Raw genomic sequence first — 53,769 nt, forward strand, 5'->3', positions numbered from 1 at the left:
TTGGGAATCGACATTTCTGGTCAATTGGATATTATGTGAGTACAGTTGGCCTTAATGAAGCTACAATAAAAAAGTATATAAGAGAACAAGAGAAAGCAGATCAAATGATGGATAAAATTAGTGTAAAAGAGTTAGAAGACCCCTTCAGGGGTAGCTAGTACCAAGTGCAAAGATGGCTTGAACGAAGTGAAAAGCAGCACTTTTAGGTGCCGCTAGTAATCAGCCCTTATAGGGCTGGTGCATGCCGCCCGTTTAACGGGCGGTCATGACTCTGTGTTACATCCTCTATATCTTTGCACTTCTGTGTAAACGGTTCTTTCATTTTTACTTCTACAACAGGAATTGGTAATCCAGGCGGTAGAGATGGGAATTGTAGTCGCCGTCATGCAGATATTCCACGCCGGCGTTGAAGCGGCCTTGGCGGTAGGAAATAGTGCCTTTGTAGCTTTTGATGCTGCCGTCTTTATTGCGGGCCCAGAGGCCTTGCTCCCAAGCAAGCGCCAATGTACCGCCTCCGATAGGAATATCGTATTTTGGCGTAATGCTGAGGCGGTGTTCTTGCTGAGGCACCCAGTAAATGCCGGGCTGGGTAAACTTGGCATCGTGATAGGCGTAAGAAGCGACGGTCTCAAAACGGGCGGAATGCTTTTGCGTATACGAAAGAACGTACTTTTGTTCGCGATTTTGGTCGCTATAGAACCATTGATTGGTCTCTAATCCCAGCGAAGCGCCGGGACTGGTGCGCCACATGTGGCTGGCGGAGACGCTGCTGCGAAAGAGGTTGCGCTCGTTGGCCGGGATTGTGCCGATGCTTTCGCGGCCAACGCTGTACCAGGCGTGATGGGTGTCGCTGATACTTTGATCATACATAAGCGCGGCAGGAACAAAGCTACGCAAATCGTTTTTCGTGTAGCCGCCCCAAATAGTGAGATTGGCTTCATTTTTCAAAGGGCGCACCCATTTGAAGACCAATGTCTTTTCATCAATAGACGGACGATATTTTTGCCCCAAGCGCGTGAGATACAGCGTGTAGCTCAGCGGATTCTCCGCTTTTTCATCGGTAATCTTCATGCTGCGGGATGTTACGCCGTCGCTGTCGGTGCTGTAAGTAAAACTAGTATCAACGATTGTTTTTTTTGTATCTGTCGCTGCTTCCGCCGTTCCGTAGAAAACTAAACTGGCGGCGCAGCACAGGAAAAAAAACGCTTTTTTCATACTCTCCTCCTCTTTTTGCAGGGCCCTGCTAATGTATTCGTATCACGCGCCAGGGGCAATTCTTTTTCCGCCTGGCTGCGTCAGAAAACCTTGAAAGAGCGCCGCTATTCCTGCGGCCTTCTTCCTTGCCAGGCGAAAAAATCTCTTGCCCTGGCGGTGCACTCATGAAATCAGCAGGACCCTTGGGTCTTGGAAAAATATATTGATTAAATATCAGCCCCTATAGAATTTTAAAACAAAATATCCGCGTGCCCTCCCTCTACTCACTCTACTCCTGTTAAAATACGTGCCCTGTAATCCTCGATCGGGCCCTCTGGTCCTCCGATTCTCTTGTTCAATCCATTATTTCTCTGGCTTTTCCTCTGTTACTCTGCTTACTCTGCGTTCCGTGTCTTCTGTGTTACTTTTTCCCCGCGCCCTCCTGCTCCGCAGGCTTTTCGCTTTGCTGAAAGCCTTGGCGCTTCATGTTGCCCCAGCCTGTTTGCTGGCGCAGGGTATTCAAGTAGCCTGTGACGCGCCAAAAATTGGCCAATTGCCGGAACCAGAAGTTTTCCAAAATGGCGTAGCCCAGCAAGGTAGCCATGTAGGGGCCGGGGAAATAATCATTTTCCCGGGAGACAATGACAAGAGAGAACACCGACACAAGTACTCCTAAAAGGACGCTGCTTAGCAGCAGCAGCAAAGCAAGCGGCAGGTTGAGCAAACCAAGGCAAGCGGCAGCGACAACCATGACGTAGCCTTGCACTTCTAAAAATGGACCGAACATTTCGAAAAGGAAGAAATACGGTAAGGCCACCATCCCCAAAAGGCCATAACGGGGGTTGAGCAGCAACTGGCGGTGGAAGAAAAGAATGTCAATGAGGCCGCGCTGCCAGCGATCTCGCTGGCGGTGCAGGACAGACAGTGTAGAGGGGACTTCAGTCCAGCAGTTGGCGTTGAAGGCGTAGAGAATGCTGTGTGGCAAGTTTTGTTCGCACATGTAACGCCGCAGGCGCACGACTAGTTCCATGTCTTCGCCGACGGTGTCTTTTTTGTGGCGCTCGCTGCTGGTAAGGTAGCCGCCGATTTCGACCACGCGGTCTTTGTTGAAAAGGCCGAAAGCGCCGGAAATAATCAACAAGGAGTTGATATGCGCCCAACCGAGACGGCCGGCCATAAAGGCCCGCAAGTATTCGATGGTTTGGAAGCGCGCCAGGTGGCTGGCAGGAAGTCCGATATGAGTCAGCTCGCCGCGATCAACCTTGCAGCCATTAACCGGAAAGATATTGCCGCCCACGGCGATCGGTTCCGCCGGTGCGTCCAAGATAGTGGAAGCCAGCTTGAGAAGAGAGTCTTTTTCCAGCAGGCAGTCGGCGTCAATGCCGCAGAAAAACTCCTTCCCCGAGACGTTGATGCCCACGTTGAGGGCATCGGCCTTGCCGCCGTTGGCCTTGTCCACAACCAGCAGCTTGGGGATGGCCTTCGAGGCGTAGAGCCCTCGGATAGGCTGAGTTTTGAGACGCTGCGGCACAAAACGGTCGATTTTTTCCAGCTGAAAGTGTTCAATCAGCTGATTAAGGGTGTTGTCGTTGGAGCCGTCATTGACTACGAGCAGTTCGTAGTTGGGATAATGCAGGTTCAAAAGAGATCGGGTGCTTTCAATGATGGTGCTCTCTTCCAGGTAGGCCGGGGCGATGATGGTAATGCCAGGCAGCATACGGGGGCGGAAGAGGAAGCTACGTTTCTTTGTCTTCCATGCGTCAGCTTGTTTGCGGATGGCTAAAAGAGAAAAAAACAGAAGCGCCAAAGAAATTCCGTTGACCGCAAGGGAATAAAAAGCAATATAGTAGTTGAAGTCCAGGACAAATTGGGTCAGATGCATGTAGGGCGTCCAGGCGTAAAACTGCTCCCAATAACGTGCTGCATACAGCAGAGGCACTGACAAAAAGGCAAAGGGCAGAAGCAACTGCAGGTGAAAAACTTTTTCGTAATCGACCACATGCTCGCGGCGTTTTGCTTCTTGCGGCAGAGGCGTCTCGCCGAGCTTCTCCAAAATGCCTGCCGGTAGGTACAGACGGAGCTCTTGGCGCACCTCAGGCGCCTCCGGCAGGAGACGGCGCAACTGGTCTAGCAGAATAACCTCAATTTCCTGGGAATGGTTGCGCCGCAAAAGGCCGATGATGGCATTGGTTTTCTTGGCCTGAATAAGACGTTTCAAGGTGCGCTCCAGCATTGGATCCGGTCCGGCGGTCAAGCGCATCAGCAGATATTCGAGGCGGTTCGCCAAGACGGTTGCCAAGGCGCTTTGCGTAGTTTCCTCATGGTCTTTTTGGAATTCTGCAAGAATAAAATTCAATAAAGCCGGCTTTTTTTGGACAATCGAAGACATGGTTACCGCGGCCTGGTCGCTGTGCCGCGGTTGCCCAGAAAGAGGCAGCAACAGCTCTAAAGTACGCCGTGTAGGAATGGCGCTCAAGGCCTGAATGGTGATGTTGCGTATGACTGGATCTGGATTTTCCAGAAATAGCGGGGTTTTCAGCTCGTGGCAGTAAAAAATCCCCAAATTGCGCGTAGCGCGGTAAGCAATGTCTTTGACAGGAGAAGAAATGCACTGAAGCAGATATTTCTTCAAGGCAGCCGAAGGATAGATGGCGGCAAAATCCACTAGCAGGCTCTGAATTTCCATTTCCGTCCGCTGTGTTAGCTGCGGTACGTAATCGTGAAAGGCCTTGCCGAACGAAGCTAGACGCATGTTGACGCGAGTTCGGTACCATTGCGGCGCTCCGGGCAGTGTTTCTACCATAAGCGGGATGGCCTTGACGTCTTCAAGGCGGGCTAAAGCCGCGCATAGGTATAGTTTGGTTTGTAGGTCCTTCTCTTTTGGTAAGGCTTCTTCTAAGGCGTGGTTGGTATTGGAACAGGGCAGCGCGGCTAAGAGGAGGGCGGCTTTGCGGCGGCGTGCCGCGAAGGAGGACCGTAATTGTTGGTGATAGCGGCGTTCAACATTTGTTTCCCGCAGGGCTTTGATGAATCGATTGCGAGGATCTTTGTGCAGCTGGTGCAGCTGGGTTAGATCCTGCAGCAAATCAAAGGCTCTGCGTTTGGCTTTGCGAATCCAAGGCCGCAGTGCTTCTTCGTCGTAGTAGGCAAAGTCCTGCAGCAGGTTGCGGGTTAAGGTCAACTGCTGCCGCTTGCGTCGGTGCAGGCGGTACTTTTGGTAGGCGATAAGCGCCAAACCATAGCCGATGAATAAGAGCAAACCGGCGCAAAGCCAATATAATTCTTCTAGAGTGACCAGCATCGTGTCACCTCCTTTTTGGGCAGGGGCTGCCTAGCTATGAACCTCTCGCACCAAAGCGGATCTTTTTCGTCAGGCGTTGTCAGAAAGTCTAGGCATAGCTCCACTATGCCTGCATTTTCTTTCGCGCTTGGCGAAAAAATCTTTCTCTTTGGTGGAGCGTTCACTAACTGTCAGCCCCTGTGGAAATTTGAAATATATCGAACCCCGCAACTCTCGTTCGAACCCTCTGGTTCTCCGATTCTCGTGTTCAATCTTTTTTTCTGTTACCTCTGGCTTTTCTCTGTTCCTCTGCGTTTCGTTCTCTTCTTTTAGAACTGTAAGGCTCTTTTTTGCCGGAACTTCAGCAGCACCAGACCGATAAGCTCTGGCAGAATATACGGTTTTTGCAGGTAATGCTCTACTTCCAAGGCCAAGGCGCGCTGAATGCCTTCGTGGTCTTTAAGGTGGGACAGGAAGAAAAATGGGATGGCTTGAGAAGACGAATTTTGCCGCAGCCGTTCTCGCAGGGCGAAGCCGTCGACTTTGGGCAGCAGCACCTCGGAGATAATCAGCTCCGGTTGGTGTTTTTCCACTGCGGCGAGGGCTTCTTCGCCATTAGCCGCAGTGAGAATGCTGAAGCCTTCCGCCTGCAGCAGGCTGCACAGTACTTCTAGGTGCAATTCGTCGGTGTCAACCAACAAGATTTGTCCCAAAGAAACGGAAACAGGAATGCCGGTATCCGTAAAGACGCGGTTTCTGCCCTGTTGCCGGGCGTTAGCGAGATATCCCTTGGCTGTTTGATAGAAAGCTTGCATGCAAAGTTCGGTTTCCTCGCACTGACGCTCGGTCAGATCAGACGAAGCAATGACGCCGATGGAAACAGTGGTGGCTTCGATGAAATGTGTAGACTGTTCGACCAGATAGCGCAGTTCTTCGGCGTAGGCCAGGGCGTTTTCTTTGGCGGCGCCTTCCAGATAGCAGGCAAAAACCGGTCCATCAACTTTGAATAAATGGCTGCCTGCTTGCAAGTGTTCTTTGAGAAACAGCGCCAGGCCGCGCAGCAGCTCGTCGCCAGCTCGGCTGCCGTGCCGGAGATTGACTTGCGCCAGATTGTCTGCGCCGATGAGCAGCAGCGCTCCTGAAGGCGCTTGATACCGCGCCTGTTTGCATTGCTCTTCTAGGTATTCTAAAAACACCTTTTCATTGTTGAGTTTGGTGAGGGGACACTGGAGCAGGTGGCTGGCCGCATGCTGGACATGTTCTTGAATGCGCAGATTTTTTTCCAGCAGCGCCAGATTTTCCTGATGCAGACGTTGAGTTTCTTTTTCCAGAGAAAATAATACGGTGTCATAGATTTGCGGCGTGGCGGCGGTATAGGTATTGGTGAGCTGACGCACTAGGGGTTCTAATTGCAGCAGTAAATCCAGGCCGCGGCGTTGATACAGCGTAGCAAAGAAGGCATGCCAATTTTCTTCGGTGCCGGGAAAATCATCTGGAAGCTGCAGGCAGTCGGTCAGCAGCGGGAAGGAAGTGCCAGCAAAGAGGACATGGATTTTCCGGCGCGAAAGCAGGCCCGTAAGACGCTGCAGTACTTGATTGAGCAAGGGGGTGTAGCTGTCCTGGGGGCGCAGTTTTTTGGCCTGCGGCGTCAACAGAGAACCGCAGGCCAAGTGGCGCAGTGTCTCTATATATACCGGTAAATCCCGGCGGATGACAGAACCGTGCTGCGGAGCGATTCGCTCTAAATCCAGCTGGGAAAATACTTCCATTGCAGAGCCCAGGATGTCGGAGGAAGGCATATAATGCTCATGAAAGGCTTTCATGGCTTCCAGGTAATTGAGACCGTCCCATTCGTCTGCGAATAAAGGAGCTTCTTCTGTCAGGACACCAAAGAGATCGCTGGAAAACAAGGTGCGGCTTTGCGGATCATAAGTGGCAAAGGCGCAAGGCGAATGCAAATAGGGCGTGGGATAAAACTGTAGCAAATGATCCTGCCCAAAAACGAGGCGGTGCTCCTGCTGGCTGATATTATAAAACTCAGAACGGACGCCATAGCACTTGATAATGGGAATGGCGCGCCAGTGCGCTACAAGCTGGCCTTGAAAGCAATACTGCTCCCAAAGAGGGACGCTGGCGCAAAAATCGGGATCCTGATGCTGCAGCACAATATAGCGCAACTTCTCGATGGGAATGAGCTGTGTTACCTTGTTCCAGACCTGCGGAAAGTCGAGGGGAGATCCAGGATCGATGAGTACGGCTTCTTCTTGAGCAACGATTAAATAAGGGTTGCAGTTCAGTGGCATCTGGTTGGCGGCAGCGCCCACCCAGTAAACGCCGTTATCAAGAGAGATTGGCTTTTGGCTGTCCTTAGACATAAGAAGTCTCCTTTCCGCGGCGCGGCAGCTATATCTTTACTTTATTCTGGGCGCTGGAAGCTCTTCCTGCCTGTTTTGGGAGGAAAAGGAAAAGAAAGCAAAATCAAAGTAAAGTCGTGCTGAATGACTAAAGAAGAAGCGCAGGAAATTTGTAAAATTTGTGGAAATACTTTGATTAATATTGGTTGTTGCGGTGAAGGTGGCTTTGTAGGCTCGTAAAAGCCAAGGGGCTTTGTAAATAAGGGAGGGCGTTCGTATGTCGAAGCAAGAAAAGCTGAAAGTGCTGTTTGTGGATGATGAAGCAAATGTACTTAGCGCGATTCGCCGGGCGGTGCAGGACGAGGAATATGAGGCGCTTTTTGCTAAAAGCGGCAAAGAAGCCTTGGCGTTGTTGGAAACTGAGAACATTGCCGTTCTGGTTACCGATATGCGCATGCCGGAAATGGACGGATTACAGCTTTTAAAGCTGGCGAAAGAGCAGTTTCCCGCTACGGTGCGCATGGTTTTATCGGGGTATACCCAATTAAGCCAGGTTTTAGCGACGGTGAATCATGCCGATGTGTTTAGCTTTATTACCAAACCATGGGATGATGATTTTTCGCGCTTTATTTACCGGGCCTTGGAATATTATCAACTGAAAAAAATGGAAGCAAACATGAAAGAGACCTTGGAGTCTCGTAATAACGCCTATAAAAAAGTGTTAGACCGTATGGAAGGCAAGATGAAAGAGCAGGAGCTTCGCTTAGGGCGTATTTTGGCGTTAAGCGTGCAAACGGAAAAAGCCCGCCAGGCTGGCGCGGAGGAAGCAATGCTGCAGGCGGCGGTCCGTTGGATTCATGGGTATGCTTCTGGACTCACGCCGGAAGGATTTTCTTTGCACGAAGAAGCCGAACACCTCAAAGAGTGGTTAGTGGAGTATGCAGGCTCGGAAGAGAGAGTTCTGGAAAACTACGAAGCCCTGGGAAACGTACGAGGCTTACGTTTTTTGCCTGGATTACTGTTAAAAACGTTCCTTAATGGGGAGCAGACGCTCTTGCAGGGGCAAGTATCGCTGCGCTGGGAAGGCGAGAAAAAAATTATTCTTGAATTGCTGTTGATTACCCCCTTGGCGAGCGAAAGCCAACGGCAACTGGAAAGGTTTTTTAAAGAGCATCTGCGTGATAGCGAGATTTGGTTTGAAGAAGCGGAACTGGCGGACCGACGAGTGCTGAAGATAGGGCAGCCATTTTCGTTGCTTTAAGGCGCAGCCGCCACGGCGGCGAAGGGAGGCGGACCGGTTGAAAGCATCCATTCTCTTTGTTGATGATGAGAAACCGATTTTGCGTTCATTACGGAGAGTTTTTCAAGATACGGAGTACGAATTATTCTTTGTGGAAAGCGGCGATGCCGCCTTGCGCTTTTTGCAGTTGCAGCGAGTGGATCTGGTAATCAGCGATATGCGCATGCCGGGAATGGACGGGCATCAACTATTGCGGCGCATAAAAGAACTGTATCCGCAAACCATGCGCCTCATTCTTAGCGGCTTTGCGGAGAAAAACAGGGTGTTTACTTCGCTCCTGGATGGGTCGGCACAGATGTATTTGCTTAAGCCTTGGGACAATGAAGCTTTGTTGAGTTTGGTCGATAAAGTGCTGCTCCTGCAGAACACCTTGCGGGATAAAAAGCTGTTGACGCAAATTGAGTTTTTGGGGCAATTGCCTACGTTGCCGGAAACCTATGAAAAGCTATGCCGTTTTATCGAGGAAGAAGCGGACGTAAAAGAGATGGCGGTGCTGGTCGAGTCGGACCCGGTGATTGCCGGCAAACTACTGCAAGTAGCGAACGCCGCTTTTTATGGGGCTAAAATTGGTTCGGTACAGCAGGCTATTTCCTACTTGGGCCTAAATGTTTTGCGGGATTTGGTCTTGGCGAGCGGGCTTTTTGCCGCGCCTTCCGTGGGGCTGGCGGAGCGGAAGGTGCTGGACTTATTTTGGAGTCATTCCGTACAGGTGAACCGCTTTGTGCATCGCTTATACCAAGCCGTCTATAAAAAAAATATTTTGGAAGAATTTGCTTCCGTAGGACTGCTCCATGACTTAGGGGTCGTCGCCTTGCTAAAAGGATTTGGCGAAACCTTTTTGCCGTGGCCTTGGTATAAAGAGCAGCTTTTAGCTGGCGGGCTAAGCGCCTTGATGACGGCAGAACGAGAAAAATTCGGCGTTGCTCACAACGAGCTGGGCGGGTATTTGCTGCATTGGTGGCAGCTTCCTTATGCGTTGGTAGAAGCGGCGCTTTATCACCATGAGCCGTTAGCCGGGCATGTGGTGCATAAGGAACTGTTGTGCCTGGTTCATATTGCCAACAGCTTTTCCTGGGGGCAACTGCTGAAAAAAGAACTTTATTGCGTAGACGAATCGATTTGGCGTTTTGTCGGTCTCCAGCCGGGAACGGTGACGAAACTGCTGGCGGAACCGGAAACGAAATGAGGAGGTGAAGGCCATGGACGATAAAAATCAACCATGGAATATTTTAGTGGTTGACGATGATCGTTTTTCCCGGGCCATCTTGATAAATGCCTTAGAAAAAGACGGCTATGTCTGTCGGGAAGCAAAAGACGGCGTAGAAGCGCTGGAGATGTATCAAGCGCAAACGCCGGACCTGATTCTGATGGATGTAGAGATGCCTCGCATGGGCGGCGTGGAAGCCTGCAGGCGTATCCGGGAGCTGGAAGACTCCTCTCATGTGATGATCTTATTTATTACGGGCCATGATGAATCCAGCGATACCATCGAGCAGGCTTTTGCCGCCGGCGGTGACGATTATCTCCTTAAACCGGTCAATTTAGTCGTAATGCGCCAGCGCTTGGGACGCATGCTGGAGCATTCCGCCTTGATGCGGCGCATTCTTTTCCAAAATGACATGTTGCTGCAAATGCGCCAGATTAGCTTCGATTTTCTGCAGGAACGCGATGTCCAGGCAACTTTGGGGCGCGTGCTGCAGCAATCGTTGCGGCTGACGTCGTCGGCGCTAGGCGCGGTGTACTTGTTGAATGAAAAAGAAAACTGCATGCACTTGGCGGTGCAGGAAGGGATTTCCTTGGAGCCGATTGCTGTCTGTATTGCCAAAGGGCGGCATATGGTGGGACGCGCATGGGAAAAGGCGGAACCTTTTTTTGTTAATGAATATTCGACCTGGGAAGATCGCTTGCAGGGATCTGCTTGGAGTGATTTATGCCACATGGCGGCGCTGCCGCTGACGAGGGGCGGCATTGTTTTTGGCGTGATGGTGCTGGGTCGGCGGCGCGAACAAGGGGAGTTTACGGAGGCGCGCAAAAATGTGCTAATCCAATTGGCCGATTTATTGGCGCTAGTGGTAGATAACGCCCGCATCATGGAAGCCTTAGAAGAAGAAGTAAAACGAAGAGAATGCGCCCAACGGGAAGTGGAGGAAACTAATGGGGAGCTTTCGCTGGCGCTGACCACGCTGCAACAGGCGCAGAGTAAAATGGTGCAGCAGGAGAAATTGGCTGGCGTAGGCCAACTGGCAGCCGGCGTGGCCCACGAGATAAACAACCCCCTAGGTTTTGTAAGCAGTAATTTTTCGATGCTGCAACGCTATGTGGAACGCTTGTGCGAGCTGATCGAGGCGTACAAAAACGCGCTGGAGCAGGCGGAAGTCGAAGAAGCAGCCCAAGCGGTTGTGGCAGGCATGCGGGAAAAGGAAAAAAGCGCCAAATTGGAGCTGATGTTGGAAGATTTACCGGAACTTTTTGAGGAGACGAAGGACGGTATTGAACGTATCGGCAAAATTGTCAAGGCGTTGCGCGCTTTTTCGCGCGTGGATTCTTTAGATCAGTTCGGGGAATATGACTTGAACAGCGGCCTGGATACCACGTTGATTGTGGCGCGTAACGAGATAAAATATGTTGCTAAGATTGAGAAAAAGCTGGCGTCCTTGCCGATGATTCAAGCGATAGGCAGTCAAATTAACCAAGTACTGCTAAATCTCTTGGTGAATGCCGCACAGGCGATACAAGCGGAAGGAAGGGAGGGGCAAGGAACCATCCGCATTCAGACGTCTCAAGAAGAGGACTGGGTGCGCTGCTCCATCTACAATGACGGACCGCCTATTCCGGAAGACATTCGAGATCGTTTGTTTGAGCCTTTCTTTACGACGAAGCCGGTTGGGAAGGGTACCGGGCTGGGCTTAAGCATTTCTTATGAAATTGTCGTACAAAAGCATCATGGAGAAATCTTTTTTACCAGTGATGAAAGCGGTACGGAATTTGTGCTGCGCTTGCCGGTTATGCAGCCTGATGTTACTATCGCGGCGATTCTCTAGCGCTATACTGTAAATACAACGCGGGCAGTTAAGAAGCAACGTCTTCTTGGCTGCTCCTTTTGTTTTGGCGTTGCCACAGTAAATGACGCCCTGGGGATATATAGAAGGTAGCGCTAGTATAGGAAGACCGGTCTTCCGCCATGAGGTGGAAGAAAATGAAAAACATAGAAGAACTAGTAAGGGAGGCTCAAGAAGGCAAGAAAGCCGCGTTCGAGGAATTGTGCCGCCGTTTTACGGGGCTGGTTCGTTCGCGGGCAAGACAAAGCTTTGCCCGCAGCGTCCGCGAAGATATGGAAGGTGCGGCCTGGCTGGCTTTTGCCAAAGCTGTTAGAGAGTACCGTGCCGGCAGCGGCCATTTTGAAGGCTATGCGGCGCAGTGTGTTGCCTATGCCGTTTGGAACGCCTTTCAAAAAGAATGTAAATGTTGGCAGCGGCAGGCGGGAAGCCTAGATGCCGAGGGCTTTCCCGAAGCGGCAGGGATGGAAAATGTAGAAGAAACGGTGGAGAAAAAACTGCTGGAAGAAAAGCTGCGGCAAACCGTGAAGCGGTTATCCTCCAGGCAGCGGCAAGTTGTGCAGGAACGGCTGAGGGGGAGGTCGGTGCAAGAAATTGCCAAGCAGATGGGGGTAAGCCATCAAGCGGTCTCGCGGCTGCTGTCCAGAGCGGCGGAAGCGGTGCGCTGCGCCTGGAAAGTAAAAAAATAAAAAGAAAGGTTGCCAAACGCTCGCCCGAGCAATGTCTCTGAGTGAAAGGGGGTGAGCTTCATGGCAGTAAGCAAAGCAGTGGAATCCAGCAAAATGGTGCTGCGGGTGCAAACCGGTCTTGACGCCGCCGGTAAGGCGGTATACAAGAATGTATCCTTGAGCGGTTTGAATCCTGCCGCCGCCGATGCAGACGTCTACGACGCCGCAACCGCGCTGGGCGGACTCCAAAAAGACACCGTGGCCTCGGTGCTGCGCGTCGACCAGGGACACCTGACTAACGCGTAAGACAGACCTAGCGTAGAAAAACAAGGAGGTGAAAACCATGACGAAACGTCTGGAAATGATCTTTCGGGACGAAGCCGGTAAAGAAGCGACTCTTTCCTTGGTCAACCCCAAAGACGATCTGACTAAGGCTGGCGTAATGGCGGTCATGCAGACCGTTGCCACCAAGCGCTTGTTCCAAAACAAGAACGGCGCTTTGGTAACGCCGGTGTCCTGCCAGGTTCATACGCAGGATACGCAGGCTTTGGCCTAATAAAGAACCGGGCGGCGGGGCAACCTGCTACCCGGTTTTTTATGTGGAGAAAAGCCGGGGGAATTGGATTTGAACAGGAGTAAAAGGAGTAAAGGGAGGGTACGAATGAGGGTGACGGGGTGCGGTTTTTAGCAGGTAACAGGCACAAAAATATTAGATATGAGTCAAGGGTGCTGCTGATTTAATGAGTGCACCGTCAAGGTAGGATATTTTTTTGCCTGGCAAGAAAGAGAGCCGCAGAAATAGCGGCGCTCTTTCAAGGCTTTCTGACGCAGCCAGGTGGAAAAAGAATTGCCCTGGCGTGTGATACGAATAAATCGGCAGCACCCTGAGAAAGGAGATGTTTTAGATGGAAGCGTTGTTGGCGGCCATGTCGGCGTACGGTTTTCCGATGGTAGTTGCGGCCTATCTTCTGGTGCGGGTGGAGACCCGCCTGGATCGGCTCAGCGAATGCATTCAAGAACTGGCGCGGGCGATCGGCGCGAAAGGCGGCGTGTAAAAAGTTTGTAAAAAAGGAGTCAGCGGTATGGGATGCCGCTGGCTCCTTTTTCGATATACCAGAATTTATTTTTATTATAAATTCTTCTCTGGCCTTTCCTCTGTTACTCTGCTTACTCGGTGTTTCATCCTGTCCATAAAGGAATCTGAGGCCAAAAAGGCGAAATACTTTCAGCGCATACGATGCGGCATTATTTTTCTGCGAGGTGACTTATGGCGAAACAACGATATCAGGCGTTGGCGGCGTTAGGCGTGGCCGCCGCCGGGATGGCGGCGAGCTTGCCTTACGGGCATACCGTTGGCGGCGCTTTGGCGCAAAGCGCCTTTGGCGCGGCCTTGGTGGGCGGCTTGGCGGACTGGTTTGCGGTGACCGCCCTTTTTGGCAAGCCCTTAGGTTTTATTTCCTGGCGGGCGAATCTGGTGGCTCGCAACAAGGAACGGATACTAACGGATCTGACGGATCTAGTAGAAAAAGAGCTGTTGACGCCGGATAATATTATGCAGGTGCTGCAGCGTTATGATGCGGCGGCGGTATTGCTTGACTATCTGCGGCGTCAGGGCGGGCGAGATACGCTGCGCCGCGTATTGGAGCGACTACTGCAGGACATGACCTTGGCGGTGCGCCCGGAAGAAATGGGGCGGCTGGCGGATCAACTGCTGCGCATGGGGCTGGAACGGACGGAACTAGCGCCCTTGGCGCTGCGCGCCGGCGCGTGGAGCCTGCGGCAGCGCTATGACGACGTAGTGATAGCGCATGTGTTGGAGCAGGTGAGAGAGGCGCTAAAGACGGCGGAGTTTCGGGCGATTTTACTGGAAGTGCTGGAGGCGGCGATGGCTCGTTACGAGGCGGGCGGCATGCTGCGCAGCATGGTTAATCGCGCTGCGGGCCTGACGGCGGAAGATCGGGTGGATATGGTACTGCAGTGGTTGGAACGATTTGTGCAGAACCTGGCCGATCCGGAGCGGCCCCTGCGTCGTCGCTTACGGGCTTGGTGTTGGAAAAAGCTGCTGGGACTGCGGCAGCCGGAACGGCGGCAACAACTGGAAGAATGGAAAGGCGAGTGGCTGAGCCGGCATCCCGGATTTTTTGCTCAATGGCTGACGCCCTGGGTGCAGGAGCTGCAGCAGGAGGTGCTGCAAGGAAAAGATCGCTTGCTGCCACACCAGGCGGAAGCTCTTACGGCGGCGGTGGAAAAAAGCTTGTCCGCGGAAAAAGATCAGCAAGGGGCCTTGGATCGTTGGATGAAGGAGCAGCTGTGCCGCTGGCTGCAGCGTCATCCTCTCGATTTGGCTTCCTTTGTTGCCGCCAGCGAATTGGGACGCAAATCCGGCGAAGAGCTGGCTGCTTATGTACAGGAAAAAGTGGGCGATGATTTGCAGATGATCCGCATTAACGGCTCGGTGGTAGGCGGTTTGGCAGGGGCCTTCTTATTTCTCCTGACGCAGCTTGTGGAATGGGGGGTGGGACAATGAACCCCTTTGTCAAAGCTAACCGCATTTTAGCGGGTGTTGGCGTTCTCTTTCTCGTCTGCTTGGCCGTTAAGCTGGCCTATCCTCAGAGCTTGGCCGCCCGCTGCATGTTATTTGCCGCGGAAGCGGCCCTGGTTGGCGGCATTGCCGACTGGTTTGCGGTGGAGGCGCTGTTTCGCCGCCCCTTAGGCCTGTCTTGGCATACCGGGCTGATTCCTCGCAATCGTCGCCGTCTCATCGACGGCACTGCCAAAATGGTGCAGGATAAGTTTTTCAGCCAAAGTCAGTTGCAAAAGGCCCTGGAAAGCTGGCCGATTGCGGAAACCTTTATTGATTGGGTGGAAGAAGGCAAAGGCCGCTATATTTTGCTGCTTTTGGCGCGGCAGCTGCTGCGGGACTGGCTGGATAAGCTGGAACCGGAAGCGTTGGCAGGCAAAATGGAAGGCTGGGTTCGCGGTCAGCTCAGTCAACTCGCGGCGGCCCCAGCCGTGGCCGCCTGGGGGCGGCAGGCGCTGGCGGAAAAGCGAGAAGCGCCCTTGTGGGAAGCGCTGGCGAATGCGCTGCTCAAACAGGTGCGGCGACCAGAATCGCAAGAGGTGCTGGAGGGCTGGCTGCGCGCTGCTTATGAAGCGGAATTGGCGAAACGCAATCCTCTCATGCAGCTTTTGGGAGGCATGATGGAAGCCGCCGGACAGATTGACACGAAAGATCTGGCCAAAGCGGCGCTGGAAGAAACCGAGAAGTTTTTGGAGGCTCTGCGTACGGAAGAGCAGCATCCGCTGCGCCTTTGGATACGGGACAAGGCGGAGGAGCTGTTGCTGGAGCTGGAAGCAAGCCCCGACCAGGCGCAGCGTCTAGAAGCTTGGAAAGAAGAGCTCTTCCAGGCGGTTCCGGTACAGGAGGTGCTTCTGCAGCTTCTGCGCCTGCTTCGTTCGCCAGTAGGGCCCAAAGCCGAGCTGGAAGCGCTGCTGGGAGAGCCGGGGCGGGATATTTCCTTGCGGACTCCCTTGGTTTCCTGGGTGCTCACCCAGCTCATGGGCTACTGGGATTATTTCAAAAAGAACCAGTCCTTGCGGCTTTTGCTGGAAGGATCCTGCAAGGAAGCTCTTAGCCACCTCTTGGCAGGGCATCGCCATTTGATCGGCGAAGTGGCTGTACACGCTCTGGACCGCCTCAGCGCCGCGCGCTTGAACCGGCTGGTGGAGGAAAAGATCGGCGAAGATCTGGCCTGGATTCGTATTAACGGCTCCCTCGTGGGCGGCATCATCGGCTTTTGCCTCTTCTGGGCGCTGGAAGCGCTGCGGTAAAGCAGGGCAGGAACGGAGCTCGAACAAGAGTAGAGGGAGTAAAGTGAGGGCTCGACCGGGGGTGGATTGAACAAGAGTCGCGATGAGAATCGGCGACGGCGCTGGATGCGCCATGGATGGCGTAGCATCCGGTCTCCGCCAGAAAAGACCGGAGAGAATAAGCGGCAAGGGGCTGTGTGCAAAGCAGCTTCTTGCCGTTGTTTGTCTGAGGTGTTATGGCTGGAAGGAATTTCTTAAAGGAAAGAGAAGAAAAAAGACTGTGTGAATTTACATAATTTAAGAGAGGGGTTGTTTGTAAAGTGAAACAAGATGTGGATTGGGATGCGAAAAACAAGGAGCTGCTGACACGATACCAGCAAGGAGATAAAAAAGCGCTGGATGAGTTTTTGGCATGCAACCAAGGCCTTGTGCGTCATCTGCTGCGGCGCTATCGACGGCTGCCGCTGGGTATGGACGAAGACGATCTGATGTGATGCAATTAGGTTTTTTAGGGCTTATCGAAGCGGCGCAGCGGCCGCAGGCGTTAGAAAAGACTTGCTTGTCCAATTATCTTTCCTTCTGTATTCGCAAACGGCTTTATTTGGGAATTTGGCAGGAAGGGTATTTGGTGCACTTGCCGCGACGGCAGCATGAGGCTGTCATACAGACGCGGCGCATGGAGGAAGAGCGGCTGGTGAGAGGCAAACCCGAAGAATGGGGCTGGCTGCGGCTGGGCTTGTCTGCTGCGGACTATCGGGCGCGGCTACGCTGTTATCAAGTGTTTTTAGGCGGCCATGCTTCGCTGGACGCGGCGAAAGAGGGGGAGACGCGGCTTTGGAATGTGCTGCGCACGGAAAAAGAATCTTCGCCGGAGCTGCAAACCTTTCTACAACTGTTGCTGCGTCGTCTGCCGAAGCAACAGTTCTGGGTGCTGCGCGGCTATTTCGGACTGGACCATACTAAACGGCGTTCGTTGCGAGAGTTGGGGCGTCGATCCGGTTTGTCGGAAGAGCAGGTGCGCCAGATCTTGCGGGAGACGTTGGAGCGTCTGCGGCATAGTATGGAGAAACGGCTATAGTTTTTGCGGCGTGATTCTCAAAAACGCTCGTTGTGCAGAGCAGGAGTTTTGGCAGCTAAGCAAGAATCCGTACCCATTACCCTAGCTTCCTGCTGTGCTTAGTAGAGAAGCTCTTTCGTGTTTTAACTGCGGAGAGGCGGATTTTGATGAAAACCATTGCCATTGTGACGAACGGTGTAACGCATTTAGGGGCGTTTTTAAAAGAAAATTTGGAAGAGGTGCTCGCAGGCTATGTGGAGATCAACCTGTATGCGCTAAATGAGCTGGCGCAGCCGGCGCGGCTGGAAGAGGATGTCGTGCTGGTAATGCTGAAAAGCAAGGTGCTGGAGGTGGAGGGCTATGTACCCGATACCAGCCGCATTTTGGTGGTGCAGCGGACGGTGCGCGAAGGGGCGGTGGAGCCTCTTTTGTCTTTGCCCGAGGGAACGAGGGTGCTGGTGGTCAACGACGCGCCGGAGACGACGCTGGAGACGGTGGCCTTTTTGTACCAAGTAGGGTTGCGGCATTTGCGGCTTATTCCCTACGATCCAGACAAGCCGGTGGACTGCTTGTTGGCGACGACGCCCGGAGAGGCTCAGTTGGTGCCGCCGCCGATCTCGATGATTGTCGATTTAGGAAATCGGGTGATCGATATCTCGACCTTTTTAGAAATCATCAACCGCTTGGGCTTGGAGTGCGCCGAGCTCAGTCGCCGGTTGGTCTTATACGCGGAGTCGACCGTCAATGTGGCAGGAGGCATTAAAGAGCAGCAACGGCAATTGTTTTTGCAGAAGGCGCAGCTGGAATCGGTGGTGGATTTGGCGAAAGAAGGGCTGCTGCTATTGGATGCGCAAGGCCGCGTGCTAGTAGCGAATGCGGCGATGAAAGAGCTGCTGAAGCTCGAAGGAGACGCTTTTTTGGGGCGGCGGGCGGCGAATCTGCTGCCTGCGCCGCTAGCGGCGCTTTTGCCTGGCGGCGATGTGCGGGGCGAGATGGTGGAGCTGGGCGGACGGGAACTGCTGGCGGGAAAGCAGACCATTTTGCAGTTCGGAGAGGCGGCGGGCTGCTGTCTTAGCGTGCAGGACATTACCTACTTGCGGCAGCTGGAAAAGTCGAAGGAACGCCGCCTGCGTTCGCAGGGGCTGGCGGCGCGGTACTCCTTTGCCGATATACGTACGGAATCCCTGCGGATGCGGGGATGCTTGAACTTGGCGGAGAGGATGGCGTCGTCCGGGTTAACGGTGCTCATTGTCGGCGAAAGCGGCACGGGCAAGGAACTTTTGGCGCAGTCTCTTCATAACGCGTCGCCGCGCAAAAACCAGCCCTTTGTAGCGGTGAACTGCGCGGCGGTGCCGGAGGCTCTCTTGGAAAGCGAGCTGTTTGGTTACGAGGGAGGGGCTTTTACAGGGGCCTTGCGCGAAGGCAAGCGCGGCCTTTTCGAGCGGGCTCACGGCGGCACGGTGTTCTTGGATGAGGTCGGGGATATGCCTTTGGCTCTGCAGGCGCGGCTGCTGCGGGTGCTGCAGGAGAAGCAGCTGACCCGGCTGGGATCAAGCCAGGTGCTTAATGTGGATATTCGAGTGGTGGCGGCGACGCATCTGGATTTGCGTCAGCTTGTAGAAACGGGGCGTTTTCGGCAAGATCTGTATTATCGCCTGCATGTGCTGCCGCTAGTCGTGCCGCCGCTGCGAGAGCGGCGCGAGGATATTTTACCCCTGCTTTCCTTCTTTTTGGGCGAACAGGGGCGGCCGCAGCTTGCGGCGGACGAAGGCGCGCAAGCGGCGCTCTTAGCGTATGCCTGGCCGGGAAATATTCGGGAGCTGCAAAATGTGGCGGCCTATGCAGCCTTTGCCGCGGGAGAACGTATTGGCGAGGCGGATCTGCCGTACTATGTGAGAGAGACGCCGCGGGAAGAGGAAGCCTTTCGACGGCACGAAGCTTGGCCGTTGGCGCAAAAAGCGCTTGCCTGTTTGGCAAGCGGGTCTGCAGGCCGAAAAGCGATTGGCATTCACTTGAAGGAGCAAGGATGCGCGGTCAGCGAGGGCGAAGTGCGACGGGCGCTGGAATGGCTGCAAAGCTGGGGGCTGACGGAGGCGCAAACCGGGCGCGGCGGCAGCCGCTTGACGGAGAAGGGCGCGACTGTGGCGAGGCAGCTTGCAGCCTTGCGTTAGGCTGTTTCGTTTGAACGTTCCCGCAGGCTGTTATGTAAGAAGGAACCCTATTTCAACGAAATAGGTGAAAAACAGGTTGGAACAGGAAATGAAAAACCTGTTTATATAGAAGAAACATTAGATTTGTTTATGCATGAAGGACTTGGACGCATGAATTCTTCTTCCAGGAGAAAAGGCGGTCTAAGTCCTTGCTTTTTGACGCAACGGCGTTCAAAGATAGTTGGCACAAACTTTGCTACTTAAAAGTTCAGCAGTAAATGAGGAGGCGGTTATCTATGAAAGAACCGATTATCGGGTTACTAGGGAGCCGGCTGGTTATGCCGGGCGCTCCGTTTCCCGGGCTGGAGCGGGATTACATCAACCATGACTATGTAGAAGCGTTGCGGGCGGCGGGGGCGGTGCCTCTTTTGCTGCCGGTGCTGGATACGGCGGCGATAACGGCGCAACTGTCCTGTGTAGATGCGGTGGTTTTCCCGGGAGGGCATGACGTGGATCCTTTCAGCTACGGCCAGCAGCCTCGTCGAGGGATCGGAGAAATATTGCCGGAGCGGGACGTCTATGATCTGGCGGTTTTTCAGGAGGCTCGGCGTTTAGGACTGCCCATTCTAGGGGTTTGCCGGGGGATGCAGCTTATTAACGTAGCTTGCGGCGGTACGCTGCATCAGGACGTGGCCTTGGCCGGTCCGGAAGTGGGAAACCATTGGCAGGGATACCCGCGGCACATTGCCAGCCACACCGTAGAGGTGGAGGAACATTCGTTGCTGGCGGAAGCCATCGGCGCAAGCGGCGAGGTGCGGGTGAACAGCCATCATCACCAAGTGGTGGACAAATTGGGCGAAGGCTTGCGTGTGAGCGCCAGAGCCTTGGACGGCGTAGTGGAAGCGGTGGAAAGCACTAGCGGGGCTTGGCTGTTGGCGGTGCAATGGCATCCGGAAATGATGGCGGCGACTTCGGCTCCTATGGCATGTTTGTTTAAGAAGTTTATCAACACGATTCAAAAGAATTAATACTAATTTATATCTTTTTTAGGGAATTAAGGAGGAGGCAAGCCCATGACTAACGAAACAAAAAGTAAGTTCGGCTTTTGGAGCATTGTGCTCTTGGGGATCAATGGCGTTATCGGGTCCGGCATTTTTCTATTGCCTGGCAAAGCCATGGCCTTAATTGGGCCGGGCAGCGTATTTGTGTATCTGTTTATGACCTTGGTCGTGCTGACCATCGCGCTTTGCTTTGCCGAGTGCGCCGGGAAATTTAGCCGCAATGGCGCGGCCTATGTCTATGCTCGGGAAGCCTTCGGGGAATTTATCGGATTTGAAGTGGGCATTATGCGCTGGGCCATTGGCATTATCGCCTGGGCGGCGATGGCGGTGGGCTTTGTAACGGCCTTGAGCGCCGTATGGCCGCCTGCTTTGCAGGAGCCGTACAAGACGACCATTATTTTGACCATTCTCTGCGGTTTGGGTTTGCTGAACTACTTGGGGGTGCAACTGGCCAAGGTCGTTAATAACCTGATTACCGTGGGCAAGGTGCTGCCGTTGTTGTTCTTTGTGGTTCTGGGCGCGTTTTTTATCGACTTCGGGAACTTTACGCCGTTATATCCGAAAGGCTTTGATTTGGACTCCTTCGGGGCGGCGGCGCTGCTCATTTTTTACGCCTTTACGGGCTTTGAAGCGCTGGCCGTAGCGGCGGAGGACATGGAAAACCCTCGTCGCAACCTGCCGTTGGCGCTCATGTTGGTCATGGGCTTCTGTTCGGTGGTCTATTTCATGGTGCAGGCGGTAGCGGTGGGTACGCTGGGCGCGGATTTGGCGAAAAGCGTAGCGCCTGTGGCGGATTCGGCCAACGCCATTTTCGGACCGGCCGGCAAGTGGCTGGTTACGATTGGTACGCTGATTTCCATCGGAGGCATTAATGTGGCGGCTTCGTTTTTGACGCCCCGTAGCGGCGTAGCGCTGGCCCAAGATGGTTTGGTACCTCGTAAAATTGCGGAAAACGGACGCTTTAACACGCCGACTTGGGCGATTTTCATTACCGTATTATTGGCGATTCCCGTGGCGCTTTCAGGCAGCTTCGTTAAGCTGGCGGCAATTAGCGTGGTGTCCCGTTTCGCCCAGTACGTGCCGACGTGTCTGGCGGTCATTGTACTGCGTAAAAAACGTCCGGATTTGGAAGGCTTTTTTCGGCTGCCGTTGGTTCCCTTTATTCCTATTGCGGCGGTAGTGGTCAGTATTTGGCTGGTATCCAAGGCGTCAGCCGAACAGATCCTCTGGGGCCTGGGGGCGATGGCCCTGGGCGTGCCTCTTTACTTTTTCATGAAAAAACAAGGAAACGCCTGACGAACGAGTTAGGCCGGGAGGTTGTAAGGTGAAGCAAGAAGATATTTTGGAATTGCTCCATGCAGAGGTGCTGCCGACGATGGGCTGCACCGAACCGGGAGCGGTGGCGCTGGCGGCGGCCCATGCGGCGAAGGCCTTAGCGGGCAAGGCGCAAAGCGTGGAAGTGACAGTGAACAGCAATGTCTATAAAAACGGCGTAGCTGTAGGTATTCCCGGTACCGGGGAAACCGGCATGGAAATCGCCGCGGCTTTGGGGGCGCTGGTAGCGCAGCCGGAAAAGCAGCTTTCGGTGTTGTCGGAACTTCCGCCGGAGACGCTGACGGCGGCGCGGCGGATGCTGGCGGACCAGGCGGTAACGGTGCGGGTGCATCCGGATAAGACGTCCTTGTGGATCGAAGTCATTCTGCGTAGCGGGGAAAACTGGAGCCGCGCGGTGATTGAGGAAAAGCACACACGCTTGGTGCTACTGGAAACGAATAAGGAAACGGTATTCGCCTTAGCGCAAGACGAGCGGGAAGCGGCTATTCATACGGACAGCCGCAGCTTTCTGCGGGAGCCGCAGGTGACGGTGGCCAAGCTGATTGCAGCGGTGGCGGCGCTGCCGGCGGCGGAGCTGGAGTTTTTGCAAGAAGGCATCGATATGAACGTCGCCGCTGCCGAGACGGGAATCGAAAAGCGTCTGGGCATGGGTATCGGCGCGTTCTATCGGGAGCTGCAGGTCAAGGGTTTGGCGGGAGAAGACATCATTTACGAAGCCAAGACGCTGACGGCCGCAGCGGCGGACGCTCGCATGTCCGGCGAGCCGGTGCCGGTTATGTCCAGCGCGGGCAGCGGCAACCACGGCATTACCGCCATTTTGCCGGTGTACGTGACGGCTAAGGCTTTGCAAAAGAGCCATGAAGAATTGTTGCGGGCCGTAGCGATCAGTCATTTGCTGAATGTCTACGTTAAGATCCATACGGGCAATCTTTCCGCTCTTTGCGGCTGTGCGGTAGCGGCGGCCACCGGAGCGACGGCGGCGGTTACCTGGCTGATGGAGCCGGACAAGCCGAAAACGGTGGAAATGGCCATTAAGAATGTTGTCGCCAATCTGACCGGCATGATCTGCGACGGCGGCAAGGTGGGCTGTGCGCTGAAGCTTTCCACTGCCGCGGCAACCGCCCTGGAAAGCTCGCTGATGGCGGTGCGGGGCATTGTAGTTCCTGACAGCAACGGCATCATTGCGCCGACTGTGGAAGACACCATTCGCAACCTGGGACGCGTCAGCGCCCCGGGCATGCTGGAAACCGACAAGGTCATTACCGGCGTGATGCTGGAAAAACAAGAAAAATCCCGCCAGCAGCGCGGTACGAAGGGGTTGGAGTGAACAGGAGAACCGGAGTCGAGGAGGGTACTCAGGAGGAAAGGAACGGAACTCTGTAGTGCTATCACGATAGACAAAAGCCGCTGCCACGAGAAGAGGGCAACGGCCATACAAGTATAGGGACTGTTTTTGGAGCCTTCGGTATTGCTGTGCCGTTGGCTCCTTTGTCATTATAGCGCTTGGTTATTCCTCTCTGTTTCCTCTGGCCTTTCCTCTGTTCCTCTGTGTAACCGTACCTATCCTGTTTTAAAATGCTTCTGTTTGCAGGAGCCTGGAGAAGAGTGTAGAATTTACTATGGCTACAGGAAATGATAGGAGGGGATGCTTCATGGTGAAGCTGACTCAGTTTACAAATAGCGGCGGCTGCGCCGCCAAGGTGCCGCCAGGCTCGTTGTCGCAGGTGCTGCAGCAGCTCAAGGCGCCGAGCGATCCGCGCCTTTTAGTGGGGACAGATACTTCGGATGATGCCGGAGTGTTCTTATTAAATGAAGAAACCGCGCTTATTCAGACGGTTGATTTTTTTCCGCCCATGGTGGATGATCCGTATTTATTCGGACAAATTGCGGCGGCTAACAGCTTGAGCGATGTCTATGCGATGGGCGGCAAACCGCTGACTGCATTGAACGTCGTGGCGTGGCCTCTTTGCAAGCTGCCGGCGGAGGTGCTGCTGCAGGTTCTCCAGGGAGGCATGGACAAGGTGGCTGAAGCCGGCGCGGTTTTGGCCGGAGGTCATACGATTGCCGATAATGAGCCGAAATACGGACTCAGCGTGACCGGCGTTTGTCATCCTTCGAGGGTGCGGACCAACGCTGGCGCGCGGCCGGGAGACGCGTTGGTACTGACCAAGGCGTTAGGTACGGGGATTTTGACAACCGCGTCTCGCTTGGAGATGTTTGGCGAAGGCGTAGCGGCAGCGGGAAAATCCATGTCTACGTTGAATAAGGCGGCGGCGCAGGTCATGGAAGGCTTTGACGTGCACGGCTGTACGGATATTACAGGCTTTGGCCTATTAGGGCATACGGCGGAAGTAGCCGCCGGCAGCGGGGTCAAGATTTGTTTGGATGCCAAGGCTTTGCCGCTCTTGCCGGAGGTGTTGGAAGCGGCGGCGATGGGGCTGATTCCGGCAGGAGCCTATACGAATAGGGATTATCTGGGCGCGCGGGTGCGGTTTGGCGAGGCGGTGCCGGAAGCGCTGCGCGATGTATGCTATGATCCGCAAACGTCCGGCGGTCTTTTGATTGCTTTGTGTGAAGATGAAGCGCCGAAGCTGTTGCGGGAATTGCATGCGGCGGGCGTTACTGCGGCAGCCATTATTGGGCGCGTGACGGACGGTGAAGGAGGAACCATTGATGTCGAATGAAGTAGATGCCAGAGGGCTGCTTTGTCCGCAGCCAGTCATTTTGACGAAACGGGCGCTGGATGCCATGGGGGCCGGCGTGCTGACCGTGCGGGTGGATAATGCGATTGCCAAGGAAAATGTACGCAAACTGGCGACGTCCTTGGGCTGCGCCGTAGATGTAGCTGACGAAGCAGGCGGTTTTGTCCTGCGTTTGACTAGAGGAGAGGCTGCGGAACTGCCAACGCTTTTTGGGGAATGCGTGAGCTGTCGGGAAGAGGCTCCTGTTGAGGCGGGGCTGGTGTATTTGATTACCAAAGATACGCTGGGTCATGGCAGCGAGGAGCTGGGGGCGGTCTTGATGCGTTCGTTCCTGCATACGCTCTTGGAAGGGCCGGTACCGAAGGCGCTACTTTTTCTTAACAGCGGCGTGAAACTGACGGTAGAAGAATCGGCTTTGCTGGAACCAATCCGAGCGTTGGCAGAAGCGGGCTGTCAGGTGCTCTCTTGCGGGACCTGCCTTTCCTACTACCATTTGGAAGACAAGCTGGCCGTAGGGGAAGCGACCAATATGTATACCATTCTGGAACTGACTCGCTCTGCGAGGACGCTGACGCTGTGATGCTGGCGAAACTCTATCCCCAACTGGATTGTTTGGTTACCCTGGTTTCCGTGCATGATGCGCTGCTGGCGGAACGGGAGCTTGGGCAACGGAACATTCGTATTGTGCCGACGCCGCAGGCGTTGGATCTTAGTTGCGGACAAAGTCTGCTTTGCGCTCTGGAGGAGGCGGCGGAAATCCGGTTGTTGCTGGAGCGCGCCGGCGTGCGCTGCGGCTTTTGGCATCGGCGGAGCCAGGGCGGCTGGGTGAAAATGGACGAGAGTACCGGGGACGAGGATTGAACAAGAGAACCGGAGTCACGGGAGGGTACGCAGGAGAGCTATAGCGTATTGGATTTTGCAAAAGTAAGGAAGCGGCTGATTTAATGAACGCTCCGCGAAAACAAGAGCTTTTTTTGCCAGGCGAGGAAGAAAATGTAGGAATAGCGGCGCTCTTCCGAGGCTTTCTGACAAAGCCTGGCGTAAAAAGAGCTGTTTTGGCGTGAGATGTGAATAAATTAGTGGCTTCCCAAAAGAGGAGGGTACGCAGGATATGAATATCGTTAAGGTTGACATGGGAGATATAGTGAAAATGAAAAAAGCGCATCCTTGCGGCAGTGACCGTTGGGAGATCGTGCGTACAGGCATGGATATCGGGCTGAAGTGCATGGGCTGCGGCCATCGGGTGCTCATTCCGCGTCCTAAGTTTGAAAAATCCTTTCGGGGTATTGTCGGCAAAGCCGGTGAAGCGGAGTAAAGAAGTATGGAAAAAGAGAGCAACATCCGACGGAATTCGGGAGTTGCTCTCTTCTTTATAAAGGGTAACTTATTTTCTCTGCGTACCCTCTGATTCCTCTGGTACTCTGTGTAACGTCGTATTTACAGCCGGAATTTGCTGACGGCTTCCTGCATTTTTTGCGCCATGCCTTCAAGGCCCTGGCTGGAAGCGGCAATTTCTTCTGCGGCGGCGGACTGTTCTTCGGTGATGGCGGCAACGTTTTCCGACTCGCTGGAAGCTTGTTTGCTCAGCCGGTCAATTTCAGCCACCGCGGTAACGATTTCTTGGCTGCCTTGGGCCATGTGCTCGATGACGGTAGACATTTCTTTCATCTGATCCGCCACATGAAGCACGATGGTTTCGATGCTTTTAAAGGCAGTGCCAGTGCTGTTGACCACTTCCACGCCGGTTTCCACCTCGCGTGTGCCGGCTTGCATGGCGGAGACTGCTTTGGCGGTGTCGCCTTGAATTTCGGAGATGAGTTCAGTGATCTTTTTAGCGGCGTCCTGGGATTGCTCGGCCAGGTGGCGTACTTCCTCGGCGACGACGGCAAAGCCTCGTCCTTGCTCGCCTGCGCGAGCGGCTTCGATGGCGGCGTTTAACGCTAAGAGGTTGGTCTGGGCGGCGATGCCGGAGATGGTATCGACGATTTGACCGATTTCCTGGGAGCTTTCACCAAGTTTGGAGACGACGCTAGCGGAGAAATTAACGGTTTCTTGGATGCTTTGCATTTGTTTGACCGCTTGGGAGACCGTCTGGGCGCCGTCAACCGCTGTGCGCGAAGCGCGAGAAGACTGGTCGCTGACCTCGTGGGCGCTGGCGGCGGCTTCTTCCAGGCCGGCGGACAAGGTCTGAACCGTAGCGGAAGCGTTTTCTATGGCGTGAAGCTGTCCGGCGGCGCCTTGGGCTACCGAGGTAATCGAATCGGCTACCTGGGTGGAGGCGATGGCGGACTGTTCAGCGCTGGCCGTAAGTTCTTCCGAGGAAGTAGTGACTTGCTCGGCGGAAGATTGGATGGTCTGCATGACTTGACGCAGATTGCTTTTCATCGTATTGAAGGATTGGCCTAGTTTGCCGATTTCGTCATTTGTGGTAACGGCCACGTTCGGACCTGACAGGTCGCCGGCGGCAATACTAGCGGCAGCGGCGCTGACTTCCTGCGCGGGGCGGGAAATGCGGCCGCTGATAAAGCGGCTGATAAAGATGGCAAGAATGGCGACCAGAAGATTGGTGAAAAGCAAGGTTTTACGCATGCCCGATGCTTTGTTGTCAGAGGCGAGTTGGTCGGCTTTGACGAAATCATCTACATTACTTACCATTTCCATGGCGAGGCTCATGGCCGCCTTATAAGGCGCGCCGGCTGCATCCATAAATTGACCGACGGCGGCTGCGTCATTAGTTTTTTTGGCGGCAAAGGATTTTTCAGCAATGCCCTCATATTTGCTTTTTTCTTGCTGGATTTTCTGAATAAGGTCTTTGTTTTTTTGCAGCGACAACATAGCGTCCAGGCGCTGCAACTTTTCGTTTCCTTGCGTGCGGTAGGCATTGAAGACAGTGATGTCATTGGCGTCGCCGGTAAAGTTGAAGCGGCGCATGGCCACGGCTTCGTTAGCGATATCCAGAGCAATGCCTTGTGACAGATACATCTTTTCTAAATTGCTTTTGGCGGAAGTGATATGCATGTCGTTGAGCTGGCCTACCTCGTAATAGGTGAAAGCGCTCATGATGGCGACAAGGGCGATGACCGCGAGAAAGGCGGCGGTGATTTTTTTGCTGATGTTCCAAGACATTCTAACAATCCTCCTTGATTCTAACGGTAAAATGTAAAAAGTGGAATTTTCATATAACATAATATGTGATAGTTATGGACAACAAGGATCATAGTACTACTAGTTGTCGAGAATTACAATTAAGAGAGAGTCCTGATTTTACACCGTTTTGCAAGAAACTTAGTTAGGAGAAGCAAACTTGTGAGCGCTACATAGGCCTGCGGTCTGGGCTTTATCACATTATGGCTAATTAATAATTTTTATCTAAAAATAAAAAGGTGAAAAAACATTAAATACTCTTGACGACCGCTTTCCCGAATCGGTATAATAAGGATGCGACACACCGCTGTGTCAGACAACCGAACCCCAGCAGGACTGGCGGATCAGTGGAGAATACCACGTGGACTGCGATATGGGGATATGAAAGCCGACCGCCTGGGCAAAGCTTGTGTGCTGCCTGGGCGGTTTTTTGTCGCTTCTGACCGGGTCTGTAAAGGCGCCGGCTTGACGAGAGGAGCAATAACGATGATGAACAACAAAGCATGGAACGGATTTCAAGGTGGACGGTGGCAACGGCGCATTGACGTGCGCAGCTTCATTCAACGCAACTACCAGCCCTATGCAGGGGATGACGCGTTCTTGGCGGCGCCGACGGCGCGAACCAAAAAACTTTGGGACAAGTGCATGGACTTGCTGAAAGCGGAACAGGAAAAAGGCGGCGTTTTGTCGGTCGATCCTACGCGTGTATCTACCATTACTTCTCATGGCGCCGGTTACATTGAAAAAGACTTGGAAATCGTTGTTGGCTTGCAGACCGAAGCTCCTTTAGAGCGCGGCGTCATCGTCAACGGCGGCATTCGTATGGCCGAGCAGGCCTGTGAAGCCTACGGCTACAAACTGGACCCGGAAATCAGCGATATTTATCATAATCACCGCACTACCCACAATACGGCCGTCTTCCGGGCGTATTCGGACGAGATGAAGCTGGCCCGCAAGGTGGGTATTATTACCGGTCTGCCGGATGCCTATGGCCGGGGTCGCATCATTGGCGATTATCGCCGCGTGGCTCTGTACGGCGTGGACCATCTCATCGCCTGTAAGAAGCAGGATTTAAAAGAACGCATTGACGCGATGGATGAAGAAACCATGCGCAGCCGCGAAGAGATTGCGCTGCAGATCGAAGCGCTGGAACAACTGGCGCAGATGGCGGCCAGCTATGGCTGCGATATTCGCCGTCCGGCGGAAACGGCGCTGGAAGCGGCGCAGTGGGTATACTTTGGGTACTTAGCAGGGATTAAGGATCAAAACGGGGCGGCTATGTCCATTGGCCGCGTTTCGACCTTTTTGGATATTTATTTTCAGCGCGATTTGGCGGCAGGCCTTTTGGATGAAAGCGCCGCGCAGGAAATCATTGATCAATTGGTCATCAAGCTGCGTTTGGCGCGGCAACTGCGCACGCCGGACTATAACGAACTCTTCGCCGGCGACCCCCTCTGGGTGACGGAATCCGTAGGCGGCATGGGTGTAGACGGTCGTACGCTGGTGACTAAGACGTCTTTCCGTATTCTGCACACTCTTTACAATCTGGGTCCGGCGCCGGAGCCTAATTTGACGGTGCTTTGGGCGGCGGCTCTGCCGGCCGGCTTTAAACGCTTTTGCGCCAAGGTGTCCATTGACACCAGCGCCATTCAGTATGAAAGCGATGATTTGATGCGGCCTATTTATGGCGATGATTACGGCATCGCTTGCTGCGTGTCGGCTATGCGCCTGGGACAGCAGATGCAGTTCTTTGGCGCCCGGGCCAATTTGGCGAAGGCGCTTTTGATGGCCATTAACGGCGGCAAGGACGAAAAGTCAGCGCTCCAGGTAGCGCCGGAACTGCCCTTGCCGGAAGGCGAATATCTGGATTATGACGTAGTGCGCCGCCGCTACAGCCGCGTATTGGAGTGGCTGGCTGGTCTTTACGTGAATACAATGAATCTGATCCATTATATGCATGATCGCTATGCTTATGAAGCGTCTCAGCTGGCGCTGCATGACAGCCAAGTGGAACGGCTCATGGCCTTTGGCGTCGCCGGTCTTTCGGTGGCGGCGGATTCGCTGAGCGCGATCCGCTATGGCAAGGTCAAAGCCATTCGCGATGAGCGTGGCATTGCTGTGGGCTTTACTAACGAGCAGCCCTTTCCTTGCTACGGCAATGACGATGATCGCGTAGACGAGCTGGCCAAAGAATTGGTCGAAGAATTCTCGGCGCTCTTGAAGCGTCATGCCGCTTACCGAGGTGCGCATCATACCTTGTCGGTATTGACGATTACTTCGAATGTTATGTACGGCAAAAAAACCGGCGCTACCCCGGACGGACGCCCTGCAGGCGCTCCTTTTGCACCGGGAGCCAACCCCATGCACGGACGCGAGGAAAAAGGCGCGCTGGCCGCTATGCGTTCGGTGACCAAGCTTCCTTATGAAGCCTGCCGTGACGGCATTTCCTACACCTTCTCGATCTTGCCTCACGTGCTGGGCGGGACCGCGGAAGATCGAGCAGCCAAGCTGGCGGCCTTGTTGGACGGCTATGTATCGCTGGCCGGGCACCATATCAATGTCAACGTCTTGGAACGGGCGATTTTGGAAGACGCCATGGAGCATCCGGAACTCTATCCGCAGCTTACCATCCGCGTTTCCGGCTACGCTGTGCATTTCATCAAGCTCAGCCGGGCGCAGCAGCTTGAAGTCATCCATCGGACTTTCTACGAAACAGTAGGCGCGTAAGAGTAAAAGATACAACTCTTGTTCGTTTTTATTGTTGTATGTCTATCAAAGGAGGCGGCCTATGAGCGACATCAAGGGCTGGGTGCATTCGGTGGAGACCTTCGGCACGCTGGACGGGCGAGGGATTCGCTATGTGCTGTTTTTATCCGGCTGCAGTCTGGGCTGCGCCTTTTGTCATAACCCGGACACCTGGAAGCGGGGCGGGCGGGAGATGTCCGTAGCAGAAGTGCTGGCGGACTACCAGCGGTACCGGCCCTTTTACGATGCGTCCAACGGCGGCATTACCGTCAGCGGCGGCGAGCCGATGGAGCAGGCGGAGTTTGTGGGGGCTCTTTTTGCGGTCTGCCAGGAGGCGGGCATTCATACGACGCTGGATACCAGCGGTAAGTGGGAGGCTGGTGCGGCGCAAGCCGTGCTGCCCTATGCGGATGCGGTGTTGTTCAGTCTCAAGGGAGCGAGGGAGGAGACCTATCGCAGCTTGACTCGAAACGGCGATTATCAGGCAACGCTGCTTCATTTGAAGGAAGCCGTTTTGGCCAGCGAAGTTACCTTGCGCTTTGTGGTCATCCCGGGCCTGACGGACGGCGAGGTAGAAACCGAAGCGCTGGCCAAGGTGGTGCTGGCGCTGCCGCGCCCGGTAGCGGTACAGCTTTTGCCGTATCATACGATGGGCGTGGAAAAATGGCGCATATTGGGCATGGACTATCCGCTGGAAGGGATTTTGCCGGCGTCAAAAGAGATCGTCGCTCAAGTGGCTTTGCGCTTGTCTAAGCGCGGCGTTGCCCTGTCTACTTGAATTTGCCAAGTAAATCGTCTAAAATAGAATAGTTAAGGAAGAATGTCAACAGGGGCCGCCGGTTCAGGCTGCGAAAAGCGGATGAACCGGTGGCTTCTTGAGATACAACAAGAAATCAAGGATAAGGTGGAATATAAGCATGAGTACCAATCTGGAAGTCGGCATTGTCGGGTTGCCTAACGTAGGCAAAAGCACGCTTTTCAACGCCATTACCAAGGCCGGAGCGGAAGCGGCGAATTATCCTTTCTGTACGATTGAGCCTAACGTGGGCGTAGTGGAAGTGCCGGACGCTCGTCTGGCGAAGCTGGCGTCTATTTACGGCTCTAAGCGCATTTTGCCTGCGGCCATGCGTTTTGTAGACATCGCCGGTTTGGTTAAGGGCGCGTCGAAAGGCGAAGGCTTGGGCAATAAATTCCTGGCCCACATTCGCCAGGTAGATGCCGTGGCGCAAGTGGTGCGCTGCTTCCAGGATGCGAACATTACTCATGTGGAAGGCGCTATCGATCCGCTGCGCGATATTGATATCATCAATACCGAGCTGTGTCTGGCGGATCTGGAAACGGTAGAAAAGCGCATGGAGCGCACCCAGAAGCTGATCAAAAGCGGCGATAAAAAGGCTCCGGCGGAGCTGGCGCTCTTGGGACGCATTAAGGACCTTTTGGAAGATGCGCAGCCGGCGCGGCGCGTAGAAATGACCGACGATGAGGCGCAGCTTATTCGCGACTTGACGCTATTGACGCTGAAGCCTACTCTTTTTATCGCTAATGTTGCGGAAGACGAACTGCTGACGGCGGATGAAAATCCCTATGTGAAGCAGGTAAAAAAATATGCAGCTCAAGAAGGCGCTGAAGTCATCGCTGTATCTGCCAAAGTGGAGTCGGAAATCGCCGAGCTGGACGACGAAGACGCACGGGCATTCTTAGGGGAATTGGGTCTGGAAGAATCCGGCCTCGATAAGCTGGTGCGAGCGGCCTTCAAGCTGTTGGGCTTGATGACCTTTTTAACGGCCGGTGAAATGGAAACTCGCGCTTGGACCATTGTGAGCGGTACCAAAGCTCCGGCGGCAGGCGGCAAGATTCACAGCGACATTGAGCGTGGCTTTATCCGCGCGGAAATCATCTCTTTTGATGATTTGGTAACCAGCGGCAGCCCTGCGGCAGCCAAGGAAAAAGGACTTGTCAGACTCGAAGGCAAGGAATATGTCATGAAAGACGGCGATGTGGTGCATTTCCGCTTTAATGTTTAATTTTCGGAAACTGCAACTTGCTTCACTGCCCCGTCAAAAAGGATCTTTTTTTGTCAGACTTTGGCAGAAAGCCTCGGCATAGCGCCGCTATGCCTGCGTTTTCTTTCGCGTCTGGCAAAAAAATCTCTCTCTTTGTCGGAGCGCTCATGCAAGCAGTAGCTTCCTATTGGGGGAGAATTTTTTACAGGTGTTTGTTTTATGATTCATTATTCCGTAGTTCTCCCTCTACTCTTGTTTACGTTTTCGTATCCCCATGTTCTCCCAGGCCGCGCAAGCGGCCTTTATTTTTTTGCAGGATTTGCGATTTGGAACGCGAATTGCTCAAGTGTAGTAGATCCCGAAATGTTCTGAGAGAAGAAGAGGAGGAAGGAACATGATCAAACGGGCAGAGGAATTGCAGCGCGAGGTGCGCAAGGAAATGCTGGGCGGTCAGGGGGATGTGACACTGGTGCATTTGCTGCAGGGAGAAGAGTTTCAAGGCAAAGGGCGCTTGTTTTCACACAACATCATTAACCCGGGCTGTTCGGTGGGCTTTCATCAGCACAATGGCGATGTGGAAGCTTACTATGTGCTGAAAGGCCAAGGCGTTTTTGACGACAATGGCGTCAAAAGCACAGTGCAGGCAGGGGATTTATTGTTTACCAAGGACGGAGAAGCGCACAGCCTGGTTAATGAAGGGCCGGAAACGCTGGAAGTCATTGCTCTTGTATTATATTCATAGGAGGCTGGGGGATTGAAGCAGTTATTGATCTATTGTCATCCCCAGTCGGGCAGTTTTTGCCGGGCGATCGCTGATACGGCGGTACAGGCCATTCATGCCCGGGGGGATGAAGTGATGATGCGAGATTTGTACGCGATGCATTTTGTTCCGTCTCTGAGCGGCAGAGATTTGTTGTCTTTTGCCGAAACGCAGACGCCTCCGGATATTGCAGAGGAGCAGCGCCATATCGCTTGGGCGGATCGGCTTATTTTTGTATATCCTCTGTGGTGGTCGGCTATGCCGGCGGTGCTGAAGGGGTATATTGACCGGGTTTTTGCGGAAGGTTTTGCGTTTGCCGCCGGTGAAGGCGGATTGAGAGGGTTGCTTGCAGAGAAGGAAGTACTGGCTTTTACAACCATGGGCATGCCGGAAGGACTCTGTGAGGAGAGCGGCGTGGCCGAATCCTTGCGGTTGACAGTGGATGAAGGCATCTTTTCTCTGTGTGGCATGAAGGTGCTGGAACATCGTCTTTTTGGCGCGGTAACGACCGTAGATGATGCTGCTCGCCAGAAGATGTTAGAAGAAGTAAGCCAGAAGGTGCGGACTCTATAAATGAGGGAAGCGGCAAGGCTGGCGTTGTCTTTATCTAGGCATCCTTGGCGGAATTTGGCGCTGGAAGAATATTTGCTACATCAGGTGAAGCCGGACCAGGCGATGCTTTTTTTGTGGCAAAACGAACAGACCGTTGTGATCGGAAGGAACCAAAATCCTTGGCGGGAGTGTCTGCTGGAACTCTTAGAAGAAGAGGGCGGTTACTTAGCCAGGCGTCTCAGCGGCGGCGGCGCGGTGTATCATGACGGAGGGAATTTGAATTTTTCTTTCCTCATGGGAGGCCGGGTATACGATGAGGCGCGGCAGACGGCAGTGGTATTGCGCGCTCTGCATTCGCTGGGCTTAGCGGTTTGCGCTTCCGGGCGAAACGACCTGCTGCTGGAGGGGCGTAAGGTTTCGGGGCAGGCTTTTTTAAAAGGACGCAAAGCATCGTTGCATCACGGTACGCTCTTGGTGGCGGGAGATCTGGCAAGGCTCAGCCGCTATCTGACGGTGGATGAAGCGAAACTGACGGCTAAAGGCGTCGTTTCCGTGCGTGAGCGGGTGGCGAATTTGGCGGAATTTTTACCGGGGCTGACTCCGCAGCGTATGGCGCAGGTGTTGCAAACAGAATTTTGCCGGGAATACGGAGCCTGCGAGACGCAGCAGCTTTCGCCGGAAGCGATGCCGGAGCTGCAAGAGCTTATCGAGAAGCACGCTTCTGACGCCTGGCGTTTGGGTAAGACGCCTCCTTTTGAGCGGGTTCTGCGGCAGCGTTTTGCCTGGGGCGGCGTTGAAATCGCCTTGTCTTTGCGGCAAGGACGGGTAAGCGAGGCAAAAATTTATACCGATGCCTTGGCTACGGAATGGCCGTCACTGTTGGAAGGGGTCCTAAAAGGGAAAACTTATAGCAGCGCCGCTCTTGCCGCTGCTGCTCGCGAGGCTGGCTGCGCGGAAATTGCCGCCTGGCTCAACAGCATAGAAACATAAAAGAAGGCCATCCTCTTTGAGGACGGCCTTCTTTTATGTTGTTTAGCCTCCGATAAGAGGTCGGACTTCGTCGAGACGGAAAATGACCAGATGCAGATCTTCACCGGTTTCTTTCTCTCCATAGTCCCGGCGGCGCAAGGCGAAGAGACGCTCGCTATTGGTTTCGTCGCCCGTTTTGGTCAAGTAGAGACGTTTTCCTTGATGTCCATGCTGTAAAAAGAGGTAGCAAGCATGCGGGTTTTCTTGGATGTTGGCCCAGGTGCGGCGGTCTCTCATGATAAAAGCAAGCTGTCCGTCCGGGAGAAAATGCGGCGTAGCGTATACGGCGCTGGAGACTTGGCCTTTGGAATTGGCGGTGGAGAGGGTGCCGGTTCCTTTATTAGCAGCAAAAAAATCTTTCAGTTCTTCTAATTGTTTCATAGTAACTCCGCAGCAAAAGCTAGTCGCTTTTGCCGGCGGAACTCACCTCCTCAAGTTTATTGTTGATAAATATTCTCCGTTGATAGAAAAAATCCTTCTTAAAGATTGCTTTTTTTTTACTCTTCTTCTAAGATGAGAGTAGAGTTTTTGAAAACGGAGCGTGTCGATTGCAATGAATGTACCGGTGTCGTTATTTTTGGTCTTTTTTACGCTTCTTTACGGCTTGATGTGCTTTTACGTATATCGCCGGGTGGCGTTTGGTTTGCGGCGGCGAACGCAGATCGTTTTGCGGATCGTGGCGTTTGGTTTGTTTTTGGTTCCGTTTCTGCGGTTGTTGCGTCCCGGCTGGGGCGAAAACCTGGAGATCATTGGCGGTTGGTGGCTGGGGTGGCTGACTTATTTTGTACTATCTCTGCTGCTTTTAGAAGCGGGCTGTTTGCTCTTGAAACGCCCCTGGCGGAGACGTTTGACCTTCGCTGCAGCCCTGCTGGCGTTGGCTATTTTCGCTTATGGCTGGAATCAAGCCCGGCATCCGGTGATTCAGCCCTACGATGTGACCATTGCAAAAGAATTTCCTGGACGAGAGAGTTTGACTATTGCCATGGTGTCGGATGTGCATATTGGCGCGTTGATTGATCGGGGGCGTGTTGAAGAACTGGTACAGCAGCTTAATGCGCAGCAAGCGGACCTCATTGTTTTGGTGGGTGATACCATTGATCAAGATGCGGACTATCTGCCGCGGCATGGAATACCTCAGGTTTTGCGGGGGCTGAAAGCGCCGTTAGGGGTGTATGCAGTCATGGGCAACCATGAGTATATCAGCCGTAAGCCGGAAAAAGCTCTTAAATATTTGGAGGCTGGCGGTTTGACCGTGCTTAGGGATCGCTGGCAATTGGTAGGCAATGGCTTGGTTTTGGTGGGGCGCGACGATTTTGGGCGCAGCCGTTATCAGCCGGGTGAAAGCGATCCGTTAGAAGATATTTTGGCCGGTGTGGATTTGACCCGACCGGTAGTGGTGATGGATCACCAGCCGCGGCGCATTGACGAAGCGGCTGTGGCCGGTGCGGATGTGCTCTTATCCGGGCATACTCACCAGGGGCAGATGTGGCCGATTTCCTTGATTACGCATGCAATGTACGAGCTTGATTGGGGGATGCTGCAGCGCGGCAATATGACGATGATTGTTTCCAGCGGCTACGGCGGTTGGGGACCTCCTTTGCGCATAGGAACTCAAAGCGAGATTGTGCTGTTGAAGCTGCATTTTACAGGGGGCCAGCCGGCTCGAAGTGACGAAAATAAACAAGAGTAGAGAAAGTCATGGCAATGAAACATAGAGATGTATTCTTTTTGAGGAGGCGGAGATATGGCTAAAATCGTAGTAACAGGTAAGTTGTTTCCTGAGGTATTGGCGCGCTTGGAAGCGGAAGGCGACGTGGTGTCTTGGCAGCAGGAAGGGCGTATGCCGCAAGAGCGGTTGCTGGAGGAAATAGCAGATGCGGAGGGCTTGCTTTGCACGGGCGCACCGGTAAATGAGGCTCTTTTGGCTGCGGCTTCGCACTTGAAAGTGGTTGCGAATACGATGGTGGGCTATGACAATATTGATGTCCCGGCCTGTACGGCTAAAAGAGTTGCGGTGAGCAACACCCCTGGCGTTTTGGTAGAGGCGACGGCGGATATGGCCTTTGGGCTTCTTCTTTCGGCGGCGCGGCGCATTCATGAAGGCTGGGCGTACGCTAAAGCCGGGCGCTGGACGAAATCGCTAGGCCAGTGCGGCGGAGATTTGGGCTTGGGCTGTGATTTATATGGCAAGACGCTGGGCATTGTCGGTATGGGAGATATCGGCAGCGCCGCGGCGCGTCGGGCGTTAGCTAGCGGTATGCGCATTATCTACCATAACCGTCGACCCCGGGCGGATGAGGCGAAGTTTGAAGCATCCTACCGATCCTTTGACGCCTTGCTGGCGGAAGCGGATTTTGTACTGGTTCTTTCGCCTTTGACGGCGCAAACGCGGGGCATGTTTAATGCGGAAGCATTCGGTAAAATGAAAAAGGGAGCCTATTTCATCAATGCCGCTCGAGGCCCTATTGTGGTGACGGCGGATTTGGTGGCGGTTCTCAAGAGCGGGCAACTGGCATATGCCGCCATGGATGTAACCGATCCGGAACCGCTGCCTGTAGATCATGAACTCTACAAAATGGACAATGTCCTGATTACGCCCCATATCGCCAGCGCCGGACGGCAGACACGCGAAGCCATGATGAACCTGGCCGTTGATAATTTGCTGGCGGCGCTGCACGGACAGCCCATGCCGACTTGTCTAAATCCGGAAGTGTTTGAATAGAAGTCGTTATTGTCTTTCCTGTAGTTCGCGGTTTGTTTTATAAAGTATGGTATATTAAAAAGGGAGCCTGGCTAATATTAGCCAGGCTCCCTCTACTTTTGCGCAAAATATGTGTTTTATTCCAGTGTCAATGTACCGCTGCCTTGTTGCAAATGCCGAGAAGCAATTTTGAAATTGCTGCCTAAGGCCCAAATAATCGCATTGCTGCCGGGTTGCAAGTCTTTGTCGTATGGATCGCCTGTGCGCAGCTTGCGTTTGAATTCTACCGTCATAACGCCGTCTTTTTCGCTGCCGTTCAGTTCTAGAATATCGTTAGTTCCTCCTTGTGATAAGTCGGACGGATGGGGCCCGCTTGGAGACGAGCTAAAGGCGTCTTCGCCCTCTACTTTGCCATTACGCAGGGTAAAGATGAGAATGTCGGCATTTTTCATTTTTCCTTCGGAGCCGAACCCTAGCGCGACCCAGCCTTTGGCAGGAGCTTGAAGGCCGAAACAGGCATGGTCCCCGTCCAGGCGGCTGTATACGATAAGATCGCCGAAGGTTTGTTGACGACTATATTCTTTGGGATTAATATTGCTGTCGCTTTGCCAGGAAACTTCTGGAGACTGGCTTTTGGAAAGGCTTTGCGAAGGCTTAGAATCGCTGCAACCAGCAATAAGCAAGGAGAAACTGAAAAAGATAGCGGCAAGGATTCTGAATTTATAAAGCTTCATGGCGGCACGTCCTTTCTTTAGATAAAAGAAAAAATAGCCATAGTTTTCCAGAGGAGACACATGAAATACTTTCGCGGCTCACCTAGAAATTCCTTCTCTTGGTATGGACCTGCTAATTTATTCGTATCACACGCCAAGGGCAATTCTTTTTCCGCCTGGCTGTGTCAGAAAACCTTGAAAGAGCGCCACTATTCCTGCGGCCTTCTTCCTTGCTAGGCGAAAAAATCTCTTGCCATGGCGATGCACTCATTAAATCAGCAGGACCCTTGAATTTCAACTTAATGGATTCTTCGTATCTTCACTTTGCTCACTTTATTCCTGTTAAAATCCGTTCTTCTCCTGCGTACCCTTTACGGACGTCGGTTGCTACGCCATCCATGGCGCAACCGACCCTAGGCGCATCCAGCGCCGTCGCCGATTCTCCTGTTCAATTTTTTCTGGTTTTTCTCTGTGCCTCTGTTGTGCGCTCTCTTAGAGCTATTTGAGCACAAAAAAAGAACCGGCATAGCCGGCTCCAAGAGAGTATGGACAAAATAGGAAAATAATCAAACTGCTTGGTGCAAAGAGTGGTTGTCGCTTTTTTGACTGAGCCAGACGCCGAGGGCGCGGGCTTCTTCCAGGGTATCGGTCTGTTGCAGCACGTCGTCAGGTTCGTAGACGCCAATCGCTGTGACCATGCGATGTTCGCCGAAACCAAGAAGGTCTAAAACCTGTCCTACCGAGTCAAAATAGGCTTGGAATACGGTGGGGGCTTCTTGACCTTGGGTGACAGCAAGAGCTACCTTTTTGCCAGACGCCAGCTTGCTGGAAAAATCAGGTTTGAGAAAGGAAAACATGCGGTCTACTAGCAGTTTGAGCTGACCGCTCATTTGCCACATGTAGATAGGCGTACCTAAGACAATTGCGTCAGCAGCGGCAATTTCACGGAGAATGCCTTGAGCGTCATCGTTTAACGTGCAGTTCTCCTCTGTGTTACATGCGTAGCAGCTTTTGCAAGGCTGGATGTCAAGCTGGCCTAATTGATACAGCTTTGTTTCAGCGCCAAGGGCGGCGGCTTGCTGCAGCATGGTATTGACAAGATGGGCGGTATTTCCTTGATGGCGCGGACTGCCAATGAGACCGATGATCTTCATAATGATTCATCCTTTCTTGCGCCATGCAGTGCATGAACGGTAGTATGTGAAAATAGAAACTATTAAAATAACTAAAAAAAGTATGAGGTAATTATAGAATATAGAAAGCAGAATGTCAACTGCAATGTACGTTCTTGCTGGACAAATGAAATTTAATTATACATTAGGCGGAAATATACAAAATACATATGTAAAAATGTAAAGGAACGTAAAAAGGAAAAATAGCTAGCAGGAAAAAAATACCTTTCGGAGGAATCTTTTCGATAAAAAAGAAACTTGCTCGAATTGTATTTAGTGAGGTAGACGGTGCAAGAAAAATAGATGCTGATACAAAAAGACTGACGATAAGGGGAGGTTGAAATATGCAGCAAGACATGGAAAAAACCTGGCTAGGCCATCCTAGAGGGTTGTTTGTGCTTTTCCTGGTCGAGATGTGGGAGCGTTTTTCCTACTACGGCATGCGGGCGCTGCTGGTGTTCTACATGACCAAGCAACTGCTTTTTTCGCAAGAGGACGCTTCTCATATTTACGGACTTTATACGGGACTGGTATATATGACGCCTCTTTTTGGCGGCCTTTTGGCGGACCGGTTCTTGGGGCAGCGGCGGGCGGTCTACATCGGCGGAACGCTCATGGCGATAGGGCATTTTCTTATGGCTTTTGAATCGTTATTTTTCCCGGCGCTTGGCTTTTTGATCGCTGGTAACGGCCTCTTCAAGCCGAATATCTCGACTCAGGTGGGCAGTCTGTATCCGGCGGGAGATAAACGGCGGGACAGCGCCTTCAGCATTTTTTATGTAGGTGTCAACTTAGGCGCGTTTTTAGCGCCGTTGACCTGCGGTACGCTGGGGGTTGTATTTGGCTGGCATTACGGCTTTGGCTTGGCTGGCGTGGGCATGATGGTAGGACTTTTAATTTATTTGTACGGCCAGCGTTATTTAAAGCCGGACCGGTTGACGGCGCGCAAAGAAGCTTCGGCAGAAGCGGAAGAGCCGCTGACACTGCGGGAAAAACAAAAAATCGCCGCCTTGGTGCTGCTGTGCTTGCTTACCATTCCTTTCTGGGCGGCCTTTGAGCAGCAGGGCAATACGCTGGCGCTTTGGTTTGACAGCGATACGGATCGGCGCATTGGCGCTTGGGAAGTGCCGCAGACTTGGTTTCAGTCGCTCAATCCTATGTTTATTTTCACGCTGACTCCCTTGATTACCGCTTTTTGGGCCTGGCAGGCCGGACGGGGAGCGCAGCCGGGCGCCATTGCCAAGATGGTTCGGGGCTGCCTGTTGCTGGGCGCGTCTTTTCTGGTGTTGGTTCCTGCCGGAGCCTGGTATGACGTGGACGGCACGCCGGTGAGCATGTGGTGGCTGGTGGGAAGTACGCTGGTGATGACTTTGGGGGAACTATACCTTTCGCCGATCGGCATGTCCATGGTGACGAAGCTGGCGCCAGCGCGAGCGGTGTCGATGTGTATGGGGATTTGGTATCTTTCGCAGTTTGCCGGGAATTTGTTGGCAGGCTATATTGGCGGCTTTTGGGAAGTGCTGAGCCGTTTTCATTTCTTCTTGCTTTTGGCATCGCTGGTTTTTGGCGCGGCCTGCGCTACGGCAGTATACCTATATATAATGAAACGATCTCGTTTGCGTGAAGATATGCTCAATGTCTAGGGAGGGAGCCCTTGCTGTATGCGCACCTCACGCTAAAGCCGCTCTTTTTGCATCATTCCTCGTCGGAAAGCCTCGGCATAGCTCTGCTATGCTTGCATTTTCTTTCTTGCCTGACGTAAAAATTTCTGGCTTTTCTCTGTTACTCTGCATTCTCTCTTGGCTGAAGGTCGCTTAGGCGGCCTTTTTTCTTTTGTGTTTTCTTTAAAAATGTTCTTGCTTTTTAGTCGATGAAAGAATATAATCAAACCAAAATGAACATACTCGAACATTTAAAAGAACATTAACGAACGAAAGAGGTGATAATGCCTTGTTTCAAGTAGAGCGTCAGGAAAAAATCGTGCAAATCTTAGAAGAGCGTCCACGGGTGACCGTGGAGGAGCTGGCGAAGCAGCTGGGCGTCACCGCTATGACCATCCGCAGGGATTTGAAATACCTGGAGAGCGTGCAGATTGTCAGCCGGACCTTTGGCGGCGCGGTGTTGAAATCAAAGCTGACTTTGGAACTGCCGCGGCAAGAAAAAGAGATGCAGCGTCAGGCGGAAAAAGAGCGTATTGGTCAGGCGGCGACGGCTCTGGTGGAAGAAGAGCAAACGGTATTGCTGGATGCGGGCACTACTACCATGGCGATTGCCAAAGAGTTGATTAAGAAGAAAAACTTGACCATTGTGACGACGGACGTGCTGATCGCGGCTTTTTTAGTGCAAAACAGTTCCTTTGCCATCTATTGCACAGGCGACCGCGTACAGAATGTGACCGGCTCTTGCATGGGTTCCCGGGCGATTGCCTTTTTAAAGGAAATCTATGCTGACATCGCTTTTGTAGGCGCCAGCTCGTTGGATGTGGAGCTGGGGATGAGCGGTCCCACTTTTGAAAAAGCGGAGTTGAAGAAAGAGATCATTCTTTCCGCGGAAAAAGTGATTCTGGTGGCTGACAGCAGCAAATTCAACCGGCGCAGTATCAATAAGATTTGCAGTTTGCAGGATTTTTCATTGATTATCAGCGATAAAGGCGTAGACGCAGAAACGGTGCAGCGCCTGCAAGAAAAAGGCGTAGCCTTGCAGCTGGTATAGATAGAAGTTAGCTTGAGCTTAGCGTAAGGAGAGAGACAGATGCCAAAGGTATTAATTGTGGGAGACGACATGACCGGGGTCAATTCCAGCGCGGTGCTGCTGTCCCGCCAGGGTTTGCGGTGCGCGACCTTTTTTGACCTGGACCTGTACACGCAGGAAGAGGGAGAAAATCTGGATGTGGTGGTTGTCAGTACCGACAGCCGCAGCATTGCAGCGCAGGAAGCCTATGACCGGGTAGATAAAGCCATGAAAAAGCTGTATGACAGCAGCGTGCAGCTGGTGAACAAACGTATGGACAGTACGCTGCGCGGCAATATCGGCCCGGAACTTAAAGCCATTCTCGACAATGTGCCCAAAGGAACGATGGCGTTGATGGTGCCGGTATTTCCTACGTCAGGACGCGTTTGTATTGGCGGTTATCTGATGGTCAATCAGGTGCCTTTGGAGCAGACCATTGTGGCCAAGGATCCCAAAAACCCCATTACTACGTCGAAAGTGGTGCCTCTGGTCGCTAAACAGATGGATGAGCCGGTTGGTTTCATCGAGCTCAGCACGGTGCTGCAGGGCTCGGAAGCGGTGAAGAAAGCCATTCTGCAGTACAATGATGAAGGCGTGCGCGTTGTAGTGATTGACGCTACGACCAATGAAACGGTGGCGGATATCGCCAAAGCCGCCAAGGAGACAGGACTGCCTATCGTGGCGGTGGATCCGGGGCCTTTCACCAGCGCCATGACGGCGGAAGTGGTGGAGATGGAAGAAGCCCGAGGGCAGAAGGTATTCTTGACTGTCGGCAGCGTCAGCGATAACACGCGGCGTCAGATGGAAGACATTCGCCTTAAGTATGCGCATCATCTGGTGAATGTATCGGTATTGGACTTGATCGATGACGCCAAGCGAGAAACGGAAATCGAGCGGGTAGTTCAAGAAATTTGCGTAAACCCGGATGCGTATGAAGTGCTGGGTGTTACCACCACTTGCTGGGAATGCGATGTTATCGACCTGGGAAAAGTGGCCGCAGAGAAGGGGACAACGCAGGACGAGATTTCTCAGCGCATTTCCAAAGGCTTGGCGCGCATTACCGTGCGGGTCATTGAAGAGCTGGGCGATTGTATTGGCGGCCTCTTTACCAGCGGTGGCGATGTGACCGTGGCGGTGTGCGATGCGCTGCAGGCCATCTGCATTGAAGTGAAAGATGAGATCTTGCCGCTAGCGGTGTATGGCCGTCTGCATAAAGGCATTTTTGATAAGCATCCCATTGTGACCAAAGGCGGTCTGATTGGCGATGATACTGCCATCAGTAAATGCGTGGACTATCTGTTGATTAAACTATCTAACGAAAGCTACGCAAAAAAGAACTAGAAAAGCACCAGGCTTTGAACAGGAGTGCCCAGAGTCGCGGGAGGGACCGCAGGAGGGTTACGAGCCAAAAGAGATTGCTTTGCTTCGCTCGCAATGACGTGTACGGCAGTCTTGTTGCCGTCGTTGCGAGGAGCGCAGCGACGCGGCAATCTCTTCGCTAGCGTGTTCTACTTGCTATTCTTTTGAAAAATCCGTAACTCTCTGCGTACCCTCCATTTACTCCATCTACTCCTGTTAAAAAATCTTTCGCAGCCCTCTTTCGTACCCTCCGGTTACTCCGGTTCTCTTGTTAGTCGTCTTTTAACTACTTTATTTTAAGGAGCTGTTTATTATGCAAAAACCGATTATTGCTATACCTATGGGCGATCCTGCTGGTGTGGGTCCTGAAATTATTGTGAAATCCTTGAATCTACCGGAAATCTACGAAACTTGCCGCCCCTTGGTCATTGGCGATGTATCCGTACTGGAGCAGGCCATGACGTTCTGCGGTATCAAGCTGGCTGTCCGCCGTGTGGAGGGTCCTCAAGACGGCAAGTATGAATTTGGTACTATCGACGTGATCGATTTGAACAATGTAGATGTCAAAGAGCTGCAAATCGGTAAAGTTCAGGCGCTGGCCGGCCGCGCCGCCTTTGAATACATCAAGAAATCCATTGACTTGGCCATGGCTAAGGAAGTGGACGCTTTGGCGACAACGCCGATCAACAAGGAATCGCTGAAAGCCGCCCATGTTAACTACATTGGCCATACGGAAATTTTGGAAGACCTCTCCAATACCAAGAATCCGCTGACCATGTTCCAGGTGTTTGACCTGCGCGTCTTCTTCTTGACTCGTCATGTGTCGCTGCGCCGCGCTTGCGAGCTGGTAACGACGGAGAGCATGTACGAGTTCATTCATCGCTGCGCCAAGGCTCTTGAGGTGCTGGGCGTGAAGAATCCTCGTCTGGCGGTGGCCGGTCTTAACCCGCACAGCGGCGAGCATGGCCTCTTCGGTGACGAGGAAGTGCGTGAAATCGAACCGGCTATTGCCAAAGCCCAAGTAGACGGTCTGAATGTCGTAGGCCCGGTAGCGGCGGACTCGGTGTTCCATTTCGCCTTGAAAGGCAGATATGACGCCGTGCTCTCCCTGTATCATGACCAAGGTCATATTGCGACCAAGATGGTAGACTTTGAACGCACCATTTCCATTACTAACAATATGCCGTTCCTGCGCACTTCTGTTGACCACGGTACGGCCCTGGATATTGCCGGCACAGGCAAGGTCAGCGAAGTCAGCATGGTAGAAGCCATTAAGCTGGCGGCGCAATACGCTCCCAATTTCAACAAGCAATAAGCGCTTGTTGGCTGTTTGCGGCGAATTGTTTTGGGGTATGAAGCATTCGCCGCGGAAGCCTTTTTATAAATCGGATATTCTTTTAGTACGATTAAGAAAGAAGGGTTAATGATGGATCCGACAGTAAGCATGCTTTCTGTTCTAGGTATTGCTATTTTAATGATTATTGTTTTAAGCATCAAATTCCGCATTCATGCCTTTATCTCTCTGTTGGCCGCTTGTTTTCTCATTGCTTTTGCTACGGGCATGCCTCTCGATAAAATTGGCAAGTCCATTGAAGTCGGGATGGGCGGTACCTTGGGTTTCTTGGCGCCGATCCTGGCGCTGGGCGCTATCATCGGCAAGATGATGGAAATTTCCGGGGGCGCTGAAAAGCTGTCTCGGACGCTGATCAATATTATCGGCAAAAGCCGTGCCGCTTGGGCGATGATGATTGTTGCCTATATCTGCGGTATTCCGGTTTTCTTGCAGGTAGGTATCGTACTTCTGACTCCGATTCTCTTTTGTGTTGTTAAGGAATCCAAACAGCCGCTTGTAAAAATCGCGCTGGCGATGACTACCGCCTTGACGGTTGTTCACTGCATCGTGCCGCCCCATCCGGCTGCCATGGCCATTGCGCTGGCTCTTAAGGCCGATGTGGGCAAGGTGATTTTCTACGGCCTCTTAGTTGGTTTGCCGGCAACTGCCTTGGCAGGTCCTGTTTATGGTCATTTCCTGTCGAAAAACAATGATCTGGAAGTTCCGGCACAATATAGTTGTGTGGAGCCGACTCCGGATGAAAAACTGCCGGCCTTCGGTATTACTCTCTTTACCATTTTGTTGCCGCTTCTGATGATGATCGGCAAAACCATTATCGAACTCGTAGGCGACAAGAACGCCGCTTACATGCCTATCGTTAACTTCCTGGGCAGCCCGATTACGGCGTTGTTCCTGGCGGCTATCCTATCTTACTATGTCATGGGTCTGAAACGCGGTTTCTCTTTGGGCGATTTGGCTAAGAAAACCGAATCCGCCATGGGTCCTATGGCTACGATTATTCTGGTTATCGGCGCTGCCGGCGCGTTCAACCGCGTCATCCTGGACAGCGGCATCGGCGATGTGCTTAAAGCGGTGCTGACGGCGATTCAAATCAGCCCGTTGATTATGGCCTGGGTTATTGCCATTGTTATGCGTTTTGCCATCGGCAGCGCGACTGTGGCGATGATGACCTCCGCCGGCTTTATTACCCCGGTTTTGGCGGCGTATCCTTCGCTGGACCCGGCGTTGGTGGCGATCGCGATTGGCGCTGGCGCTATCGGGGCATCTCACGTAACTGACCCCGGTTTCTGGTTTGTAAAGGAGTCTTTAGGAATTCCGATGAACAAAATGTTTACTATTTATACCGGATCGACGACCATTGCCGCTGTCATCGGCCTTGCAGGCACACTGATTTTGGCGGCCATTGTCGGCTAAATTTTATAAGCAGCCGGTCTGAGAGACGTAGAGAAATGGCCGGTATTATTCAAGAAACACCTGCTGCTATTGGCAGGTGTTTCTTGTTGACTTGTGTTTTGCGGCTTCTTTTTATAATATAGAAGAAGAAACTTTGTAACGGAGGATATAGGGCATGATTGAACAGGCAAGACAGGTACTGCGTATGGAGGCGGCGGCGATTGAAGCGCTCATTCCGCGCATTGACGAACAGTTTGTGCTGGCGGCGCAGATGATTTTGGAAACCAAGGGTCGACTCATTGTTACCGGCATGGGTAAGCCGGGACATGTGGGGCAGAAGATTACAGCAACTATGCTGAGTACAGGTACCCCCTCGTTTTTCCTGCATCCGGCGGAAGGCATTCATGGCGACTTGGGCATGGTGACGCAAGATGATATTGTTTTAGCCATTTCCAATAGCGGGGAAACCTCGGAAGTGATTAACATTTTGCCGTCGATTCGTCGTATTGGCGCTAAAATCATTGCAATTTGCGGTAATGCTCAGTCGACGCTGGCGCAAAATGCGGATGTGGTGTTGGATGCTTCGGTAGAGCAGGAAGCATGTCCCTTGGGACTGGCGCCGACCACAAGCACGACAGCGGAATTGGCCCTGGGCGATGCTTTGGCGGTGGTGCTCATGGCGGCGCGTAAGTTTACGGCGGACGATTTTGCTGTTTTCCATCCCGGCGGCGCGCTGGGACGCAAGCTGCTGATGAAGGTAGCCAACGTCATGCACGGCGAAGAGGAAAATCCGACCGTAACCGTAGAACAGAGCGTCAAGGAAGCGCTCTTTGTTATTACCGATAAGGGCCTTGGGGCTACTTCGGTCGTGGATGCAGAGGGTAAGCTGGTAGGCTTGATTACGGACGGCGATATTCGTCGCGGCCTGGAAAAGGGCCTTGATTTTCTTACCCATAATGTGGGCGAGCTGATGACCAAGCAGCCGCAGACCATTACCGCGGAAAAGCTGGCTGCTGAAGCGCTGCGCATGATGGAGCAGCATCGTCCCAAGCCGATTACTGTCCTGCCTGTAGTGGACAAAGACGGCCGCTCCGTGGGCCTGGTGCATGTTACCGACCTGTTGCGGCAGGGTATTGTCTAAGGATACTACTGCTTTACTCGCAGCACGCGTCAAAACAGTTCTTTTTACGACAGACTTTGTCAGAAAGCCTCGACAGAGCACCGCTCTGCCTGCGTTTTCTTTCGCGTCTGGCGAAAAAATCCTTGTTATGACGGAGTGCTCATTAAACCAACAGCTTCCTGCGTTTGAGTATCTAGTTCTAAAATATAAAAATCACCTTGATGGCGTTGACGCGCTGTCAGGGTGATTTTTATATTTTAGATGTTTTGTGTTGAAAGTTCGTATTTGGCAACCCTCATGCAAGCCATCAGATTCTCATCGAGACTCCTGTTTGTTCTCCTGTTGTACCTATACTTTCCGCCGGGAAACGGCCGTGCGCATTTTTTGGACATTGGCTTTGATGGTGTCTGGCTGCTGCAGCATGACGCCGACATACAAGGCGTCAATCAAGGCCATGTGCATGAGGCGGGAGGCCATGGCTTCACTGCGGTAGTTGACTTCCCTAGCCATGCCGCAGAGGGTAATATCCGCCGCTTGGCTGATGGGGGAGCGAAGATGGCTGGTAATGGCGATAACCGTAGCGCCGCAAGGCTTGGCCAGTTCGATGGCGCCGAGGATGTCCTGGTTGGAGCCGGAGTGGGAGATGACCAGGATGACGTCCCCAGGCTTGGCCAGCGAAGCGGAGGTATATTGCATGTGCGCATCAGAGTAGGAAACCACCGGAATGCCAAAACGGATAAAACGATATTCGATATCTAAAGCGACGATGGAGGAGACGCCGGAACCGTACGCGTAAATGCGTTTAGCCTGGCAAACGGCGGCGATGGCTTTGGCCAGCTCTTTTTCATCGACGATGCGCAGGGTGTCCTGTAGGCCTTCGGAGATGCTGTGGAATACTTTAGCCGCAAGGGCGCCGGGAGAATCGTCGGCAGATACCTCTTGGTACTCGGTAGCGAAGGTAGGATACATTTCCGCAGCTAAGGCAATTTTAAAGGATTGAAAGCCTGTGAAACCGGCTTTTTTGCAGAGTCGGAAGATGGTAGCTTCAGCAATACTGCAGGTTTCCGCCAGGCTGGTAATTGTCAGGTGGATGACTTCGGCAGGGTTTTCCAAAATATATTCAGCGGCTTTACGCTCTGTTTTTGTTAGATGGGGTAAAATGCTGCGCAGCACCGTAAGACAGCCGGGCTGTCCTGGCGGTGGCGTATGCGATGAATTTTTGTTCATAATGAAGACGACTCCTCTGAAAAAAATTTTCAAATCTACCTTTTACTTTATCATAGCGGGAGCGTTCCAGCCAGTAAAATCTAGAAACTACGCGGCTTTTCTTGTTCTATATCGACACCTGAGATTGGTCGAAAGAATGCAAAAATTTTCTTGCATTTTCCGATAAGCCTTCGTATAATGTAAAAAAAGAAAAAAATTTTCACCAAAAAAACAAAAAAAGAAAAAAATAAAAGGAGAAAATCATGAGACAGCTACAAACGATGCCTCCTTACCAGCGTGCTATCGCCAAAGGCCATTTGTGTTCCTGCGGCACGCACTATGAGGATTTGGATAAGCCCATTATCGCCATCGTCAATTCCTGGAACGACATTGTCCCAGGGCATTGTCATTTGCGGGAACTGGCGGAAGAGGTAAAACAGGGAGTCATTGAAGCCGGCGGCTATCCGCTGGAATTCAATACGATCGCTATTTGCGACGGCATTGCGCAAGGACATAAAGGCATGAAATACGTGCTGCCCAGCCGGGAACTCATTGCCGATTCGGTCGAGGCCATGATCTTGGGTCACGGTATTTTTGACGGCATGGTCATGCTGGCGTCATGCGATAAAATTGTGCCTGGCATGCTGATGGCGGCAGGCCGTTTGGATATGCCGACGGTTTTGGTGACCGGCGGTCCTATGCAAAACAAAGTGCTGCCCAAGAAATCGAAAGAAGCCAGGCAGGCGTTTTTGCGCGGTGAAATCGGTGAAAAAGAATTGGTGGATGTCACCTTGGAATACTATCCGACTCCCGGTGTTTGCCCGTTCCTGGGCACAGCCAACACCATGTGCATTGTAGCGGAGACCTTGGGGCTGTCGCTGCCTGGCTCGGCGGCGCCGCTGGCTCTTTCGCCGCAGCGTCGGAAAATCGCTAGAGAAAGCGGCCGGGCCGTGCTGGAACTGGTGGAAAAAGGCATTGGCGCGCGCAGCATTTTGACCCAAGAGGCTTTTGAAAACACTATGGCTGTTGTTTCTTCCATGGGCGGTTCGCTGAACACCTTCCTGCACTTGCCGGCCATTGCCTCCGAGTGCGGTTTGGAAGTGACTTTTGGCGATTATGACCGCATCAGCCGACAGACGCCGCTGTTGACGAAGCTGGTTCCCAACAGCCAGGAATACACGATGGCGGATCTGGAACCGGTGGGCGGTATTCCCGCCATTATGAAAGAGCTGGAGCCGCTGCTGCGCGGCAACGCCTTAGCGGTGAACGGCAAAACGCTGACGGAGAACCTGGCCGAGGCGCCGCATGCGGATGGTACGGTAATTCGCCCGCGGACCAATCCCTTTTCCCCGGAAGGCGGCGTGGCGGTGCTGCAGGGCAATCTGGCACCCGAAGGGGCTGTGGTTAAAAGCTCTGCGGTAGCCCCCGAGGAATGGCAATTCCGCGGTCCAGCCAAGGTGTACGAGTCGGAAGAAGAGTGCATGGAGCATTTTGAACAAGGAAAGATTGTTCCCGGCGATGTGGTGATTGTGCGCAACGAAGGCCCCAAAGGCGGACCAGGTATGCGGGAAATGCACCGCGTGACTGAAGTTTTGGCCAAAGTGGGCCATACGGCGCTGATTACGGATGGCCGCTACTCTGGGGCGTCCGGCGGGTTGGCGATAGGGTATCTGTCACCAGAGGCGGCGGATGGCGGCGCTATTGCGTACGTGCAAAACGGAGACATGATTTCCATTGATATTGCCCAGCGCAGCTTGCTCTGGGAAGTTTCGCCGGAGGAAGAAGCGCGGCGGCGTCAAGAAAAGACGCCCAGGGAAATCGAAGAAGACAGCCTGTTCTTGAAGCTGTACGGAGCGCATGCTTCTTCAGCTTCACGCGGCGCTGTGCGTAAAGCGTAAAGGAGGCGGCCATGAAAAAAGAGGAAGTCTTGCGGCGGATTACGGACTGCGGTTTGGTGGCGGTGGTGCGCGCCGCCAGCGGTGAAGAAGCTAAACGCATTACCGACGCCTGTATTGCCGGCGGGGTAGCGGGTATTGAAATCACCTTTACCGTGCCGGGGGCGCATAAAGTGGTGGAAGAGCTGGCGAAGACCTACGGACAGGGCGAAGTAGTGCTGGGCGTAGGGAGTGTGCTGGATCCGGAGACGGCCCGCGTGGCCATTCTGAGCGGCGCCGAATACGTGGTGACTCCTAGCTTGCATGCTGAAACCATCCGCCTTTGCAATCGGTACCGCGTGCCGGTTATGCCGGGCGTATCGACGCTGAAGGATGTCGTCAGCGCCTTGGAGCTGGGAGCGGACATTATCAAGGTCTTTCCGGGAGAACTCTTTGGGCCCAAGATTATCAAAGCCTTTCACGGGCCGGTGCCCCAGGCGCAGCTTATGCCGACTGGCGGCGTATCGGTGGATAATGTAGGCGAATGGATCCGCGCTGGCGCTGTAGCCGTAGGGGCTGGGGGCAGTCTGACGGGAAGCGCCAAAGACGGAGATTATGCGGGAATTACGGAGACGGCGAAGAAGTTCCTAGCCGCCATTCAAGAAGCGCGTCAAGGATTGCTGCCGGCATAGGCAGGATAACAGGAGGAAAGCGATGAGTGAGACAGCATTATTTATCGGCGTAGACATCGGCACCACCGGTGTGCGTTCTGTTGTTTACCAGCCGGATGGGACGGCGCTGGCAACAGCAGCGGAAGAATACCCGCTGCACACGGACCAGAGCGGCGCGGCGGAACAAGATCCGGACATGCTGCTGGCGGCGATGGAACGGGTAATCCAAAAGACCGTGCAGGATATCGGCGCAGCGGCAACGCAGGTAAAAGGCCTGTGCTTCAGTACGGTGCTGCACAGCCTTGTTTGTTTAGATGAGGCGGGAAAACCGTTGATGCCCATGATGACCTGGGCGGATACGCGGGGCCAGATGATCAAGGAAGAGCTGAAAAATCACATTAATATGCAGGCGGTTTATGCGCGGACTTGTTGTCCCCTGCACCCCATGTATCCATTGTTGAAGGTATACTGGATGAAAAAATACCGTCCGGAAATTTTTGCGCAAACAGCTTGCTTTGGCTCGATTAAAGATTATCTGATGGAGCGCTTGACAGGGCAGCGTTTGGTGGACCGTTCCATTGCCAGCGGTTCCGGTCTTTATGACTGTTTTAAGGGTGACTGGGATGAAGAACTTCTGGGAGTGCTGGGCATCTCTCCGCAGCAGATGGTGCCGGTACGGCCCACAACGGACGCGGTGCCGCTGCTGCCGGAAGCCGCTAAACGGCTGGGCTTGCCGGCAGCGGCCGTGGCTGTTTTAGGAGCCGGTGACGGCATGATGGCCAATGTCGGTGTTGGAGCCGTCAAACCGGGACAGATTAACATCACTATCGGCACCAGTGGTGCTGTGCGCATGGTCTGCGAGCAGCCGAAGAATGACGAGAAGGGCCGGACCTGGTGCTACAACTTGACGGAGAAGCACTGGATGATCGGCGGCGCGATCACGAACGGCGGCATTGCTTTTCGCTGGATGCGGGATAAATTTTCGGAGACCGAGCAGCGGGTGGCGGAAAAACTGGGCTTGGATTCATACGCCTTGCTTTCGCATTATGCGGAAAAAGTGCCCGCAGGATCGGACGGTTTGATTCTACTGCCTTTCTTTGCCGGTGAGCGAGCTCCTTACTGGAATGCCGATGCGCGGGGCGTGCTTTTCGGCTTGACCTTGAATCATGATAAACGGCATATGATTCGCGCTACCTTGGAAGGCATCTGCTATCGCATCAAAAGCATTTTGGACGCCTTGGAAGAGGTAACCGGGGAAGCTAAGGAAATCCGCCTCAGCGGCAGCTTTACCCGTTCCAATCTGTGGATGCAAATTTTAGCGGATGTACTGGGTCGTAAAATTTCCTTGCCCAAGGTAGAAGAAGGCGCGGCGTTTGGCGCGGCCTTGCTGGGATTTTATGCATTAGGCCTGGTAGACAGCGTCGAAGTGGCGGCGGACATGGTGGGCATACAAAAAGTATTTGAGCCCAACCCGGCAGACAGTCAAACCTATGCTGAGCTCTATCCGATTTACCTAGCGGCGTACTGGGGCTTGCAGGAACCTTTTAAAGAGATTGCCGCCTATCAGCGCAGTCGCGAGCTTTTGGTTTGATGCAGTTGAGACAAAACGTGCTCAAAAATAAGGAGGAGTAAACATGTTAATTGGTCTTGCCGCCCTAGCGGTCATCTTGCTCTTGGTGATGATTACAAAATTGAAGATCAATCCCTTCGTTACCCTGATGGTGGTCTCGGTACTGCTGGGTCTGGCGGCGGGCATGCCGCTGGACAAAATTGTAGGCTCCATTCAAGCGGGGATGGGCAATACTCTTGGCTTTATCGCGATTGTTTTAGGCTTGGGAACCATGCTGGGCAAAATGCTCGAAGAATCCGGCGGCGCCGAGCGCGTGGCGAAAACGCTGATTGACTCTTTTGGACAGAAGAACGTGCATTGGGCGATGATGTTTGTGGCCTTCATCGTAGGTATTCCCGTGTTTTTTCAGGTTGGTTTCGTACTCTTAATTCCCTTGGTATTTACCATTGCCAAAGAAACCGGCATGTCCCTTTTGAAAATCGGCTTGCCTCTTCTGGCGGGTCTGTCAACGGTGCATGGTTTGGTGCCGCCGCATCCGGCAGCCATGGCGGCAGTGGATATTTTTAAAGCCGATGTGGGCAAAACCATTTTATACAGCTTGATTGTCGGTCTGCCTACGGCCATTGTGGCAGGTCCTCTGTTTGCCTGTTATATTGCACCGCGCATGGAAACTATTAAGGTTCCGGCAACCTTTGCAGACCAGATCAAGGCTGGTCGTACTGATGAAGAAATGCCCAGCTTCGGTGTGACTGTTCTGACGATCATGATGCCTGTGCTGCTGATGCTGTTGGGTACGATTGCTGATTTATCCTTGCCGAAGACGGCGGTTTCCTACCAGGTGATGAAGTTTGTCGGCAGTCCCTTTATGTCCTTATTATTAGCTCTCATTTTTGCTTTCTTTACCTTTGGACTGCAGCGTAAATTCTCTTTGAGCGATATCGGCAAATTCTGCGATCAATCCTTGCCGGCTATGGCCAGCATTCTCATGGTTATCGGCGCTGGCGGCGCTTTTAATAAGGTGCTTCTTGACAGCGGCGTGGGTACGGAAATCGCGAAAACCGCAACGTCTCTTGATCTGAATCCCCTCGTCTTGGGCTGGGTAATTGCGGCGATGATCCGCGTCTGCACCGGCTCGGCTACGGTTTCCATGATGACTGCCGCTGGCATTGTGGCGCCTATGCTGGCGGCCAATATGAATGCCTCGCCGGAACTTATGGTGCTGGCAGTCGGCTCTGGCTCCTTGATTCTTTCGCATGTAAATGATTCTGGTTTCTGGATCATTAAAGAGTACTTCGGTATGACCGTGACACAGACGCTGAAAACCTGGACTGTGTTGGAAACCATTCTGGCGATAGTAGCGCTGGTTCTGATTTTAGTTCTGGCGCAGTTTATCTAAGGGGAAACAAAAAAAGACCGTGCCTTGGTGTGCTCCCCGTCAATAGGACAATCAAACAATATAAAGAGTTCCTTTACAGCTCATCCGTTTGGATGAGCTGTTTTTCTTATGCAGCGCTGTAGTGTTCGTGGTATTCATAAGGTGTCATAACGCCCAGCTTTCGTTGTAATCGGTCAAAGTTGTAGTAGTGGATATAGCTGCGGATTGCATGTATAAATTCCATTCTACTGGTGAATTTCCGGCCATAGTACATCTCGCGCTTCAGTATTCCCCAGAAGCCCTCCATGGGGCCGTTATCAATGCAGTGGGCT

47 protein-coding genes and 1 riboswitch are annotated in these 53,769 nt (G+C 53.1%); of the genes, 38 read left to right on the forward strand and 9 right to left on the reverse strand.

The features are described 5' to 3' along the window. The coding region (locus C508_RS18745; RefSeq protein ID WP_018704210.1) for a transposase at positions 1–158 on the forward strand (158 nt) is incomplete at its 5' end. A gap of 172 nt (positions 159–330) precedes the next feature. Here the strand turns inward: C508_RS18745 and C508_RS0114065 are convergent. The 3 genes from C508_RS0114065 to C508_RS19620 all read right to left on the reverse strand — a co-directional run bounded on the left by C508_RS0114065 (position 331) and on the right by C508_RS19620 (position 6,849). Further along, on the reverse strand, positions 331–1,215 hold the full coding sequence (locus C508_RS0114065; protein ID WP_018704211.1) for a hypothetical protein: 885 nt from the start codon (positions 1,213–1,215) through the stop codon (positions 331–333). Positions 1,216–1,615: 400 nt separating this feature from the next. Next, the gene (locus C508_RS20170; protein ID WP_018704212.1) at positions 1,616–4,495 is read right to left on the reverse strand and encodes a glycosyltransferase family 2 protein; all 2,880 of its coding nucleotides are present in this window, start codon (positions 4,493–4,495) and stop codon (positions 1,616–1,618) included. A gap of 308 nt (positions 4,496–4,803) precedes the next feature. Continuing rightward, positions 4,804–6,849 carry an oxygen-binding di-iron domain-containing protein gene (locus C508_RS19620; protein WP_018704213.1) on the reverse strand — a complete coding sequence of 682 codons (2,046 nt, stop codon included), beginning with the start codon at positions 6,847–6,849 and terminating at the stop codon, positions 4,804–4,806. A 256-nt stretch (positions 6,850–7,105) separates the two neighbouring features. Here C508_RS19620 and C508_RS19625 point away from each other — a divergent pair, with 256 nt between their 5' ends. The 19 genes from C508_RS19625 (at position 7,106) to C508_RS0114185 (ending at position 25,282) form a co-directional block, all read left to right on the forward strand. Continuing rightward, on the forward strand, positions 7,106–8,089 hold the full coding sequence (locus C508_RS19625) for a response regulator (RefSeq protein ID WP_018704215.1): 984 nt from the start codon (positions 7,106–7,108) through the stop codon (positions 8,087–8,089). Between the two features lie 37 nt (positions 8,090–8,126). Beyond that, entirely contained in the window at positions 8,127–9,314 is a 1,188-nt protein-coding gene (locus tag C508_RS18765; protein WP_018704216.1) for an HDOD domain-containing protein, read from the forward strand. Between the two features lie 13 nt (positions 9,315–9,327). Continuing rightward, positions 9,328–11,169, forward strand: coding sequence for a response regulator (locus C508_RS20865; protein WP_018704217.1), 1,842 nt, complete (start codon positions 9,328–9,330; stop codon positions 11,167–11,169). Between the two features lie 155 nt (positions 11,170–11,324). Continuing rightward, a complete protein-coding gene (locus C508_RS0114100) occupies positions 11,325–11,873 on the forward strand; it encodes an RNA polymerase sigma factor (RefSeq protein ID WP_018704218.1) in 549 nt (182 codons plus the stop codon). 60 nt (positions 11,874–11,933) lie between these two features. Further along, positions 11,934–12,158: a DUF1659 domain-containing protein gene (locus tag C508_RS0114105; RefSeq protein WP_018704219.1), complete on the forward strand. Its 225-nt coding sequence runs from the start codon at positions 11,934–11,936 to the stop codon at positions 12,156–12,158. A 37-nt stretch (positions 12,159–12,195) separates the two neighbouring features. Further along, positions 12,196–12,408 carry a DUF2922 domain-containing protein gene (locus tag C508_RS0114110; protein ID WP_018704220.1) on the forward strand — a complete coding sequence of 71 codons (213 nt, stop codon included), beginning with the start codon at positions 12,196–12,198 and terminating at the stop codon, positions 12,406–12,408. Between the two features lie 349 nt (positions 12,409–12,757). Next, positions 12,758–12,907, forward strand: a complete 150-nt coding sequence (locus tag C508_RS19910; RefSeq protein WP_018704221.1) for a YvrJ family protein — start codon at positions 12,758–12,760, stop codon at positions 12,905–12,907. 212 nt (positions 12,908–13,119) lie between these two features. Then, the gene (locus C508_RS0114120) at positions 13,120–14,379 is read left to right on the forward strand and encodes a DUF445 domain-containing protein (protein ID WP_018704222.1); all 1,260 of its coding nucleotides are present in this window, start codon (positions 13,120–13,122) and stop codon (positions 14,377–14,379) included. Continuing rightward, positions 14,376–15,683, forward strand: coding sequence for a DUF445 domain-containing protein (locus tag C508_RS0114125; RefSeq protein WP_018704223.1), 1,308 nt, complete (start codon positions 14,376–14,378; stop codon positions 15,681–15,683). The genes C508_RS0114120 and C508_RS0114125 overlap by 4 nt, the downstream gene beginning before the upstream one ends. Positions 15,684–15,982: 299 nt before the next feature. Beyond that, positions 15,983–16,156, forward strand: coding sequence for a hypothetical protein (locus C508_RS20405; RefSeq protein WP_018704225.1), 174 nt, complete (start codon positions 15,983–15,985; stop codon positions 16,154–16,156). Beyond that, complete coding sequence (locus C508_RS0114140) at positions 16,156–16,740, forward strand: sigma factor-like helix-turn-helix DNA-binding protein (RefSeq protein WP_026319547.1); 585 nt, start codon at positions 16,156–16,158, stop codon at positions 16,738–16,740. Before C508_RS20405 ends, C508_RS0114140 begins: the two co-directional genes overlap by 1 nt. A gap of 146 nt (positions 16,741–16,886) precedes the next feature. Beyond that, positions 16,887–18,890, forward strand: a complete 2,004-nt coding sequence (locus C508_RS18775; protein WP_018704227.1) for a sigma-54 interaction domain-containing protein — start codon at positions 16,887–16,889, stop codon at positions 18,888–18,890. 275 nt (positions 18,891–19,165) lie between these two features. Continuing rightward, a complete protein-coding gene (locus C508_RS18780) occupies positions 19,166–19,897 on the forward strand; it encodes a gamma-glutamyl-gamma-aminobutyrate hydrolase family protein (RefSeq protein WP_018704228.1) in 732 nt (243 codons plus the stop codon). A gap of 45 nt (positions 19,898–19,942) precedes the next feature. After that, positions 19,943–21,226, forward strand: a complete 1,284-nt coding sequence (locus C508_RS0114155) for an APC family permease (RefSeq protein ID WP_018704229.1) — start codon at positions 19,943–19,945, stop codon at positions 21,224–21,226. A 28-nt stretch (positions 21,227–21,254) separates the two neighbouring features. Continuing rightward, entirely contained in the window at positions 21,255–22,592 is a 1,338-nt protein-coding gene (locus C508_RS18785) for an L-cysteine desulfidase family protein (RefSeq protein ID WP_018704230.1), read from the forward strand. Positions 22,593–22,917: 325 nt separating this feature from the next. Next, complete coding sequence (gene selD, locus C508_RS0114165; RefSeq protein ID WP_018704231.1) at positions 22,918–23,949, forward strand: selenide, water dikinase SelD; 1,032 nt, start codon at positions 22,918–22,920, stop codon at positions 23,947–23,949. Beyond that, complete coding sequence (gene yedF, locus C508_RS0114170; RefSeq protein ID WP_018704232.1) at positions 23,939–24,547, forward strand: sulfurtransferase-like selenium metabolism protein YedF; 609 nt, start codon at positions 23,939–23,941, stop codon at positions 24,545–24,547. The genes selD and yedF overlap by 11 nt, the downstream gene beginning before the upstream one ends. After that, positions 24,547–24,828 carry a putative Se/S carrier protein gene (locus tag C508_RS0114175; protein WP_245553743.1) on the forward strand — a complete coding sequence of 94 codons (282 nt, stop codon included), beginning with the start codon at positions 24,547–24,549 and terminating at the stop codon, positions 24,826–24,828. Before yedF ends, C508_RS0114175 begins: the two co-directional genes overlap by 1 nt. Before the next feature lie 250 nt (positions 24,829–25,078). Next, a complete protein-coding gene (locus tag C508_RS0114185) occupies positions 25,079–25,282 on the forward strand; it encodes a DUF951 domain-containing protein (protein ID WP_018704235.1) in 204 nt (67 codons plus the stop codon). Positions 25,283–25,404: 122 nt separating this feature from the next. On the opposite strand, the gene C508_RS0114190 is transcribed toward C508_RS0114185, so the two are convergent. Continuing rightward, entirely contained in the window at positions 25,405–27,093 is a 1,689-nt protein-coding gene (locus C508_RS0114190) for a methyl-accepting chemotaxis protein (protein ID WP_018704236.1), read from the reverse strand. A gap of 340 nt (positions 27,094–27,433) precedes the next feature. Beyond that, positions 27,434–27,520: riboswitch (ZMP/ZTP riboswitch) on the forward strand. Between the two features lie 77 nt (positions 27,521–27,597). Between C508_RS0114190 and pflB the strand changes: the two genes are divergently transcribed. The 6 genes from pflB to C508_RS18790 all read left to right on the forward strand — a co-directional run bounded on the left by pflB (position 27,598) and on the right by C508_RS18790 (position 34,161). Then, positions 27,598–29,838: a formate C-acetyltransferase gene (gene pflB, locus C508_RS0114195; protein WP_215731980.1), complete on the forward strand. Its 2,241-nt coding sequence runs from the start codon at positions 27,598–27,600 to the stop codon at positions 29,836–29,838. A gap of 61 nt (positions 29,839–29,899) precedes the next feature. Beyond that, on the forward strand, positions 29,900–30,634 hold the full coding sequence (pflA, locus tag C508_RS0114200; RefSeq protein WP_018704238.1) for a pyruvate formate-lyase-activating protein: 735 nt from the start codon (positions 29,900–29,902) through the stop codon (positions 30,632–30,634). Between the two features lie 139 nt (positions 30,635–30,773). Then, positions 30,774–31,880, forward strand: a complete 1,107-nt coding sequence (gene ychF, locus C508_RS0114205) for a redox-regulated ATPase YchF (RefSeq protein WP_018704239.1) — start codon at positions 30,774–30,776, stop codon at positions 31,878–31,880. A 373-nt stretch (positions 31,881–32,253) separates the two neighbouring features. Further along, positions 32,254–32,601: a cupin domain-containing protein gene (locus tag C508_RS0114215; protein WP_018704241.1), complete on the forward strand. Its 348-nt coding sequence runs from the start codon at positions 32,254–32,256 to the stop codon at positions 32,599–32,601. Positions 32,602–32,613: 12 nt separating this feature from the next. Next, positions 32,614–33,192 (forward strand): NAD(P)H-dependent oxidoreductase, encoded by a 579-nt coding sequence (locus tag C508_RS0114220; RefSeq protein WP_018704242.1) that lies wholly within the window; start codon positions 32,614–32,616, stop codon positions 33,190–33,192. Next, positions 33,193–34,161, forward strand: a complete 969-nt coding sequence (locus C508_RS18790; RefSeq protein ID WP_018704243.1) for a lipoate--protein ligase — start codon at positions 33,193–33,195, stop codon at positions 34,159–34,161. 42 nt (positions 34,162–34,203) lie between these two features. On the opposite strand, the gene C508_RS0114230 is transcribed toward C508_RS18790, so the two are convergent. After that, the gene (locus C508_RS0114230) at positions 34,204–34,581 is read right to left on the reverse strand and encodes a pyridoxamine 5'-phosphate oxidase family protein (RefSeq protein ID WP_018704244.1); all 378 of its coding nucleotides are present in this window, start codon (positions 34,579–34,581) and stop codon (positions 34,204–34,206) included. A gap of 160 nt (positions 34,582–34,741) precedes the next feature. Between C508_RS0114230 and C508_RS18795 the strand changes: the two genes are divergently transcribed. Next, positions 34,742–35,890, forward strand: a complete 1,149-nt coding sequence (locus C508_RS18795; protein ID WP_155836675.1) for a metallophosphoesterase — start codon at positions 34,742–34,744, stop codon at positions 35,888–35,890. 54 nt (positions 35,891–35,944) lie between these two features. Next, entirely contained in the window at positions 35,945–36,922 is a 978-nt protein-coding gene (locus C508_RS0114240) for a 2-hydroxyacid dehydrogenase (RefSeq protein ID WP_018704246.1), read from the forward strand. 116 nt (positions 36,923–37,038) lie between these two features. Here C508_RS0114240 and C508_RS19635 read toward each other — a convergent pair whose 3' ends face one another. Then, on the reverse strand, positions 37,039–37,635 hold the full coding sequence (locus tag C508_RS19635) for a DOMON domain-containing protein (RefSeq protein ID WP_156817642.1): 597 nt from the start codon (positions 37,633–37,635) through the stop codon (positions 37,039–37,041). Positions 37,636–38,180: 545 nt separating this feature from the next. Next, positions 38,181–38,768, reverse strand: a complete 588-nt coding sequence (locus C508_RS0114250) for a flavodoxin family protein (protein WP_018704248.1) — start codon at positions 38,766–38,768, stop codon at positions 38,181–38,183. Positions 38,769–39,130: 362 nt separating this feature from the next. Here C508_RS0114250 and C508_RS0114255 point away from each other — a divergent pair, with 362 nt between their 5' ends. The 6 genes from C508_RS0114255 (at position 39,131) to C508_RS0114280 (ending at position 46,762) form a co-directional block, all read left to right on the forward strand. Continuing rightward, the gene (locus C508_RS0114255; protein WP_018704249.1) at positions 39,131–40,429 is read left to right on the forward strand and encodes a peptide MFS transporter; all 1,299 of its coding nucleotides are present in this window, start codon (positions 39,131–39,133) and stop codon (positions 40,427–40,429) included. Between the two features lie 307 nt (positions 40,430–40,736). After that, a complete protein-coding gene (locus C508_RS18805; protein ID WP_018704250.1) occupies positions 40,737–41,498 on the forward strand; it encodes a DeoR/GlpR family DNA-binding transcription regulator in 762 nt (253 codons plus the stop codon). Between the two features lie 39 nt (positions 41,499–41,537). Next, a complete protein-coding gene (locus C508_RS0114265; RefSeq protein ID WP_018704251.1) occupies positions 41,538–42,857 on the forward strand; it encodes a four-carbon acid sugar kinase family protein in 1,320 nt (439 codons plus the stop codon). A 331-nt stretch (positions 42,858–43,188) separates the two neighbouring features. Next, positions 43,189–44,190, forward strand: coding sequence for a 4-hydroxythreonine-4-phosphate dehydrogenase PdxA (gene pdxA, locus C508_RS0114270; RefSeq protein ID WP_018704252.1), 1,002 nt, complete (start codon positions 43,189–43,191; stop codon positions 44,188–44,190). A 111-nt stretch (positions 44,191–44,301) separates the two neighbouring features. Next, entirely contained in the window at positions 44,302–45,642 is a 1,341-nt protein-coding gene (locus C508_RS0114275; RefSeq protein WP_018704253.1) for a GntT/GntP/DsdX family permease, read from the forward strand. 154 nt (positions 45,643–45,796) lie between these two features. Beyond that, positions 45,797–46,762: a KpsF/GutQ family sugar-phosphate isomerase gene (locus C508_RS0114280; RefSeq protein ID WP_018704254.1), complete on the forward strand. Its 966-nt coding sequence runs from the start codon at positions 45,797–45,799 to the stop codon at positions 46,760–46,762. Positions 46,763–47,089: 327 nt separating this feature from the next. Here C508_RS0114280 and C508_RS0114285 read toward each other — a convergent pair whose 3' ends face one another. Beyond that, entirely contained in the window at positions 47,090–47,968 is an 879-nt protein-coding gene (locus tag C508_RS0114285) for a MurR/RpiR family transcriptional regulator (protein ID WP_018704255.1), read from the reverse strand. 242 nt (positions 47,969–48,210) lie between these two features. Between C508_RS0114285 and ilvD the strand changes: the two genes are divergently transcribed. The 4 genes from ilvD to C508_RS0114305 are packed head-to-tail and all read left to right on the forward strand — an operon-like array spanning position 48,211 to position 53,458. Continuing rightward, the gene (ilvD, locus tag C508_RS0114290) at positions 48,211–49,845 is read left to right on the forward strand and encodes a dihydroxy-acid dehydratase (RefSeq protein ID WP_018704256.1); all 1,635 of its coding nucleotides are present in this window, start codon (positions 48,211–48,213) and stop codon (positions 49,843–49,845) included. An 11-nt stretch (positions 49,846–49,856) separates the two neighbouring features. Next, entirely contained in the window at positions 49,857–50,513 is a 657-nt protein-coding gene (locus C508_RS0114295; RefSeq protein ID WP_018704257.1) for a bifunctional 2-keto-4-hydroxyglutarate aldolase/2-keto-3-deoxy-6-phosphogluconate aldolase, read from the forward strand. A 22-nt stretch (positions 50,514–50,535) separates the two neighbouring features. Next, positions 50,536–52,083: a gluconokinase gene (locus tag C508_RS0114300; RefSeq protein WP_018704258.1), complete on the forward strand. Its 1,548-nt coding sequence runs from the start codon at positions 50,536–50,538 to the stop codon at positions 52,081–52,083. A 43-nt stretch (positions 52,084–52,126) separates the two neighbouring features. After that, positions 52,127–53,458: a GntP family permease gene (locus C508_RS0114305; protein WP_018704259.1), complete on the forward strand. Its 1,332-nt coding sequence runs from the start codon at positions 52,127–52,129 to the stop codon at positions 53,456–53,458. Positions 53,459–53,564: 106 nt separating this feature from the next. Here C508_RS0114305 and C508_RS0114310 read toward each other — a convergent pair. Then, on the reverse strand, positions 53,565–53,769 hold a 205-nt coding region (locus C508_RS0114310; RefSeq protein WP_018703956.1), incomplete at its 5' end, for an IS3 family transposase.

Origin of the sequence: Anaeromusa acidaminophila DSM 3853, assembly GCF_000374545.1 — a bacterium.
GTDB lineage: Bacteria > Bacillota > Negativicutes > Anaeromusales > Anaeromusaceae > Anaeromusa > Anaeromusa acidaminophila.

Excerpts from the sequence above, each read along its gene's own strand:
- pdxA (WP_018704252.1), top strand. The coding sequence starts at position 43,189 with ATGCAAAAACCGATTATTGCTATACCTATGGGCGATCCTGCTGGTGTG.
- C508_RS0114250 (WP_018704248.1), bottom strand. The coding sequence starts at position 38,768 with ATGAAGATCATCGGTCTCATTGGCAGTCCGCGCCATCAAGGAAATACC.
- C508_RS0114110 (WP_018704220.1), top strand. The coding sequence starts at position 12,196 with ATGACGAAACGTCTGGAAATGATCTTTCGGGACGAAGCCGGTAAAGAA.
- C508_RS0114230 (WP_018704244.1), bottom strand. The coding sequence starts at position 34,581 with ATGAAACAATTAGAAGAACTGAAAGATTTTTTTGCTGCTAATAAAGGA.
- ychF (WP_018704239.1), top strand. The coding sequence starts at position 30,774 with ATGAGTACCAATCTGGAAGTCGGCATTGTCGGGTTGCCTAACGTAGGC.
- ilvD (WP_018704256.1), top strand. The coding sequence starts at position 48,211 with ATGAGACAGCTACAAACGATGCCTCCTTACCAGCGTGCTATCGCCAAA.
- C508_RS0114300 (WP_018704258.1), top strand. The coding sequence starts at position 50,536 with ATGAGTGAGACAGCATTATTTATCGGCGTAGACATCGGCACCACCGGT.
- C508_RS20865 (WP_018704217.1), top strand. The coding sequence starts at position 9,328 with ATGGACGATAAAAATCAACCATGGAATATTTTAGTGGTTGACGATGAT.
- selD (WP_018704231.1), top strand. The coding sequence starts at position 22,918 with ATGGTGAAGCTGACTCAGTTTACAAATAGCGGCGGCTGCGCCGCCAAG.
- C508_RS19635 (WP_156817642.1), bottom strand. The coding sequence starts at position 37,635 with ATGAAGCTTTATAAATTCAGAATCCTTGCCGCTATCTTTTTCAGTTTC.
- C508_RS0114255 (WP_018704249.1), top strand. The coding sequence starts at position 39,131 with ATGCAGCAAGACATGGAAAAAACCTGGCTAGGCCATCCTAGAGGGTTG.
- C508_RS0114275 (WP_018704253.1), top strand. The coding sequence starts at position 44,302 with ATGGATCCGACAGTAAGCATGCTTTCTGTTCTAGGTATTGCTATTTTA.
- C508_RS18790 (WP_018704243.1), top strand. The coding sequence starts at position 33,193 with ATGAGGGAAGCGGCAAGGCTGGCGTTGTCTTTATCTAGGCATCCTTGG.
- C508_RS0114185 (WP_018704235.1), top strand. The coding sequence starts at position 25,079 with ATGAATATCGTTAAGGTTGACATGGGAGATATAGTGAAAATGAAAAAA.
- C508_RS0114175 (WP_245553743.1), top strand. The coding sequence starts at position 24,547 with ATGCTGGCGAAACTCTATCCCCAACTGGATTGTTTGGTTACCCTGGTT.
- C508_RS0114140 (WP_026319547.1), top strand. The coding sequence starts at position 16,156 with ATGCAATTAGGTTTTTTAGGGCTTATCGAAGCGGCGCAGCGGCCGCAG.
- C508_RS0114215 (WP_018704241.1), top strand. The coding sequence starts at position 32,254 with ATGATCAAACGGGCAGAGGAATTGCAGCGCGAGGTGCGCAAGGAAATG.
- C508_RS0114120 (WP_018704222.1), top strand. The coding sequence starts at position 13,120 with ATGGCGAAACAACGATATCAGGCGTTGGCGGCGTTAGGCGTGGCCGCC.
- C508_RS19910 (WP_018704221.1), top strand. The coding sequence starts at position 12,758 with ATGGAAGCGTTGTTGGCGGCCATGTCGGCGTACGGTTTTCCGATGGTA.
- yedF (WP_018704232.1), top strand. The coding sequence starts at position 23,939 with ATGTCGAATGAAGTAGATGCCAGAGGGCTGCTTTGTCCGCAGCCAGTC.
- C508_RS0114190 (WP_018704236.1), bottom strand. The coding sequence starts at position 27,093 with ATGTCTTGGAACATCAGCAAAAAAATCACCGCCGCCTTTCTCGCGGTC.
- C508_RS18775 (WP_018704227.1), top strand. The coding sequence starts at position 16,887 with ATGAAAACCATTGCCATTGTGACGAACGGTGTAACGCATTTAGGGGCG.
- C508_RS0114285 (WP_018704255.1), bottom strand. The coding sequence starts at position 47,968 with ATGAACAAAAATTCATCGCATACGCCACCGCCAGGACAGCCCGGCTGT.
- C508_RS0114240 (WP_018704246.1), top strand. The coding sequence starts at position 35,945 with ATGGCTAAAATCGTAGTAACAGGTAAGTTGTTTCCTGAGGTATTGGCG.
- C508_RS0114265 (WP_018704251.1), top strand. The coding sequence starts at position 41,538 with ATGCCAAAGGTATTAATTGTGGGAGACGACATGACCGGGGTCAATTCC.
- pflA (WP_018704238.1), top strand. The coding sequence starts at position 29,900 with ATGAGCGACATCAAGGGCTGGGTGCATTCGGTGGAGACCTTCGGCACG.
- C508_RS20170 (WP_018704212.1), bottom strand. The coding sequence starts at position 4,495 with ATGCTGGTCACTCTAGAAGAATTATATTGGCTTTGCGCCGGTTTGCTC.
- C508_RS19625 (WP_018704215.1), top strand. The coding sequence starts at position 7,106 with ATGTCGAAGCAAGAAAAGCTGAAAGTGCTGTTTGTGGATGATGAAGCA.
- C508_RS0114280 (WP_018704254.1), top strand. The coding sequence starts at position 45,797 with ATGATTGAACAGGCAAGACAGGTACTGCGTATGGAGGCGGCGGCGATT.
- C508_RS19620 (WP_018704213.1), bottom strand. The coding sequence starts at position 6,849 with ATGTCTAAGGACAGCCAAAAGCCAATCTCTCTTGATAACGGCGTTTAC.
- C508_RS0114100 (WP_018704218.1), top strand. The coding sequence starts at position 11,325 with ATGAAAAACATAGAAGAACTAGTAAGGGAGGCTCAAGAAGGCAAGAAA.
- pflB (WP_215731980.1), top strand. The coding sequence starts at position 27,598 with ATGATGAACAACAAAGCATGGAACGGATTTCAAGGTGGACGGTGGCAA.
- C508_RS0114105 (WP_018704219.1), top strand. The coding sequence starts at position 11,934 with ATGGCAGTAAGCAAAGCAGTGGAATCCAGCAAAATGGTGCTGCGGGTG.
- C508_RS0114295 (WP_018704257.1), top strand. The coding sequence starts at position 49,857 with ATGAAAAAAGAGGAAGTCTTGCGGCGGATTACGGACTGCGGTTTGGTG.
- C508_RS0114305 (WP_018704259.1), top strand. The coding sequence starts at position 52,127 with ATGTTAATTGGTCTTGCCGCCCTAGCGGTCATCTTGCTCTTGGTGATG.
- C508_RS0114125 (WP_018704223.1), top strand. The coding sequence starts at position 14,376 with ATGAACCCCTTTGTCAAAGCTAACCGCATTTTAGCGGGTGTTGGCGTT.
- C508_RS0114065 (WP_018704211.1), bottom strand. The coding sequence starts at position 1,215 with ATGAAAAAAGCGTTTTTTTTCCTGTGCTGCGCCGCCAGTTTAGTTTTC.
- C508_RS0114155 (WP_018704229.1), top strand. The coding sequence starts at position 19,943 with ATGACTAACGAAACAAAAAGTAAGTTCGGCTTTTGGAGCATTGTGCTC.
- C508_RS18780 (WP_018704228.1), top strand. The coding sequence starts at position 19,166 with ATGAAAGAACCGATTATCGGGTTACTAGGGAGCCGGCTGGTTATGCCG.